Origin of the sequence: Kitasatospora sp. NPDC051702, assembly GCF_040681575.1 — a bacterium.
Classification (GTDB): domain Bacteria; phylum Actinomycetota; class Actinomycetes; order Streptomycetales; family Streptomycetaceae; genus Kitasatospora.
This window is the reverse complement of sequence record NZ_JBFAZB010000037.1, coordinates 1-57,671: the sequence shown is the minus strand read 5'-3', so window position 1 is coordinate 57,671 and position 57,671 is coordinate 1. Positions and strand designations below refer to the sequence as shown.

The window sequence follows — 57,671 nt, the reverse complement described above, 5'->3', positions numbered from 1 at the left end:
GACACCGCGACGGCCCGCGTGGTGCTCGGCCACGTCCTCCGGCTCGACCCCTCCTACCTACTGGCGGAGCTGCTGTACGAGTCCCTGAACGACGGCATGGCGCCCGACGGCCTGCTCGCGGCCGTCGAGGCGCAGCGCCGGCGGCGCGAGGCGGGCGGGCCCGCCCCGGCGCCGGTCGGCGAGCCCGCGCGGACCCCCGCGCCGGCGCCGACACCCGCCCGGGATCCGGACCTCGACGGGGAGCCGCCGGCCGCCACGGGCCCGGGCGGCGGGCCCGGCGGGCGGCCCGGTCCCTCAGGTGCCGGGCGCGGTCGCCGCGGCGCCAGGCGGAAGGCGGCTCGGGCCGGTCGGGCCGCCCGGGTCGCGTCGACGGAGGGCGGGCGCGGCGCCGCAGGTCCGTCCGCTCCCGACCCGGGCCCCTCCGGGGCGGCGCCGGAGCAGGCGGGCCCGGGGGCGCTCGCCCTGCTCCCGGTGCCCGGGCGCGCCCCGGGCGGACTCCGGGAGAGGTCCTCCCGGGGCCTGCGGCTCGGCCGGGCGTCGGCGGGCGGGTCGGCGGCCGTGCCGCACGCCGGCGGGCGCCACCGGTGCCGGGGCGTGCGGAGGGCGGCGAGGGGGGTCAGGCGTGCGCAGTGACCTCGGCTGCGGGCCGCCGCGGGCGGCCCGCAGCCGGGCCGCCCGGCTCGGCCGGTGGCCGCTACGCCTCGCCGTGCGCCATCTTGATCAGCCGGTCGAGGACCTTCCCGCCGCTCACCCGCAGGCCGTCGTGCTCCCATTCGTTGGTGACCCAGGTCCGCAGGCCGCGCACCGCGCGGGCGGTCTCCAGCGAGTCGGCGGTGTCCACGTACATGTCGTCGTGGTAGACCGCCGCCACGACGGGCACCGTGTTGGCGGCCAGCCGCGCCGGGTCGTACAGGTCCGGCCAGTCCGCGCGGGCGGCGAGCAGGTCCGCGGTCTCCTTCAGCGGGCGCAGCGCCGGATCGGTGTCGAACATCCAGGGGTAGATCATCTCCCCGGTGAACAGCACCGGGGCGTCGGAGTCCAGCGCGGCCCGGGCGTCGAACTGCGGGAACTCCTTGCGGACCCGCTCGGCGGCCCAGGCGGTGCCGCCGGTGTCCACCGAGCGCTGGCCGTAGATCGACTCGTGCAGCACGGCGTACAGCGGGCCCTCGGCGAAGGACGCCTTGGCCTGGACACCGGCCAGGAAGGTATCGGAGAGCTCCGGGCCGTCCACTCCGTCCACCCAGGCCTCCTCCAGCAGGTGGTGGAGGGCGCCCGAGCCGCTGCCGCCGCCCAGCATCATCCCGAGGGCCTGGAAGGCCTCGACGGTCAGCCGGCCGCCGTCGGGAAGCGGCGCCGGGGCGGCCGCGAGGTGCGCCGCGATCCGCCGCACCGCCTCGACGTCCTGCGGGAACCGTGCGTAGTGGTCCTCGTTCTTCCGGACGACCCGGGGGTAGGCGGCGCGGTAGACGTCGTCCGCCGAACTGCCGAGTCCGGCCAGACCGCCGGTGATGAAGGCTTCGGTCAGACCCTCGGGGGCGAGGGAGAGGTAGGTGAGGGTGCAGAAGCCGCCGAAGCTCTGGCCGAGCAGGCTCCAGCGCCGCTCCGCGCCGAGCAGCCGGTGCCGGATCAGCTCGGCGTCCCGCACGATCGAGTCCGCGCGGAAGTGCGCCAGGTAGTCGGCCTGCGCCCGGGGGCCGCCGCGCCGGGCGAGGGTCTGCCGGTTCGCGGGGGTGGACCGCCCGGTGCCGCGCTGGTCGAGCAGCAGCACCCGGTAGTCGTCGAGGGCGCGGTCCAGCCAGGCGTCCCGGCCCAGCGGGCGGTTGGCCTTGCCGCCGGGGCCGCCCTGGAGGAAGAGCAGCCAGGGCAGGTCGGCCTGCTCGCGGCCGGCGGCGACCACCTCGCGGGCGTAGACCTCGATCTGTTCGCCCTGCGGGGCGGCGTGGTCGAGCGGGAGCTGGAAGACGTGGTCGGTCGTGACAATCCCGGGCAGCCGGCTGACGGTGGACATGCAACTCCTCGGTCTCTGCTGGTCACAGCGATGGGGTCGCGGCTCACGGGGTCACCGGGTGCGGGCACCGCGACCTCCGCACCGTATCCTGGCCGCGGTCGGGCGCCGGTTCGACGGCGGCCGTCCACTCGACCAGGAGTACGGCACCGCACCGGAGCCGGCTCCGGCGTGGTCCACGGGCCGGAGCGCGGCGTCCGCCGCCCGGTGGCGGACCCACGAGGCCGCCCCGGCGGAGCGACGGTGACGGCCGGACGCTGACGGTGCGGCCGGTGACGGCCCGACAGCGGTGGTACGACCGCCCGAGGGGCCCGGTGTGAGAGGTCACACCCGGTGTCGGCCGTGACCTGGGGGCGGTGCGCGGCGTTGACCCCGGGGGCCCTGCGCCCGGCCGCCCGGCGGGCCCGGGCGCCATGACCGACGACCCGTCGGGCACCGTGGCGGGCCGGGGCGGGCGAGGGGCGTCGCGCCGGTACCCGTCCGGTACCGCGCACCGCTTGGCACGACCCGGCACCGGGTACGGCCGGACAAGCACAGCCGCCGACGGGACACCCCGTCGGCCCGCACCACCAGCACGCGATCGAGCATGCTCGCGGCCCACCGGCCTGACCCGGCCACCGGACCGCCGAGGGGAGGAGAGTCCGGTGACCGCCATGAGGCCACCACAGGCCATGCCGGCCGAGAGCGTGGTCGGCGCGCCGCCGAGACCGGGCGGCCGCGCCGACCAGGTCCCGGCCGGCGGGCCGGCGGGAGCGCCCGCCGGGCCGGGCCGACCCGCGGCCCCGCCGCGGCCGCAGCCGCCCGCCGTCCACCACGCGGTGCTCTGCGTCAACGCCCCCGGGATGGCCGCCTCCGGACCGGACGGCCAGCTGCGCGGCCAGGGCCTGCACGGCTTCTACCGGCACGGAGTGCGGGTGCTCGCCCGGATGGAGCTGCGCCTGGGCGGCATGGAGCCGCTGCCGCTCCAGGGCACCTCGACCAGCACGGCGCAGGCCCGCTTCCTCGGCGCCGTGCGCCTGCCCGGTGACCCGGACCCGGATCCGGCGCTCACCGTCGAGCGGCTGCGGCACGCCGACGGCGTCGAGACGGTCATCGTCCGCAACACCGGCAGTCGGCCCGCCCGGCTGCCGATGGAGATCGCCCTCGGCACCGACCTCGGCCCGGTCGCCGAGATCGCCGCCGGGCACCGCCCGCCCGACCTGCCCGGCCAGGTGCAGTCCGCCGGCCTGCGCTGGGCGGGCCCCGCGCACAGCGCCGTGGTCAGCGCCAAGCCCTCCCCGCACGCGGTGCTGGCCGGCGCCGGAGTGCTCCGGTGGGACTTGGAGGTCCAGCCCGGCGCCCGCTGGTCGGTCGAGTTGCGCGTCGAGCTGGAGAGCGCGGCCCCGGGCCCGCGCCCGCCCGGCGGCCGCGGCACCGGTGTGCCGCTGCCCTGGGCGGAGCCCGGGGTCCGCTGCGACGACGCCCGGGCCGCCCAGCTGGTCACCCGCTCGCTGGACGCCCTCGGCGGGCTGCTGTTCGCCGATCCGGACCGCCCGACCGACCTCTACCCGGCCTCCGGCGCGCCCTGGCGGTTCGGCCTCGCCCCGGCCGACGCGCTCTGGGCCGCCCGGCTCACCCTGCCGCTCGGCACCCGCCTCGCGGCCGGCACCCTGCGGGCACTGGCCCGCCGTCAGCAGCTCGCCCCCGCCCCGGGCCGCACCGAGGGCCTGCTGCCCGGCGCCCTCCGGCACGGCGGCCCCGAACTGCCGCCCACCTGCACCGCCACCGAGGCCACCCTGCTGTTCGTCACGGTGCTGGCCGAGGCCTGGCGCTGGGGCCTGCCCCGGGCGGAGACGGCCGACCTCCTCCCGGCCGCCGAGCGGGCCCTGTCCGCGCTCCGCGACGGCCTGGTCGACGGCTTCGTCACCGACCTCAGCCGCCCGGCGGAGGACCGCGCCGCGCACCCGGTGGCCGCCCGCACCGAGGTCCAGGCCCAGGCCCACCGCGCCGCCCTGCACGGCGCGGACCTGCTGGAGGCCTTCGGCCGCCCCGGCGCGCAGGAGTGGCGCAGCTGGGCCGCCGACCTGCGCGGACGCTTCCGCGAGCGGTTCTGGATCGACGACCTCTCCGGCGGCCGGCCCGCCGCCGGGCTCGCCCCGGGCGGCCAGCCGCTGCCGGCCGTCGCCTCCTCCCTGGTCCACCTGCTCGACACCGGGCTCGCCGCCGACGGCGGCCGCCACGAGACCCTGCTGGACCGCGAGCAGACCAGGCTGCTCGCCCAGCGGCTCGCCGCGCCGGAGCTGGACAGCGGCTGGGGTCTGCGCACGCTCAGCGCCAAGTCCCCCCGGTTCAACCCGCTGGGCCACCGCGGCGGCGCGGTGCGCGTGCACGAGACGGCGCTGGCGGTCGCCGGTCTCGCCGAGGCCGGTCACGAGAACGAGGCCGGCGCCCTGCTGGAGGGGCTGCTCGCCGCCGCCGCCCACTTCGAGGGCCGGCTGCCCGAGATGTACGCGGGGGAGCAGCGCACCGCCGGCTGCCCGCCGGTGCCCCATCCGGCGGCGTGCCGCCCCGCGGCCGTCTCGGCGGCCGGCGCCGCCCACGCGGTGTTCGCACTCGCCGGGGTCCGTCCGGACGTCCCGGGCGGCCGGGTGCTGGTCCGGCCGGCCAGCACCGCGCCGCTGGGCGAGCTGGAGCTGACCGGCCTGCGGGTCGCCGGTGAGCCCTTCTCGGTGCGGGTCAGCCGGATCGGCGTGGCGATGGTCGAGGAGGCCTCCGCGGAGCTGCAGCTGGTCGCCCGCTGACCGGCCCCGCCCGGTCGCCGGGTCGGGGCGGGGCCCAGGTGAGGGGGGCGGAGGGCGGAGCGGCCCGCGGCCGGCGGGTGCGTAGCCGCCCGGCCGCAGTCCGTGCACGGGCCTGTGCTTATCGTCAGAAAGACGACTATGATCGTCGCCATGTCGCGCTACGATCCGTCGGCCTTCCCCCCGTTCGCTGTCACGGTTGACCTGGTGGTTCTGACGGTGCGCGACCACGCGCTCTGCGCCCTGTTGGTCAGACGTGGTGAGCCGCCGTTCCAGGGGTACTGGGCGCTGCCCGGCGGCTTCGTCCGCCCGGACGAGGGCCTGGCCGAGGCAGCCTCCCGGGAGCTGGCCGAGGAGACCGGCCTGCGCGCGCACTCCGCCCCCGGCCACGAGGCCGTCGGCCCCGGCGCGGCCGGCGCGCACCTGGAGCAGCTCGCCACCTACGGCCACCCGCAGCGCGACCCCAGGATGCGGGTGGTCAGCGTCGCGTACCTGGTCCTCGCGCCCGACCTGCCGACCCCGCGGGCCGGCGGCGACGCCAGCAGCGCCCGCTGGGCGCCGGTCGTCGAACTGCTCGGCCAGAGCCCGGCCGACGGCGTCCCGCTCGCCTTCGACCACGGGCTGATCCTCGCCGACGGCGTCGAGCGCGCCCGCTCCAAGATCGAGTACTCCTCCCTCGCCACCGCCTTCTGCCCGACCGAGTTCACCGTCGGCGAGCTCCGCCGGGTCTACGAGGCCGTCTGGGGCGTGGCCCTCGACCCGCGGAACTTCCACCGCAAGGTCACCGGCACGCCAGGCTTCCTGCTGCCCTCCGGTGGCACGACGACCCGTCAGGGCGGGCGTCCGGCGCAGCTGTTCACCGCCGGCGGCGCGACCGTCCTCAACCCGCCGATGCTGCGCCCGGAGTCCTGACCGGTCCCGGCCGCGGCCCCCTGTCGTCGGCCCGGCCCGCCGCGCCGCCCACCGGGCGGCGTACCCGCCGGGACGGTCCCGGCGGGCCCCGGGATCGGATTGTCCCCTGATCGGGTGAGGTGGACGGCGGGCGGGCCCGCGCCGCTCCCGCAATGCCCGGAATCGCCGCCGCCTCCCCCTAGTGTGCTGGCGCGGAGCCGTGCGGGCACAGGCCGACAGCACCGGGGGCGCTCCGCTTCCAGCAGGCCGGCCGAGGGCATGGGAGCAGGCAGCGATGATCCAGATCACCGGACTGACCAAGGTCTATCGCAAGGGCGATCCGCCCGCCGTCCTCGACCTGACCTTCGACGCCCGACCCGGCCTGGTGACGGCGCTGCTCGGCGCGGAGGAGGCGGGGAAGTCCACCGCGCTGCGGCTGATGCTCGAACTCGAACGCGGCCAGGGCGTCACGCTCTTCGGCGGCCGCACCTACCGCCGGCTGCGTCGCCCCGAGCGCCAGGTCGGCGTGCTGCTGCCGGGCCCCGGCCAGGGGGCGGCCGCGGTCGCCGGCCACCCGGGCCGCCGCGCCCACGGCCACCTGCGGATGCTCGCCGCGGCCGTCGGCGTCCCCGCCCGGCGGGCCGACGAGCTGCTGGAGCAGACCAGGCTGGCCGCCGTCGCCGGGCAGCGGCTGCGCAGCTTCTCGCCCGGCATGCACCGCCGGCTCTCCCTGGCGGCCGCGCTGCTCGGCGACCCCGGCACCCTCCTGCTGGACGCGCCGACCGAGGGCCTGTCGCCGCGCAACGTCGAGTGGTTCCACTCCTTCCTGCGTTCGTTCGCCGTGGCCGGCGGGACGGTCCTGGTGACCACCCGCACCCCGCAGGAGGCCGCCCAGCTCGCCGACCGGGTCGTCACCCTGGACCGCGGCCGGCTGGTGGCCGACCAGCCGGTGTCGGAGTTCCGGCGGACCCGCCTCAGCCCCGAAGTCGCCGTGCGCGGGCCGCAGATGGCGCGACTGGCCGACCTGCTGGTCAGCCAGGGCGCCGAGGTGCGCCGGGACGGCGGCGCGGGGCTCGCGGTGGCCGGTGTCGAGCGCACCGAGATCGGTGAACTCGCCTACCGCCACGGCATCCTGCTGCACGAACTGGCCGACCGGGTGGTCGAGCAGCCGGCCCCCCGGGCCGTGCTGCCGGTCGCCTCGGGCCGTGCCGATCACCCGGGCGTCCGGCCGGTGACCACCGTCGAGCCGGGCCCCGCCCTCGCCGCGGACACCCCGACCGCCCCGGCCGCCCCGGCCGCCGAGGTGCCGCGGCACCGGGACGCGGCCGTGCTGCCCACCCGCGCACTGCCCGTGGTCTCGGCCGCGACGGCCCTCTCGGCCCTCGCCGCCGCCCGCCGGGCCGCGCCCGCCGAGCCGGCAGGGCCCCCCGAGCCTGCGGGGCCCGTCGGGCCCGGCGACTCCGCCGATCCCGAGGACGTCCCCCCGACCGTCGCCGTGGACCGGCTGTTCCGCAACGGCCCCGGCGGTCCGGCCCGCCGCGACCGCACCGACCGCTCCGACCGCACCGAGCCCACCGCATCGGTCGGGGCCGACGGGTCGGCCGAGGACCCCGTGCCGCCCCTCTCGGAGACCCCGGCCGCGACCCCGGCCGCGGCCCGCGCCAACGCCGCGGACCTGCTGACCGAGGACACCGTCCGGCTCGGCCGCCTCACCCTGACCCCGCCCCCGGCCCGGTCCCCGGAGGCGGCCGCCACCGAGGCCCCCGCCGCGCCGGCCGCCCCCGCCACCACCGACGACCACCGGAGCGAGTGAACCGTGCGAGTCCTGGCCTACGAGCTGCGCCGTCTGCGCGGCCTGCGTTCCACCTGGCTGCTGCTGGCCGCCGTGCTGCTCTGCGACGCCGCCGTGGCCGCCGTCCTGGCGGGTCAGACCCCTGCCGGCCCGCTGCCCGCGGCCGCCGGGGTGCGGCTGCTGACCGCCGCCGTGCCGCTGGTCCCGCTGCCCTTCGCGGCGCTCGGCGCGGGCGTGCTGGGCGCGCTCTCGTACGGGCACGAGGTGCGCCACCCGGGGCTGCCGGCCTCGCTGGTGTCCTACCCGCGCCGGGTCCGGCTGCTGCTGGTCAAGCTGCTGGTGATCGGCCCGGTCGCGGGGCTGCTGGCGCTCGCCACCCTGCTGCTCGACGCGGTCGCCGTGCACCTCGCGCTGCCCGCCGGGGTGACGGTGGCCGCCTGGGCGCAGCCCTCCGCGGTGTCGGGCCGGGTGTCCGGGGCGCTGGCCGCCGCCGGGCTGGACGGTCTGGCGGACCTCCCGGGGGTCTTCGCCCCGGTCGGCCCGGCGGTCGGCCACGGCGTGCCGGCCGCCCTGCTGGCGTTCGTCCTGCTGACCGTCGTGGCGGGCTGGACCGGGGTGCTGACGGCTTCGCTGACCCGCAGCGCGGCGGCCGGAATGCTGCTGCTGTGCGCGCTGCCCCCGCTGCTGGAGTCCGGGGTGGCGCTGCTGCTGCGGCAGACCGGCCGGCCGTGGCCGGCCCGCGCGGCGGGGCTGCTGCCGTTCCAGTCCGGCATCGAGTGGGCCTACGGCTGGGTGTACCGCGGGGGCCGGGAGGTCGCGGCCGGGGGCACGGCGCTGACGGATCCGGCCCTGCTCGCGGCGGTCGCCGCCCCCGCGGCGGTGCTGCTGCTGGCGGCCCTGCTGGTCCAGGTCCGGCGGCGAGCGCTCTGAGGCCGGCGTCGCCGTCCGCCGGACGGCTGTCGCACCGAAGCACCAAGATCGACCAGCAGTGACCGTAATGAGCGGTTCTTCCTGATAAGAAGTCAATTATCCAGTCGCGGTCGATCACCCTTTCGTGTGCTTTTCACGAGAATTCTCAAGCTGCGCCTGCCGATCGCCGACAAAGGAGCTGTGAGTACCCTTGCGCACCCCACCATGACCCCCGCCCGTTCCGCCGAAGGGCCCATCCACGGCCCCGGCGATCTGGACCGCTTCTCGTACGCCGACCGGCCGACCCCGCCGGCCCCCCGCTGGGAGGGCGCCGAGTCCGACCTCGTGCGGGTCGGCCGCAAGACCACCAGCAGCCGCGGCCGCGGTCTGCACGGCCAGCTGGTCCAGCAGCTCGGCCAGATGATCGTCTCCGGCGACCTCGGCGCCGACCGCCCGCTCGTCCCCGAGGAGATCGGCCAGCGGTTCGAGGTGTCCCGGACCGTCGTCCGCGAGTCGCTGCGCGTGCTGGAGGCCAAGGGCCTGGTCAGTGCCCGGCCGAACGTCGGCACCCGGGTCCGCCCGGTGGGCGACTGGAACCTGCTGGACCCGGACATCATCGAGTGGCGCGCCTTCGGCCCGCAGCGCGACGAGCAGCGCCGGGAGCTGTTCGAGCTCCGCTGGGCGATCGACCCGCTGGCCGCCCGGCTCGCCGCCGGCCACGGCCGGGAGGACGTCCAGCAGCGGCTGGTCGAGCTGGTCGAGATCATGGGCCACGCCGCCGCCCAGGCGGACCTCTCCACCTACACCCGGGCCGACGCCGAGCTGCACGGCCTGGTCCTGCAGATGGCGGGCAACCGGATGCTGGAGCACCTGTCCGCGATCGTCGCCGGCGCGCTGCAGGTGTCGGGCGGTCCGGCCACCTCCTGCGAGCGGCCGTCCGAGGCCTCGGTCAGCCTGCACGCCCGGCTGGTGGACGCGCTGGGGACCGGCGACGGCACCGCGGGCGAGGTCGCGATGCGGGCGCTGCTCACCGCGCACCCCGAGATCGAGCCGTCCGTGCCGGCTCCCCGGGAGCACTGAGCGGGCTGTTCCGACGAGCCGGGGCGCCCCGGGCGTCCACCGCTCCTCCAGAGCCCTCCGGCCGCGCCCGTGCGGTGCAGCCGGAGGGCCTCTGCACACCGGTGGCCCGACCGCAACCCGAAATGTAGCGCCCATGACAACAGGTTTCGGCGCGAGTGCGCGATGATGGACTCCGGCCCGGTGGCCGCGGACGCCGAGTGGTGTGACCCGCGACACGAAGGCCATGCGTAACACTTGACGAGTAGCAGCGATGTCTCCTGAGCGGGAGCAGCTCCGGAATACTCCAACATGTCAGAATGCTGTGTTGGTCCGCGGCGCTGCTGCCGTCCTGCAAACCCAGTCCTCAAGCCCGAGTCGGTCGGAATCGACACCGCGCGTGCGACGCGCGATCTCCTTCCCCGCCCGCTCGGGCGGCCGGTACGGGTTCGAGTCCACTCATCGTCCGAGAGGTTGTTCGTGTCGGCCAGCACATCCCGTTCGCTTCCCCCCGAGATCGCCGAGTCCGCGGCTCTGCTGGCGCTCATCGAGCGGGGCAAGGCCCAGGGGCAGATCGCCGGTGACGACGTGCGCCAGGCGTTCGAGGCGGACCAGATCCCGGTCACCAAGTGGAAGAACGTCATGCGCAGCCTCAATCAGGTGCTGATTGAGGAGGGCGTGGACCTGATGGTCAGCGCGGCCGAGCCGGCCGGCGCCAAGCGCAAGAGCGTTGCCGCCAAGAGCCCCACCAAGCGCACCGCCACCAAGGCTGTCACCACCCGGACCCCGGCCGCTCCGTCGGCCCCGACCAAGCCGCCCGTGCGCATCGCGCCCGGCGCTCCCGTCGCGGCCCCGGCCGTCGCGGCCGCCGCGGCGCCCGCGCCCACGGTGTCCGCCGAGATCACCGCCGAGGGCACCACCGTCGTCGCCGAGGCGCGTGCCGTCGCGGCGAAGAAGGCTGCTCCGGCCAAGAAGGCCGCGGCCAAGAAGACCGCCGCGCCCGCCAAGAAGACCGCCGCCAAGAAGACCGCCGCCGGCAAGGCCGGCAAGGGCGACGAGGAGCTGATCGGCGAGGAGGAGCTCCTCGAGGACGTCGCGCTGCCGGCCGACAAGGCCGGTACCGAGACCGAGGGCGCCCCGGAGGAGGAGTCGGAGGGCTTCGTCCTCTCCGACGACGACGAGGACGACGCGCCGGCCCAGCAGGTCGCCGTCGCCGGTGCCACCGCCGACCCGGTCAAGGACTACCTGAAGCAGATCGGCAAGGTCCCGCTGCTCAACGCCGAGCAGGAGGTCGAGCTCGCCAAGCGCATCGAGGCCGGCCTGTTCGCCGAGGACAAGCTCTCGGCCGCCGACAAGCTCGCCCCCAAGCTCAAGCGCGAGCTGGAGATCATCGCCGAGGACGGCCGTCGGGCCAAGAACCACCTGCTGGAGGCCAACCTCCGTCTGGTGGTCTCGCTGGCCAAGCGCTACACCGGTCGCGGCATGCTCTTCCTGGACCTGATCCAGGAGGGCAACCTCGGTCTGATCCGTGCGGTCGAGAAGTTCGACTACACCAAGGGCTACAAGTTCTCGACCTACGCCACCTGGTGGATCCGGCAGGCGATCACCCGCGCCATGGCCGACCAGGCCCGCACCATCCGCATCCCGGTGCACATGGTCGAGGTCATCAACAAGCTGGCCCGCGTCCAGCGCCAGATGCTCCAGGACCTGGGCCGCGAGCCCACCCCGGAGGAGCTGGCCAAGGAACTCGACATGACCCCCGAGAAGGTCATCGAGGTCCAGAAGTACGGCCGCGAGCCGATCTCGCTGCACACCCCGCTGGGCGAGGACGGCGACAGCGAGTTCGGTGACCTGATCGAGGACTCCGAGGCGGTCGTCCCGGCCGACGCGGTCTCCTTCACCCTGCTCCAGGAGCAGCTGCACTCGGTGCTGGACACCCTCTCCGAGCGCGAGGCCGGCGTGGTCTCGATGCGCTTCGGCCTGACGGACGGTCAGCCGAAGACGCTCGACGAGATCGGCAAGGTGTACGGGGTCACCCGTGAGCGCATCCGCCAGATCGAGTCGAAGACCATGTCGAAGCTGCGCCACCCGTCGCGTTCCCAGGTGCTGCGCGACTACCTGGACTGATCCGACCCGGCCGACGAGGCCGTGAGTGCGTGGCGGAGGCCCGGAGCCGGACGGCTCCGGGCCTCCGTGCTTCCCCGGGCCGGGCGGGTCAGCGTCCGGGTGCCGGTTGTCCCTCGTCCGGGTGGCGGTGTGCCGGGAACCGGACGCGGAGCGTAGTCGATCACCTACGCTGTGCCGGTTGCCTGCCGCCGAGCCGACTGGAGTCACGGTGCCGCCCATTCCGGACCGCGCTGTCCTGCCGACCACCGCCCCGCCCCCGGCCCGTCCGGCCGCCGCCCTTCCGCCGGCCGCCCTCCCCGCCGCCGCCCGTCCGGGCCGGCGTCGACGGGCCGCGGTGCTGGCGCTGCTGGCCGCCGTGCCCGTCCCGCTGGTCGCGCTCGGCACGGCCGGGCCCGCCGGGGCGCAGCGCCGGGTGGTCGGGGGCGCCGCCGAGAGCACCGCCGACCACCCGTGGGTGGTGGCGCTCTCCAGCCGCCAGCAGTTCGGTGCCGGCCGGTCCGGTCAGTTCTGCGGGGGAGCGCTGGTCACGCCGACCAAGGTGGTGACAGCCGCGCACTGCTTCTACGACGAGTCCAGGGGTGCCAGGGTGGACCGGCCGGGCCTCAAGGTCATCGTCGGCCGGGACGACATGCGGGGCTCGGTCGGGCGCGAAGTCTCCGTCCGGTCGGTGTGGATCCACCCCGACTACGCCTTCAGCGCCAACATGAACGACGTGGCGGTGGTCACGCTGACCGACTCCCAGGGCTCCCGCCCGGTGATCGACCTGGTCGGCCAGGGCGAGACCGAGCCGTACGCGGCCGGCACGACGGCCCGGGTCTTCGGGTGGGGCGACACCACCGGGAGGGGCAACTACTCGCCCGTGCTGCGCGGGGTGGACGTGCCGATCATCGCGGACCAGACCTGCGCGCACGCCTACCCGGGCGGACAGGACGGCAAGTTCGACGCCCGCGGCATGGTCTGTGCGGGCGAGGAGAAGGGTGGCAGGGACGCCTGCCAGGGCGACAGCGGCGGCCCGCTGGTCGTCGCCGGGCGGCTGGTGGGCCTAGTCTCCTGGGGGACGGGCTGCGCCGAGGCGGCCCACCCCGGCGTCTACACCAGGGTGGCCTCGGTCGCGGACGCGGTGCGCTCGGTGCTCTGAGGTGCGCGCCGTGCGCCGCGGGTGACCGGCCGGTCACGTTCTGACGCGGCGTCGGTGCGCAGCGTGCCTGCCCCGGGCAACAGCAGAGCCGGGCGACCGGCCCCCCGAGGGGGACCTGCCGCCCGGCTCACCGGTCACGCGCGGTGCATGGCCGGACACAGCTCGACGCTGGCTGCTGGTGTGGCGCCCGGGATCAGCGCTCGTCGTCGGAGGCCGTGGCGTTGGTGGTGCCGAGCCGGCCGCTCTCGTCCTGTATCTCCACGGCGATCTTCTTGAGCTCGGGCTCGAACTTCCGGCCGTGGTGGGCGCAGAAGAGCAGCTCTCCGCCGCTGGCGAGTACGACGCGCAGGTAGGCCTGGGCGCCGCATCGGTCGCAGCGGTCAGCCGCGGTGAGCGGGCTCGCAGGTGTCAGAACAGTAGTCACGTCGCCTCTTCTCTAGCTCGACGAGCTGTCGTACCAGGGTCAACATCCAACCAGGCCGAAAACGTTCCCGCTCGTGGCTTTTCTTCTCTGAGGATTCTGCTGTGTTGATGAGGACGTGCCCCGGGGGCCGGTGGTTCATGCGTGCCCGTTCCCAGGATCCGCCCGTCGCTCGAACGCCCGATCGGGACGGGGTGCGAGGTCCGCGTAGCATAATCCTCTGCCGGGTTGGAGCATAAGCCCCGTCCCGGGCCCCGGTAGCCTGCATAACGGCAGTTCCGGAGCCTGCACCAGACCCCACGATCCGCCAGGACCGGTGGTACCGGGAGGAGATGGCGCCCCGGAGCCCCGGGTGCCGGTACGGTCCTTGTTCGCGCAGCGCGTACAAGCTGCGCGGAGGCGGCCCGCCGTGCTGGGCACCCGCCGGAGGGGTTCGGGCACCCTGGGCGACGACTGTCGGTGCGGCGTGCTGCACTGGCGGGCGGGCCGGACGCGTGCCGGATGTGACCGATGAGACAGAACTTCACCGAGGAGAGTGCCGCGTGAGTGCCGAAACGACCGTGCCGTCCGCACTGCTGGCCGGCGACGACGGTTCCAACTACACCGCTCGGCACCTGCTCGTCCTGGAGGGCCTGGAGGCGGTTCGCAAGCGCCCCGGCATGTACATCGGCTCGACCGACAGCCGCGGTCTGATGCACTGCCTCTGGGAGATCATCGACAACTCGGTCGACGAGGCGCTGGGCGGCTACTGCGACCGCATCGAGGTCCTGCTGCACCCGGACTCCTCCGTGGAGGTGCGCGACAACGGGCGCGGCATCCCCGTCGACGTCGAGCCCAAGACCGGGCTGTCCGGCGTCGAGGTCGTGATGACCAAGCTGCACGCCGGCGGCAAGTTCGGCGGCGGCTCCTACGCGGCCTCCGGCGGTCTGCACGGCGTCGGCGCCTCCGTGGTGAACGCCCTCTCCGCCCGGCTCGACGTCGAGGTGGACCGCAGCGGTCACACCCACGCGATCAGCTTCCGCCGCGGCACCCCCGGCATCTTCACCGAGACCAGCCCGGACGCCCCCTTCGAGCCGGCCAACGGCCTGACCCGGAGCCGCAAGGTGCCGAAGACCCGCACCGGCACCCGGATCCGCTACTGGGCCGACCGGCAGATCTTCCTCAAGGACGCCAAGCTCTCCCTGGAGAACCTGCACAGCCGCGCCCGGCAGACCGCCTTCCTCGTCCCCGGCCTGACCATCGTCGTGCGTGACGAGCGGCTCACCGAGAGCGAGCAGGTCGAGGAGTCGGTGTTCCGCTACGACGGCGGCATCGCCGAGTTCTGCGAGTTCCTCGCCCCGGACAAGCCGGTCTGCGACGTGCTGCGGCTGCGCGGCGAGGGCACCTTCAAGGAGACCGTGCCCGTCCTCGACGAGCTCGGCCACATGACCCCCACCGAGGTCACCCGCCACCTGGGCGTGGACATCGCGCTGCGCTGGGGCGCCGGCTACGACACCACGCTGCGCTCCTTCGTCAACATCATCGCCACCCCCAAGGGCGGCACCCACGTCACCGGCTTCGAGCGCTCGCTGGCCAAGACCGTCAACGAGGCGCTGCGCTCCGCCAAGCTGCTGCGCGTGGCCGAGGACGACATCACCAAGGACGACGCCACCGAGGGCCTCACCGCGGTGGTCACCGTCCGGCTCGCCGAGCCGCAGTTCGAGGGCCAGACCAAGGAGGTGCTCGGCACCTCGGCGGCCAACCGGATCGTCGCCGCCGTCCTCGCCAAGGAGCTCAAGGCCTTCCTCACCTCGGCCAAGAAGGACCACAAGCTCCAGGCCCGGGCGGTCATGGAGAAGATCGTCGCCGCCGCCCGCACCCGGGTCGCCGCCCGCCAGCACAAGGAGGCCCAGCGCCGCAAGACCGCGCTGGAGACCAGCTCGCTGCCGGCCAAGCTGGCCGACTGCCGCAGCGACGACGTCGACCGCAGCGAACTCTTCATCGTCGAGGGCGACTCCGCGCTCGGCACCGCCAAGCTCGCCCGCAACTCCGAGTTCCAGGCGCTGCTGCCGATCCGCGGCAAGATCCTCAACGTGCAGAAGGCCTCGGTGAGCGACATGCTCAAGAACGCCGAGTGCGCCGCGATCATCCAGGTGATAGGGGCCGGCTCGGGCCGCACCTTCGACATCGACCAGGCCCGCTACGGCCGGGTCATCTTCATGGCCGACGCCGACGTCGACGGCTCGCACATCCGCACCCTGCTGCTGACCCTCTTCCACCGCTACATGCGGCCGATGGTCGAGCAGGGCCGGGTCTTCGCCGCGGTGCCGCCGCTGCACCGGATCGAGCTCACCAACCCCAAGCGCGGCCAGGAGAAGTACCACTACACCTACTCGGACGCCGAACTGCGCTCCACCCTGCTGGAGTTCCAGCGCAAGGGGCTGCGCTGGAAGGACCCGGTGCAGCGGTACAAGGGCCTCGGCGAGATGGACGCCGACCAGCTGGCCGAGACCACCATGGACCCGCGCCACCGCACGCTGCGCCGGATCAACCTGGGCGACCTGGAGCAGGCCGAGAAGGTCTTCGACCTGCTGATGGGCAACGACGTCGCCCCGCGCAAGGAGTTCATCGTGGACTCGGCGGCCACCCTGGACCGCTCCCGCATCGACGCCTGACGCGCCCCGCGCGGCGAGGGCCCTCCACCTCCGGGTGGAGGGCCCTCGTGCTGCCGGTTCCACCCGCGGTCCACCCCGGCTCCGATCAGCGCGGGGCGCCGGATCCGTAGCGTCGGGGAGGTCAGTTCAAGTCTCCCCCCGGGACGGAGTAGTCCGATGTCGGCCCTCGTCAACCTCCTCGTGGTCGTCGCGGTGATGGCCCTGGTCATCCGGCGCCAGATGCGCCCGCAGCGGCTGGACGGCGACCGCCGCTTCTGGGTGCTGCCGGTGGTCCTCGGCGCGCTCGCGCTGCGCGACCCCCGGCTGATCGACCACGAGCACACCGTGCTCTCCGCCACCCTGCTCGGCTGCGGACTCGCGGCGGTGCTCGCGATGGGCTCCGTCTGGGGCTGGACCGTCCGGCTCTGGCGGGCCGAGGACGGCGCGCTCTGGGCCAAGGGCACCAAGGCCACGATGGCCGCCTGGGCCGGGATGATCTTCATCCGGCTCAGCCTCTACGAGACCGGCGCCGTCCTGCACGTCCACCAGGCGAGCAGCGCGCTGCTGCTCAGCCTGGCGGTGCTGCTGCTGGTGCGCTCGCTCGTGGTGAACTGGAGGGCCCGGATGCTGGAGGCCCCGGACCGGGTCGCCGGGCTGCGCTGACCGACCGCTGACCGACCGCACCGAGCTCCGAGGAGGAACCCGTGGCCGGGTGGTACTGGACCCGCTGGCCGTCCCGCGAGGGGCTGGAGCGCGACGCCGAGAGCGGACCGCGCCGGCTGCTCACCGGGCTCGGCCGGGCCGTCCTGCTGATCACCGTCTGCTGGGGGACCTTCGCCGACGGCAGGTACGCGGGCTGGGCGGTGGTGGTGGCGGTGGCCGGGCTGGCCGCCGCCGTCGGCCTCAGCGCCGGCTACCTGCACGCCAGCCGGGAGCAGCACCCGGTGCCCGCGTTCGCCCTGTCCGCGGCGGTCGTCGGCGCGGCCTGGCTGGCGAACTGGGGCGGGGCCATCCTGCTCGCCGACGTGCTCTGGTACGGGCTCGCCGTGACCGCGCTGGTCCGGCTGCCGCCCGCGCCCGCGGTCCTCGTCGCCGCCGCCGCGCTCGGCTCGTACACCGCCGTCAGCTGGGCGAGCTGGCTGAGCATCATCGCGACCGTCGGAGGGCTGGTCATGCTGGGCTACCTGATGCGGCTGGACCTCGAGGCGCGTGGCACCGCCCGCCGGCTGCTGGTCCAGGAGCGCGCCGCCCGGGCCGCCGAGACGGAGAGCGCCGCGCTCGCCGAACGGGCCAGGATCGCCCGGGAGATCCACGACGTGCTCGCCCACAGCCTGTCCGCGCAGCTCGTCCACCTGGAGGCGGCCCGGCTGATGCTGGACGCGGGCACCGACCGCGAGCAGGTCCGCGAACGGGTCGTCGCCGCGCGGCGGATGGCCCAGGACGGGCTGGCCGAGACCAGGCAGGCGCTGTCGGCGCTGCGCGGCGAGTTCACCCCGGTCGGGGAGTTCCTGGTGGAGCTGACCGAGCGGGAGCGCGCCGCGCTGACCGTCACCGGCAGCCCCCGGCCGCTCGCCGCGGAACCGGCCCTCGCCGTGCGGCGCACCGCGCAGGAGGCGGTGACCAACGTCCGCAAGCACGCGCCCGGCGCCCGGTGCTCCGTCGAACTGCGCTACCTGGCGGACGCCGTGGAGCTGGAGGTGCGCAACTCCAGGGCCCCGCGCGGCGAGACGCCCGGAGGGCTCGCGGCCAGCGGCGGCGGGTACGGTCTGCTGGGGATGCGCGAACGCGCGGAACTGCTCGGCGGCACCCTGCTGGCGGGCCCCGAGGACGGAGGGTGGCGCGTGCAGCTGCGGGTGCCGGGGTGAGCGGGCGGGGCGGGTCGGCCCGCGGAGGGCGTGGGCGCCGCGGGGCGGCGACGGGATGCGGCGGGACGGGCGGATGAGCGGCACGGGGACGACCAGGGTGCTGGTGGCGGACGACCAGACGGTGGTGCGCGAGGGCATCGTGATGCTGCTCGGGCTGCTGCCCGGCATCGAGGTGGTCGGCGCGGCGGCGGACGGCGAGGAGGCCGTCGCCCTGGTGGAGCGGCATCACCCGGACGTGGTGCTGATGGACCTGCGGATGCCCCGCTGTGACGGCGTCGAGGCGACCAGGCGGATCCGGACCGCGCACCCGGAGACCGAGGTGGTGGTGCTCACCACCTACGCCGACGACGACTCGCTGTTCCCGGCGCTGCAGGCCGGGGCGCGCGGCTACCTCACCAAGGACGCCGGCGGCGAGGAGATCGCCCGGGCCATCGCGGACGTCCGCTCGGGCGCGGCCGGACTCTCGCCGCAGATCCAACTCCGTTTGCTGGAAAGGCTTTCGGAGCACCCCGGGGCGCCGACGCCGACGCCCCGGGAGCCGGTCGGCCGACGCGGGGCGCTGCCGGACGGGCTGACCGCCCGGGAGGCCGAGGTGCTCGCCCTGATCGCCGACGGGCTCTCCAACGCCGAGATCGCCCAGCGGCTGTTCGTCAGCCAGGCCACCGTGAAGACGCACATCAACAACCTGTTCGCGAAGACCGCGGTGCGGGACCGGGCGCAGGCCGTCGCGTACGCGTTCCGACACGGGATCACCGGTACGCAGCAGTAGTCGGATGAGTGTCTGTCGGATCATCGATCACCTCATCGAGTGAACGTATCTGCAATGGTCAGAGGCGCTGCCCGGCGGCCCCCATGATGGTTCGGGTCAGAGTGCCCGCCGGTCCAGGAGCAGCAGTGCCACAGCAGCAGACCAGCAGTCCCGGGCAGGGGCAGCGATTCGACTGGTGGGCCGCTCCGGCTGCCGCCACCGCCTCCGACCGGACGGCGGCACCCGGCCGACCGGCGGTACCCGGCCAGTCGGCGGTACCCGTTCGGCCGACCCCCGCACGGGAGGTCCCGCCGGCCCCGGCGGTACCCCCGGCCGCAGCCCCGGCCGCCGGGCCGTCGGGCGCCGGGCCGTCCACCGCCGCCGGGTCGTCGGGCGCCGGGCCGTCCGGTGCCGGGCCGGTCGAAGCGCCGCAGCCCTCCCGCGCCGTGGCCACCACCACCGACAGCACCGAGGTGTACCGGGCCGTCCAGCGCAGCGCCGCCTTCCAGGACATCCGCCGCAGCCACCGGGGCTTCGTCTTCCCGGTCAGCGGCGCCTTCCTCTCCTGGTACCTGATGTACGTCGCCGCCCAGGCCGCCGCTCCCGGCGTGATGCGCAGCCAGGTGGCCGGCCCGGTCAACGTGGCCTGGCTGCTCGGCCTGCTGCAGTTCGCCACCACCTTCGTGCTCACCTGGCTCTACGCCCGCAACGCCCGGACCAAGCGCGACCGCGCCGCCCTGGGCCTGCGCTGGGACACCCAGGACCAGCTGCGATGACGACCGCCACCCCGCCCCCCGTCGCCCCCACCGGCGACCACCACGACCTCGCCATCGCGCTGTTCGCGGTCATCGTCCTGGTCACCCTGGCGATCACCCTCTGGGTCGGCCGCAAGGGCGGCGCCGCCGAGGACTTCTACGCCGGCGGCCGCGACTTCACCCCGCTGCAGAACGGCTTCGCGCTCTCCGGCGACTACCTCTCCGCGGCCTCCTTCCTCGGCGTCGCCGGACTGATCGCGCTGTACGGCTACGACGGCGTGCTCTACAGCATCGGCTTCCTGGTCGCCTGGCTGGTGGTGCTGATGCTGGTCGCCGAACTCGTCCGCAACGCCGGCCGGTACACCCTCGCCGACGTGCTCGCACTGCGGCTGCGCCGCCGCAAGGTGCGGGCCGCGGCCGGCGGCGCCAGCGTCGTCGTCACCCTGCTCTACCTGGTCGCCCAGATGGTCGGCGCGGGCTCGCTGGTCGCCCTGCTGCTCGGCACCAGCAGCCCGCACGCCCGGACCTGGACCATCGTCGCCGTCGGCGCCCTGATGATCGTCTACGTCACGGTCGGCGGGATGCGGGCCACCACCTGGATCCAGATCGTCAAGGCCGTCCTGCTGATCGCCGGCTCGGTGCTGCTCACCGTGCTGCTGATGGTCCGCTTCCACGGCGACGTGGGCGAGCTGATGCGCCAGGCCGCCCAGCACAGCGGGGCCGGGCACCGCTACCTCGAACCCGGTCTCAAGTACGGTGCCACCTTCACCAGCCGGCTCGACTTCTTCAGCCTGGGACTCGCCCTGGTGCTCGGCACCGCCGGGCTGCCGCACATCCTGTCCCGCTTCTACACCGTGCCCACCGCACGGGCCGCCCGCCGCTCCACGATGTGGGCGATCGGCCTGGTCGGCGGCTTCTACCTGATGGCCATCGCCCTGGGCCTGGGTGCGACCGCGCTGGTGGGCTCGGCCGAGGTCCGGCACGCCAACTCGGCCGGGAACACCGCCGTCCCGCTGCTCGCCCTGGTGCTGGGCGGCGGCAACGGCAGCACCGGCGGGGTCGTGCTGTTCGCCCTGATCTCGGCGATCGCCTTCGCCACCATCCTCGCCGTGGTCGCCGGGCTCACCCTGGCCTCCTCGGCGGCCTTCGCCCACGACATCTGGGCCGGCGCCTGGCGCGGCCGCCCGCGCCGCCGGTCCCTGCTGCGGCGCGGGGCCGTGCCGGCGTCCCGGCCCGGCGCCGGGCCGGCCGGTGACGGGGCCACCGACCTGGCCACCGACCAGGAGGTCGGGGTGGCCCGGATCGCGGCCGTCGGGATCGGTGCCGCGGCCATCGCGATCAGCCTCTTCGCCCAGCAGCTGAACGTCGCCTTCCTGGTCGGCCTGGCCTTCGCGGTGGCGGCCTCCGCCAACCTGCCGGTGCTGCTCTACAGCCTGTTCTGGTCGAGGTTCACTGCCCGCGGCGCGGTCTGGTCGGTGTACGGCGGGCTCGTCCCGGCGATCGTGCTGGTGCTGTTCTCCCCGGTGGTGTCCGGCACCAAGGTGGCGCTCTTCCCCGGCGTGGACTTCCACTGGTTCCCGCTGGAGAACCCCGGCATCGTCTCCATCCCGCTCGGCTTCCTGGCCGGCTGGATCGGGACGCTCACCTCGCCCGAACCCGCCGACGCGGACCGCTTTGCCGAGCTGGAGGTGCGTGCCCTCACCGGTGCGGGCGCGGCCTGAGCGCCGCGTCCCGGGGAACCCCGGCGGGCCTGGGGCCGCCGGGGTTCCCCCCTGTCCGCCGCCGGGCGGCCGGCGTCGTTCACCGCCGGACGGTCGGGTCCGTTCACCGGTGGCAGGGCCCGTTCACCGTCGGGCGGCCAGGCCGTAGCGGTGCTCGGGCCGGCCGGTGTCGCCGTAGCGCAGGGTGAGCCGCAGCCGGGCGTCCCGCTCCAGCTGCTTGAGGTAGCGCTGCGCGGTCGAGCGGCTCAGCCCGGTGGCCTCCGCGACCTCCTGCGCCGACAGCGGCCGGCCCGCCTGCCGCAGCACCCCCAGCACCAGGTCGGTGGTGGGCGCCGAATGGCCCTTCGGCAACGGGCCGGCCGGGGAGGCCGCGCTGCGCAGGGTCGCGAACAGCCGGTCCACCTCGTCCTGGCCCGCCTCCCGGGCCGGCGCGGCCAGCGCGTGCCGCAGCTGCGCGTACGCGACCAGCTTGTCCCGCAGGCCGGCGAAGGTGAACGGCTTGACCAGGTACTGCAGGGCGCCGTGCTGCATCGCGGCGTGCACCGTGGACACGTCCCGGGCGGCCGTCACCATCATCACGTCGCAGGCCACCTGCCGCTCCCGCAGCCGGCGCACCAGGGCCAGGCCGGTCTCGTCCGGCAGGTGGTGGTCGAGCAGCAGCAGGTCCACCGGGCGGCGTTCCAGGGCGGCCAGCGCCTCCCCGGCCGAGTGGGCGGTGCCGGTGACCCGGAAGCCCGGCACCCTGGCCACGTAGGCGGCGTGCACGTCCGCGACCCGGAAGTCGTCGTCCACCACGAGTACGTCGATCATCACGCCTCCACGAGCTGAGTGGTGAGCAGGGCCTCGGGCAGCTCGACGGTGAACCGGGCGCCGCCGAGCGGCCCCGCGTCGAGCACGATCCGGCCGCCGGTCCGTTCGACCAGCCGCCGCACCATCGCCAGGCCCAGCCCGCGCGGACGGTGCGCGGGTGCGTCCTTGCTGGTCCACCCCTCCTCGAAGACCTGCTCGCGCAGCTCCTCCGGCACCCCCGGGCCGCTGTCCGCGACCTGCAGCAGCAGCGTGGAGCCGGCCGCCGCCAGCGTCACCTCCACCCGGCCGCCCCCGCCCGGCGCCACCGCGTCCACCGCGTTGTCGATCAGGTTGCCGAGCACCGTCACCAGCGCCCGCGCGTCCACCACCGCGTCCGGCAGGTGCGCCGCCGGGGCCAGCACCAGCCGCACTCCGCGCTCGCCCGCCACCGCCGACTTGCCCGCCAGCAGCGCCGCCGCGTGCGGGTCCTGCACCTGTTCGGCGATCCGCGCGGCCACCGCCGCGTGCGAACCCGACTGCTCCGAGATGAACGCCACCGCCTGCTCGTGGCGGCCCAGCTCCAGCAGGCCCAGCAGGGTGTGCATCCGGTTGGCGTGCTCGTGGTCCTGCGCCCGCAGCGCCTCGGTCAGGCTACGGGTGGTGTCCAGCTCGCGGACCAGCGACTCCAGCTCGGTGCGGTCGCGCAGCGTCACCACCGCGCCGCGCTCGGCCGTGGTCGTCCGGTTCACCACCAGCACCCGGTCGTCCCGGACGGCCGGCAGGTCGGTGCCGGTGATCCGCCCGGCCAGCACGTCCGCCAGCCGGCCCGGCGGCAGCACCGCGTCGATCGGCCGGCCGGTGCAGTCCGCGGGCAGGCCGAGCAACCGCACCGCCTCGTCGTTCGCCAGCCGGATCCGCCCGCGCTCGTCCAGCGCCACCATGCCCTCGCGGATGCCGTGCAGCATCGCCTCCCGCTCCACCAGCAGCGCCGAGATGTCGGCCAGCGCGATGTTATGGGTGCGCCGCTTCAGCCGTCGGGCCAGCGCCAGCGTCGCGACCGTCCCGGCGGCCAGGCCGGCCCCCGCGCACAGCAGGATCCCGGTGAGCATCTTCAGCAGCCGGCGGCGGATCGAGTCGTCGCTGATGCCCACCGACACCTCGCCGACGATCCGGCCGTCCGCGACCCGCAGCGGCACCTTGCCGCGGGCGGTGCGGCCCAGGGTGCCCTGCTGGATCGCGGTGACGCTGCGCCCGCTGAGCGCCGGCTCCGGGTCGGTGCTGACCCGCTGGCCGATCCGGTCCGGGTCGGTGTGCGAGAGCCGGATGCCCTCCAGGTCGGTGACCACCACGAAGCTGGCGCCGGTGGCCAGCCGGATCTGTTCGGCGTTGCGCTGCGCGGTCGCCGAGTCCCGGGCGTCGGCGGCCCGTGCGATCACCTCGTGGGTGGCGGTGGCCTGGGCGATCGACAGCGCCCGCTGCATCGCGTCGTGGTCCAGCTCGCTGCTGACCGGGGCCAGGAACAGCCCGGCGGTCACCGCGGTGACACCGACGGTGACGACGGTCTGGCTCAGCAGCAGTTGTGCGAAGACCCGGCGGGGCCAGTGGGGCAGCTTCATCCGGGCCTCCTCTCGGCGGCGGGGCAGCGGGTCGGTGCGTCGGCGGGTCGTTCGGCAGGGCGGATCGGGCGGGTCGGCGGCGGGGCAGCGGGTCGGCCGGGGCGGTCCGGCCGGGTGGGGGGTTGGGACACCCTATGTTTCCGGCCTGTTTCTGTCAGCCGCGTCCCCGCAGTTGTAGCGCAAGCAAAACGAGCAGAACACCCCTCAATGCGGAGAAACCGCAGTACGCCGAGAAGCCTCCCGCCGGGGCCGGGCCCGCTCCTACCGTCCTGGGGCAAGCACAGACCCGGGAGGAAACATGAGCAACACCCCGGCGATCGAGCTGACCGGCGCGACGAAACGGTTCCGCACCCCTTCCGGGGCCCTGCACACCGCCGTCCACGATCTCGATCTGACCGTCGCCCAGGGCGAGTTCGTCGCCGTCGTCGGGCCCACCGGCTGCGGGAAGTCCACCACGCTGACCCTGGTCAGCGGCCTGGAGGAGCCCACCGAGGGGGAGGTCCGGGTCCACGGCGAGCCCGTCCGCGGGATCGACCCCAAGGTGGGCTTCGTCTTCCAGCAGGACGCCGTCTTCCCCTGGCGCACCGTCCTGTCCAACGTGATGGCCGGGCCGCGCTTCCGCGGGGTGCCCGCCGCCGAGGCCAGGGAACGGGCCCGGGACTGGCTCGGCCGGGTCGGCCTCGCCGCCTTCGAGGACCGCTACCCGCACCAGCTGTCCGGCGGCATGCGCAAGCGCGTGGCGCTCGCCCAGACCTTCGTCAACGACCCGGCCATCCTGCTGATGGACGAGCCGTTCTCCGCCCTCGACGTGCAGACCCGCGCCCTGATGTCCGACCAGCTGCTGGAGCTGTGGGCCGGGACGGGCTCCTCCGTCGTCTTCGTCACCCACGACCTGGACGAGGCGATCGCGCTCGCCGACCGGGTCGTCGTCATGACCGCCGGACCGGCCACCGTCAAGGAGGTCTTCACCGTCGACCTGCCGCGGCCGCGCACCGTCGAGGCGGTCCGGCTGGAGCCGAGGTTCGTCGAGCTGTACCGCGAGATCTGGGCCTCGCTCGGCGAAGAGGTGCGCATCACCAGGGAGAGAGGAGCGGGTCGTGCCGCTTGAGACCGCACCGGCCGCCGCCACCGCCCCGGCCGTCACCACCAGGACCGAGGCCCGCGAACGGGCCGCCCGCAACCGCAGACTCACCGTGTACGGCGCCCGCATCGCGGTCCTCGTCGCCTTCCTCGGTCTCTGGGAGCTGTGCGCCCGCACCGACGTCATCGACCCCTTCAACTTCTCGCAGCCGTCGAGGATCTGGGACCAGATCTGGCAGTGGGTCACCCACGGCACCGCGCAGGGCTCGCTCGGCGAGCAGATCGGCTACACCCTCTACGAGGCCCTCACCGGCTGGGTGATCGGCGTGACCGGCGGCGTGCTGCTCGGCATCGCGCTCGGCCGGATCCGCTTCCTGGCCGACGTGTTCGGGCCCTACATCAAGGTGCTCAACGCCATCCCGCGCATCGTGCTCGCCCCGATCTTCCTGATCTGGTTCGGCCTCGGCCCGGCCTCCAAGGTCGCCTCCGCCGTGGTCCTGGTGTTCTTCCCGGTGTTCTTCAACGCCTTCCAGGGCGCCCGCGAGGTGGACCGCAACCTCGTCGCCAACGCCCGCATCCTCGGCGCCGACAACCGCAGGGTCACCCTCCAGGTGGTCATCCCCGCCGCCACCACCTGGATCTTCACCAGCCTGCACGTCAGCTTCGGCTTCGCCCTCATCGGCGCCATCGTCGGCGAGTACATCGGCGCCACCAAGGGCCTCGGACTGCTCGTCGCCGCCGCCCAGGGCACCTTCAACGCGGCCGGCGTCTACGCCGCGATGACCATCCTCGCCGTCGTCGCGCTGCTCACCGAGGGCCTGCTGACCTTCGCCGAGAAGAAGCTCTTCCGCTGGAAGCCCGCCGACGCGGGCGACGGCCGCTGACCCCCTCCCACCCCAGAGAGGCACCCCCACCCATGCGCAGATCCACCGCCCTCGCCCTCGCCGCCGCGCTCCTCCTGCCGCTCACCGCCTGCGCCAACGACGCCGCCACCTCCACCCACGGCGCCGCCGCCGCACCGGCCGACCGGCAGGTCGACGGACCCAAGGTCAAGATCATGGTGGGTGGCCTCGACAAGGTCATCTACCTGCCCGCGATGCTCACCCAGCGGCTCGGCTACTTCGCCGACGCCGGCGTCAACGTCGAGCTGATGAGCGAGCCCGCCGGCGTCAACGCCACCACCGCCCTGCTCGCCGGCGACGTCCAGGGCGCCGTCGGCTTCTACGACCACACCATCGACCTGCAGGCCAAGGGCAAGATCGTCGAGTCCGTCGTGCAGTTCTCGCAGGCCCCCGGCGAGGTCGAGATCGTCTCCACGAAGCAGGCCGACGCCATCAGGTCCGGCGCCGACTTCAAGGGCCGCAAGCTCGGCGTCACCAGCATCGGCTCCTCCACGGACTTCCTCACCAAGTACCTCGCCGTCAAGAACGGCGCCGCCGTCAGCGACTTCAGCCCGATCGCCGTCGGCGCCGGCCAGACCTTCATCGCCGCGCTCCAGCAGGGCAGCATCGACGCCGGGATGACCACCGACCCGACCGTCGCCACCATCCTCGACAAGGGCCTCGGCAAGGTCCTCTACGACATGCGCACCCCCGAGGGCTCCCGCCAGGCGCTCGGCGGCCTCTACCCCTCCTCGTCGCTCTACATGAACACCGACTGGGTGGAGAAGAACAAGGGCACCACCCAGAAGCTCGCCGACGCCTTCGTCCGGACCCTGCGGTGGATGTCCGGCCACAGCCCCGAGGAGATCGCCGCGAAGATGCCCGCGGACTACGCGCAGGGCGGCGCCGAGCAGTACGCGGCCGCCATCAAGGCCACCCTGCCGATGTTCACCACCGACGGCGTCATGCCCGCCGACGGCCCGAAGACCGTCCTCGCCGTGCTCGCAGCCTTCCACCCGGACGTCAAGGGCAAGGAGGGCACCATCGACCTCGCCCGCACGTACACCACCGAGTTCGTCGGGAAGGCCGCCACCGGCTGACCCGACCGGTACGTGACGGCCCCGGGCACCCCGTGGACAGCAGGCCGGGGGCCGTCCACGCGCCACGGTCCCGCGCCCACCCCCACGGGCGCGGGGCCGCGCCGCGTCCCGGGCCGGTGCGCCCGGTGCGGCGTATCGGGCGCCCGTGGTCCGGGGCCCCGCAGTCCGGTGCTGTGTGGTCCGGGGCCGTGCCGCGGGCCCACGGACCGGCGGCAACCCCGGTTCAGAGCCCCCGGACCGACAGCACGTCCATCCGCGACGGCGACCCGGCGGCCTTGCCGCAGCTCTCCGGACGCGGCGGCTCGCTCGCCCCCTCCAGGACGTCCACCTCCCAGGCCCGGCCGTCCCCGTGCATCACCGCGACCAGCCAGCGGCCGTCGCCGTCCGGCCGCTGCACCAGCGTCAGTGCGTCCACCCTCGTCTCCCCGGTCGCCAGCCGCACCGCGTGCTCGGCCGCCTGGCCCGGACGGTCCCAGCCCGAACAGCCCCGCGACCACTCCGGCACCATGTGCCCGGCCGCCGTCGCCGCCAGCACCTCCTTGGCGGTCTCCGCCGTCAGCCGCCCGTACGCGTACCCGTACGGCAGCACCAGCATCGTGGGGGAGAAGCGGTGCCCGCCGAGGTGCGTCACCTCCCACACCTCGCTGTGCCCGGCCGCCGCCAGCTCCGCCGCCAACGGGCGGCCCAGCAGCGCGCAGCAGCGGTCCCGCCGCCCGTTGGTGCACACCAGCGCCACCGGGCCGCCGACGTGCTCCACCCCGAAACCGCCGTGGTCACCCACGCCCAGCGCCGCGAAGTCCAGCCCCAGCAGCTCCTCCGGATCCGCCACCCCGGCCCGGCGCACCCAGCCGCGACCCGGCACCGTGTGCGCCACGATCACCTCGCGGCGCGCCGTCGGCAGGCAGTCCGCGTGCCGGCCCGGCCGCCGGACCAGCGCCACCCGCACCCCGGTGCCCGCCGCGGCCGCCTCCAGCGCCCGGCCCACCCGCGGATCCAGGTGGCTCTCCCCGAGCGCCTTCGCGCCCCAGGGCCCGTTCTGCTCCACCAGCAACCAGGTGGCCGCCACCGCCGCCGTGGCGGTCAGCGGCTCCGACAGTTCACGCGACACGGTCGCACAGGTGCTCACCCGGGCAAGGCTACCCTCACCAAAACGCCGGAGGGGGCGCCCAGTCGGGCACCCCCTCCGGATCGACCGGGCCCTGCTCCGGAGAGGCCGGGCCGGCCCTGCTCCGGCGCGGCTCGGACGCTACGCCGGGCCGGCCACCACCGCGATCGCGCCCGTCACCGGCGTACCCGAACCGTCCCGGCGCGGGTCGCGCTCCGGCAGGCCCACCGGCGCCCCCTTGTCGGTGGCCGCCCGGGCCGGGGCCGCCCCCGCCCAGGCGAAGGTCAGCGCGTCCTCGCCGCGCAGGAAGCGCTGGCAGCGCACGCCGCCCGTCGCCCGGCCCTTGCGCGGGTACTGCTCGAACGGCGTCACCTTCCACGACGTCTGCTCGCCGCCGGAGAGCGTCCCCGACGCCCCCGCGACCGACACCACCACCGCGTCCGAAGCCGGATCCACCGCCGTGAACGACAGCACCCGCGCCCCGTCCGACAGCTTGATGCCCGCCATGCCGCCCGCCGGGCGGCCCTGCGGACGGACCTGCCCCGCCGGGTAGCGCAGCAACTGCGCGTCCGAGGTGATGAACACCAGGTCCTCGTCGCCGGTGCGCAGCTCGACCGCGCCCACCAGCTCGTCACCCTCCTTGAGGGCGATCACCTCGAACTCGTCCTTGTTCGCCGGCCACTCCGGCACCACCCGCTTCACCACGCCCTGCACCGTGCCCAGCGCCAGCCCGGGCGAGGACTCGTCCAGCGTGGTCAGCGCCAGCACCCGCTCCCCGGCCTCCAGCCGCAGGAACTCGCCCACCGCCGCACCGCCGGCCAGCGTCGGCGACGGAGTCGGCGGCAGCGCCGGCAGGTCGATCACCGGAAGCCGCAGCACCCGGCCCGCCGACGTGACCACGCCCACGTCCGCCCGCGCCGTCGCCGGCACCGCCGACACGATCACGTCGTGCTTCGCACGCGACTCCGACAGCTCGAACGGCTCGCCGTCCGCCGTCCGCGCCAGCAGGCCCGTCGACGACAGCAGGACCCGGCACGGATCGTCCGCCACCTCCAGCGGCACCGACAGCGCCGCCGACGGCACCGCACCGGCCTCCAGCAGCACCGTGCGCCGCTCCGTCCCGAACTGCTTGGCCACCGCGCCCAGTTCGGAGGAGACCACGCTGCGCAGCCGGGTGTCCGACTCCAGGATCTCCGTCAGCTCCGCGATCTCCGCGTTCAGCTTCGCCTTCTCCTGCTCCAGCTCCACCCGGTCGAAGCGGGTCAGCCGGCGCAGCGGGGTGTCCAGGATGTACGCCGTCTGCGTGTCCGACAGCGAGAAGCGCTCCATCAGGCGCTCCTTCGCCTGCGCCGCGTTGTCACTCGACCGGATGATCGCGATGACCTCGTCGATGTCGAGCAGCGCCACCAGCAGGCCCTCGACCAGGTGCAGCCGCTCCTCCCGCTTGCGGCGGCGGAAGTCGCTGCGCCGGCGCACCACCGTGAAGCGGTGGTCGACGTAGACCTCCAGCAGCTCCTTCAGACCCAGCGTCAGCGGCTGGCCGTCGACCAGCGCCACGTTGTTGATGCCGAAGGTCTCCTCCATCGGCGTCAGCTTGTACAGCTGCTCCAGCAGCGCCTCCGGCACGAAGCCGTTCTTCACCTCGATCACCAGCCGCAGCCCGTGCTCGCGGTCGGTCAGGTCCTTGACGTCCGCGATGCCCTGCAGCTTCTTCGCGTTGACCAGGTCCTTGATCTTCGAGATGACCTTCTCCGGGCCGACGTTGTACGGCAGCTCGGTGACCACGATGCCCTTGCGGCGGGCCGTCACCGCCTCCACCGTCGTCGTCGCCCGGATCTTGAACGTGCCGCGGCCCGACTCGTACGCGTCCCGGATCCCCGACAGGCCCACGATCCGCCCGCCCGTCGGCAGGTCCGGACCGGGCACGAACCGCATCAGCGTGTCCAGGTCCGCGTTCGGGTGCTTGATCAGGTGCCGGGCCGCGGCCACCACCTCGGACAGGTTGTGCGGCGGCATGTTCGTCGCCATGCCGACCGCGATCCCCGTCGCGCCGTTCACCAGCAGGTTCGGGAACGCCGCCGGCAGCGCCAGCGGCTCCTGCTCGCTGCCGTCGTAGTTGGGGCCGAAGTCGACGGTGTCCTCGTGGATCGACTCCACCATCGCCATCGACGCGGCCGTCAGCCGCGACTCGGTGTACCGCATCGCGGCCGGCGGGTCGTCGTTGCCCAGCGAACCGAAGTTCCCGTGCCCGTCGATCAGCGGCAACCGCATCGAGAACGGCTGCGCCATCCGGACGACCGAGTCGTAGATCGACGCGTCGCCGTGCGGGTGCAGCCGACCCATCACCTCGCCCACCAGACGGGCGCACTTCACGTGCCCGCGCTCCGGACGCAGGCCCATCTCGTTGGCCTGGTACAGGATCCGGCGGTGCACCGGCTTCAGACCGTCCCGCGCGTCGGGAAGCGCACGCGAGTAGATCACCGAGTAGGCGTACTCCAGGAAGGAGCCCTGCATCTCGTCCACGACGTCGACGTCGAGGATCCGCTCCTCGAAGTCTCCGGGCGGCGGGGTCTGCGAACTGCGGCGGGCCATCGCGGCGGGGCTCCCTTACGTCTCGCTTGCAGTGTCTCGGTCTGCTCTGTCGTCCATCCGCCGGCCCCCGTCAACAGGGCGCGGCGCCCCCATTGTGGACCCTCCCGCCGACACTCCCGGCCAGCGCCCCTCTTCCGCCCCTGGCGAACGCCCCGTCCGCGCGGACACAAACGCGCCTCCCACGCGTTGCACCACAATGGGGGACGCCACACCAACCCCGACATCGACGACGGGAAGGACCCGAGCGCATGGCCAACCCGGCCCCCGCCTCCAGCCGAGGCATCGCCATCACCGAGCACCGCCTGGCCAACGGCCTGCGGGTCGTCCTCTCCGAGGACCACCTCACCCCGGTGGCCGCGGTCTGCCTCTGGTACGACGTCGGCTCCCGGCACGAGGTCAAGGGCCGCACCGGCCTCGCCCACCTCTTCGAGCACCTGATGTTCCAGGGCTCCGCGAACGTGTCCAACAACGGCCACTTCGAGCTCGTCCAGGGAGCCGGCGGCTCGCTCAACGGCACCACCAGCTTCGAGCGCACCAACTACTTCGAGACCATGCCCGCCCACCAGCTGGAGCTCGCCCTCTGGCTGGAGGCCGACCGCATGGGCTCGCTGCTCGTCGCCCTCGACGAGACGTCCATGGAGAACCAGCGCGACGTCGTCAAGAACGAGCGCCGCCAGCGCTACGACAACGTCCCGTACGGCACCGCCTTCGAGAAGCTCACCGCGCTCTCGTTCCCCGACGGCCACCCGTACCACCACACCCCCATCGGCTCCATGGCCGACCTCGACGCCGCCACCCTCGAGGACGCCCGCGCGTTCTTCCGCACCTACTACGCGCCCAACAACGCCGTCCTCTCCGTCGTCGGCGACATCGACCCCGAGCAGACCGTCGCCTGGGTCGAGAAGTACTTCGGCAGCATCCCCGGCCACGACGGCAAGCAGCCCCCGCGCTCCGGGGAACTCCCCGCCACGATCGGCCGCGAACTGCGCGAGCCCGTCCACGAGGACGTCCCCTCCCGCGCGCTGATGGCCGCCTACCGCCTCCCGCACGACGGCACCCGCGAGGCCGACGCCGCCGACCTCGCCCTCACCATCCTCGGCAGCGGCGAGTCCAGCCGCCTCTACAACCGGCTCGTCCGCCGCGACCGCACCGCCGTCGCCGCCGGCTTCGGCCTGCTCCGCCTCGCCGGCGCCCCCAGCCTCGGCTGGCTCGACGTCAAGACCTCCGGCGACGCCACCATCGCGCAGATCGACGCCGCCGTCGACGAGGAGCTCGCCCGCTTCGCCGCCGAGGGCCCCACCGCCGCCGAACTCGAGCGCGCCCAGGCCCAGATCGAGCGCGAGTGGCTCGACCGGCTCACCACCGTCGCCGGCCGCGCCGACGAACTCTGCCGCTACGCCGTCCTGTTCGGCGACCCCAAGCTGCTCAACGACGCCCTCCCGAAGGTCCTCGACGTCACCGCCGAGGAGGTCCAGGCCGTCGCCCAGGCCCGGCTCCACCCCGACAACCGGGCCGTCCTCGTCTACGAGCCCACCACGGCCGACGACACCGACGACACCGACGACGACACCGCCACCGACGCCTCCCAGGAGGGTGCCGCCGTATGAGCACCGACCACGCCCCCGCGATGACCTTCCACCCCCAGCCCCGGCCCGGCACCCCCAGCCCGTGGGCGTTCCCCGCCCCCGAGCGCGCCTCCCTCGGCAACGGCATCACCGTGCTGCACTGCCACCGGCCCGGCCAGCAGCTCGTCGCCGTCGAGGTCCTCCTCGACGTCCCGCTCGCCGCCGAACCCGAGGGCCTCGACGGCGTCGCCGCCATCCTCGCCCGCGCCCTCAACGAGGGCACCGACACCCTCAGCGCCGAGGAGTTCGCCGCCGAGCTCGAGCGCGCCGGCGCCACCCTCGACGCCCACGCCGACCACCCCTGCATCCGGGTCTCCCTCGAGGTCCCCGCCTCCCGACTGCAGCGCGGCCTCTCCCTGCTCGCCGACGCCCTGCGCGCCCCCGCCCTCCCCGAGGACGAGATCGAGCGCCTCGTCGCCAACCGCCTCGACGAGATCGTCCACGAGCAGGCCAACCCCGCCCGGCGCGCCGCCAAGGCCCTCTACGCCGAGCTCTTCGACGCCGCCGACCGGCTCTCCCGGCCCCGCAGCGGCACCGCCGACACGGTCAAGTCCATCGACCGCGCCGCCGTCAAGGCCTTCTACGACGCCCACGTGCGCCCCGCCACCAGCACCGTCGTGGTGGTCGGCGACCTCACCGGCACCGACCTGCCCGCCCTCCTGGAGAGCACCCTCGGCACCTGGACCGGCAGCGCCGCCGAAGCCTCCGTCCACGCGCCCGTCACCGGCGACGACCACGGCCGCGTCGTCATCGTCGACCGCCCCGGCTCCGTCCAGACCCAGCTGCTGATCGGCCGCATCGGCCCCGACCGGCACGACCCCGTCTGGGCCGCCCAGATCCTCGGCACCTACTGCCTCGGCGGCACCCTCACCTCCCGCCTCGACCGCGTCCTGCGCGAGGAGAAGGGCTACACCTACGGCGTCCGCTCCTTCGCCCAGCCGCTGCGCTCCGCCGCCGACGGCAGCGGCCGCTCGCTGCTCGCCATCAGCGGATCGGTGGACACCGCCTCCACCGCCCCCGCGCTCGAGGACACCTGGAAGATCCTGCGCCTCCTCGCCGCCGAGGGCCTCACCGACGCGGAGCGCGACGAGGCCGTGCAGTTCCTGGTCGGCGTGGCGCCGCTGAAGTACGAGACCGCGGGCTCCGTCGCCGGGACGCTGGCCGACCAGGTCGAGCAGCACCTGGCCGACGACTACCAGGCCGAGGTCTACCGGCAGCTCGCCGAACTGCCCACGGCCGCCGCCACCGAGGCCGTCGTCGCCGCCTTCCCGCCGGACCGCCTCGTCACCGTCCTGGTCGGCGACGCCGCCGCCATCGCCGAGGACGTGCGGGCCCTCGGCATCGGCGAGGTCACCGTCGTCAGCTGACGCCTCCGGCCTCCCGCACGGGCCCGGTGGAGCACCCGCTCCACCGGGCCCGTCGCGTCGTTAAATGCCTTGCGGGCCCACGCCGTTCCGTGGGTGAATCGTCCCCGGCACAGACGTGCGAACGGCGACGGAGGAAGGGAGGCGGCACCATGCGGGTCGAGCGAGCCATACGACGACGCTCCCCAAGGCCGTACCTCCCCCGTACCGCCCAGGGCTGCTGAGCCCCACCCCTGACTTCCCCGAGCCGCACCGGGATCCTTCGCGCGGCACCCCACCCTTCACGTGAACCACGCCTTCGCGTGACCACCCGACCCCTGGAGGTCGTTCACCCATGTCGTACACCGAAGTCCCCGGCGTCCGGGTCCCGATCCGGATGTGGACCGATCCGGCCACGGTCGAGGGCCAGGCCCTGCAGCAGCTGCGCAACATCAGCTCGCTGCCCTGGCTGCACGGCCTCGCCGTGATGCCCGACGTCCACCTGGGCAAGGGCGCGACGGTCGGCTCCGTCATCGCGATGAAGGGCGCGGTCTGCCCGGCGGCGGTCGGCGTCGACATCGGCTGCGGGATGAGCGCGGTGAAGACCTCGCTCACCGCCGCGGACCTCCCGGACGACCTGTCCCGGCTGCGCTCCAAGATCGAGCAGGCCATCCCGGTCGGCCGCGGCCTGCACACCGACCCGGTCGACCCGGCCAAGCTGCACGGCTTCCGGGCGGCGGGCTGGGACGACTTCTGGCACCGCTTCGACGGGGTGGCGGAGGAGGTCAAGTGGCGCCGCGAGCGGGCGATGCAGCAGATGGCGACGCTGGGTGGAGGAAATCATTTCATCGAAGTATGTGTCGATACGACTGGTTCGGTCTGGCTCATGCTGCACTCCGGATCGCGCAACATCGGCAAGGAACTGGCGGAGCACCACATGGGCGTCGCGCAGTCCCTCCCGCACAACCAGGGGCTGGTCGACCGGGACCTCGCCGTCTTCATCGCGGACACCCCGCAGATGGCCGCGTACCGTCAGGACCTCTTCTGGGCCCAGGAGTACGCCAAGAACAACCGTGCGGTGATGATGGCGCTCTTCCAGGACGTCGTGCGCCGTGAGTTCCCCAGGGCGAAGGTCGCCTTCGACGAGGTCATCAGCTGCCACCACAACTACGTGGCGGAGGAGCGGTACGACGGGGTCGACCTGCTGGTGACCCGCAAGGGCGCGATCCGGGCCGGTTCCGGTGACTACGGGATCATCCCGGGCTCGATGGGTACCGGCTCCTACATCGTCCGCGGCCTGGGCAACGAGGCGTCGTTCAACTCCGCCTCGCACGGCGCCGGCCGCAAGATGAGCCGCACGGCGGCGAAGAAGCGGTTCAGCACGGCGGACCTGGTCGAACAGACCAAGGGCGTCGAGTGCCGCAAGGACGGCGGCGTGGTGGACGAGATCCCGGGCGCCTACAAGAACATCGAGAAGGTCATCGAGCAGCAGAAGGACCTGGTCGAGGTGGTCGCGCACCTCAAGCAGGTCGTCTGCGTGAAGGGCTGATCAACGCCGGCAGCTGATCAACGCCGACAGGGGTGCACCACGCGTGGTGCACCCCTGTCGGGCGGGGGGTGGGCTCAGGCCGCGGCCGGGAGCTCGTCGAGGCCTTCCTGGACGAGCTTGGCGAGGCGGTCGAGGGCCTCGTCGGCGTTCTCGGCGTCGGAGGCGAGGACGACCTCCTCGCCGCCCTGGGCGCCCAGGCCGAGCAGGCCGAGCATGGAGGCGGCGTTGACGGGGGTGCCGCCGGGCTTGGCGATGGTGATCGGCACGCCGGTGGCCGTGACGGCCCGGACGAAGATCGAGGCGGGACGGGCGTGCAGGCCCTCGGCCCAACCGATGGTGACGCGGCGCTCGGCCATGAGACGTGCCTTTCCGGTGAAGCTGGTCACGGCCGTGCTCGGAGGAGCGGGGGGACGGCCATGTTGTCTAGACCAGTGTTGCACGCAGCCGGCCCCCGCGAACCGTCGCGTTCAGGACTTGTGATTGTTTCTTTTCGGGGCATAAGGCCCGGCCAGTGGCCCTGTCCACCCTGCCGCGAGCGCCTGTCCGGCGCCATTCGGCCCGCTGCCGGATAACCTGACGAATGTGGACGACTCCGCGGTGGCGAACCCCGAGCAACCGGACTATCCGCAGCACTGGGAGGCCGACATCCTGCTGCGCGACGGCGGCACGGCCCGGATCCGGCCGATCACGCCGGACGATGCCGGGCGGCTCGTGGAGTTCTACGAGCAGGTCTCGGACCAGTCCAAGTACTTCCGCTTCTTCGCCCCCTACCCCCGGCTGTCCGACAAGGACGTCCGCCGCTTCACCCACCACGACTTCGTGAACCGGGTGGGCCTCGCGGTGGTGATCCGGGACCACTTCATCGCCACCGTCCGCTACGACCGGATCGACGCCGACGGCCGCCCGTCCGACACCGGTACGGAGGCCGAGGTCGCGTTCCTGGTGCAGGACGCCCACCAGGGCCGCGGGGTGGCCTCGGCGCTGCTGGAGCACATCGCCGCGGTGGCGCAGGAGCGCGGGATCCGCCGCTTCCAGGCGGAGGTGCTGCCGGAGAACCGGAAGATGGTGAAGGTCTTCACCGATGCCGGCTACACCCAGCGCCGCAGCTTCGCCGACGGCGTGGTGCACCTGGACTTCGACCTGGAGCAGACCGACCGCTCGTTGGCGGTGATGCGGGCCCGCGAGCACCGCGCGGAGGCGCGGTCGGTGCAGCGGTTGCTGACGCCGCGGTCGGTGGCGGTGATCGGGGCGTCCCGCCATCCGCAGACGGTGGGGCGGGCGATCCTGCGGGACCTGCTGGGCACCTTCGAACCCGAGCCCGCCGCCCCCGAGCCCGCCGACCGGGCCGACGCCGGGGAGCAGCAGGCCGGGGCAGAGCAGGGCAGGGAGCAGCAGGTCGGGGCGCAGCCCCGCCCGGTGTACGCGGTCAACCGCAACGCCCCGCCCGGCACGGTGCTGGACGGCGTCCCGGTGCACCGCTCGGTCCTGGACATCCCCGGCCCGGTGGACCTCGCGGTGATCGCCGTCCCGGAGGGCGCCGTGCCCGCGGCCGTCGCGGAGTGCGGTGCGCACGGGGTGCAGGGCCTGGTGGTGGTGACCGCCGGCTACGCGGAGACCGGGGTGGACGGGCGGGACCGCCAGCGCGCCCTGGTGCGGCAGGCCCGGGCGGCGGGGATGCGGGTGGTCGGCCCGAACGCGTTCGGCCTGATCAACACCGATCCGGCCGTCCCGTTGAACGCCTCGCTGGCGCCGCACCTGCCGGGCCGCGGCGGTTTCGGGATCTTCTGCCAGTCCGGCGCGATCGGCGTGGCGCTGCTGGAGGCCGCCCACCGGCGCGGTCTCGGGGTGTCCTCGTTCGCCTCGGTCGGCAACCGGGCGGACGTCTCCGGCAACGACTTCCTGCAGTACTGGGCGGAGGACGACGCCACCGAGGTGGTGCTGCTCTACCTGGAGTCCTTCGGCAATCCGCGCAAGTTCACCCGGATCGCGCGGCGGCTGGCCGCGGTGAAGCCGATTGTGGTGGTGAAGGGGGCCCGGCACACGGGCAGCCTGCCGCCGGGCCACGCGGTGCCGGCGACCGCGACCGGGCTGCGCGACGCGACGGTGGACGCGCTGTTCGAGCAGGCAGGCGTGATCAGGGTGGAGACGATCACCGAGCTGTACGACACCGGGGAGCTGCTGGGCCTGCAGCCGCTGCCCCCGGGGGACCGGGTGGCGGTGGTCGGCAACTCGGACTCGATGGGACTGCTGACGTACGACGCCTGTCTGAGCGCGGGGCTGCGGCCGCGCACCCCGGTGGACCTGACCACCGCGGCGACCGGCGAGAACTTCCGGATCGCGCTGGACGTGGCGCTGAGCGACCCGGCGGTGGACGCGGTGATCGCGGTGGCGATCCCGCCGATCGGCACGTCCGCGCACGCGTTCATGGGCGGTCGGCTGACCGGCCCGGACGACCCGGAGATGGGCTCGGACGATCCGGAGATCGCCACCGCGCTGCTCGAAGCCGGTCTGCGGGCGCGGGAATTGGGCAAGCCGCTGGTGCTGGCGCACCTGGCGCTGACGGATCTGCCGGCCCGGCTGCGTCCGGGCGGCGTCCCGGCGTTCGCGGCCCCCGAGCGGGCGGTGCGCGCGCTGGCGAACGCCGTGCACTACGCGCAGTGGCGCCGCCGGACGGCGGTGGCGGAGGAGACGGCCCGGGTGCCGGAGCTGGACCGGATCGACGAGCCGGGGGCCCGTGCGCTGGTCGAGGCGGCGTTGAGCACCCGGACCGCGATCGCCGCGCGGACCCAGCCGGGCGGTGCCCGGATCACGCTGCCGGACGTCGGGGCCCGTGAGCTGCTGGCCCGCTACGGCATCGACGTCTCCCCGACGCTGCCGGCGCCGGACGAGGAGACCGCGGTGCGGGCGGCGGAGGCGCTCGGTTACCCGGTGGCGCTGAAGGCGACGGCCCCGCACCTGCGGCACCGCCCCGACCTGGGCAGCGTGCGGCTGGACCTGACCGGTGAGCCGGGTCTGCGCCGGGCGCACCGCGAGCTGGACGCGTTGCTGGGCGGCGCGGCGCAGGCGGAGCTGGTGGTGCAGCGGCTGGCGCCGCGCGGGGTGGACACCGTGATCGGTGCCACGGTGGATCCGGCGGTCGGCGCGATCCTGTCGTTCGGCCTGGCCGGGGCGCCGGCGGAGCTGCTGGGCGACGTGGCGCACCGGCTGGTTCCGGCCACCGACCAGGACGTGGCGGGGCTGGTGCGGGAGGTGCGGGCGGCGCCGCTGCTGTTCGGCTGGCGGGGGGCGGAGGCGGTGGACACGGGCGCGCTGGAGGAGCTGCTGCTGCGGGTGTCGCAGCTGGTGGACGACGTGCCGGAGGTCGCCTCGGTGGATCTCGAACCGGTGGTCGTGGCCCCGTACGGGCTGGCGATCCTGGGGGCGCGGGTGCGGCTCGCGCCACTGCCCGTCCGCAGCGATCTGGGCCCGCGTGCCATGAGCACCCTGTAACCTTCCTTGGTTGTGCCCGGCCGTCGGGCGCTGTTGTCCGAAGCTCGGCGCCGTGCCGCCCGCTTCGTCGGCGGACCATGCCAGGATGGAGTTATGGCGAAGACCGGTACGACCACCACTCAGGACCTGCGCTCGGCGATCGAGCGCAGCGGCTACTACCCGGCCCTGGTGTCCGAGGCGGTCGAGGCCGCGGTGGGCCCGGAGCCGATCAGCTCGTACCTGGTGCACCAGGAGACGACCTTCGACGCCAACGAGGTGCGCCGGCACGTGACGGTGCTGGTGCTGACCCCGACCCGGTTCGTGGTGAGCCACACCGACGAGCAGTCGGGGGACGGCGGCAGTCCGGCGGTGCCGTTCGCGACGACGTCGACGGAGAGTGTCCGGCTGGACCGGATCGGTTCGGTCGTGCTGAGCCGGATGGTGGCGAACCCGGAGACGTACACGCCGGGGACGCTGCCGCGCGAGGTGGTGCTGACGATCGGCTGGGGTGCCGTGCAGCGGCTGGACCTGGAGCCGGCGGGCTGCTCGGACCCGAACTGCGAGGCGGATCACGGCTACACGGGGTCGGCGACGGCTGACGACCTCTCACTGCGGGTGAGCGAGGCCGGTGACGGCCCGGAGACGGTCGCGCAGGCTCTGGTGTTCGCCCGTGCGCTGTCCGACGCGACGATCAGCAACGGCCCGCGGGTCTGAGCGCCGCCGCCTCCGTCCGCTACTGAATCCGGTTCCATGTCCTTCGCACCCGCCGACGGCTACGACGCCTTCGAGATCCTTGACCCGGCCGCGGCTCCCGCGCCCCCGTACGGCAGCGGTTCGCTCTGCGACCTGCTGCCCTCGGTGGCGGCGGGGCTGGGGGTTCCGGGCTTCACCGCCACCCTGCCGATCGCCCCGGCGGACCGCGTGGTGGTGTTCCTGGTGGACGGCCTGGGCTGGGAGCTGCTGCTGCGGCACCCGGAGTACGCGCCGTTCCTGTCCTCGTTGGCGGCCGGTTCGCTGGGCGGCTCGGGCCGCCCGCTGACCGCGGGTTTCCCGTCGACCACGGCGACCTCGCTGGCCTCGGTCGGGACGGGCACCCCTCCGGGGCTGCACGGCCTGGTCGGGTACACGGTGGCGGTGCCGGGCGCGGGGTACCTGATGAACCAGCTGCGCTGGCAGCCGCACACCGACCCGGGGGCGTGGCAGCCGTACCCGACGGTCTTCGACCGGACGCACGAGGCGGGGGTGGCGACGGCGCAGGTGTCCTCCCCGTTGTTCGCGCAGACCCCGCTGACAAGGGTGGCGCTGTCCGGCGGCACCTTCCTGGGCCGGACCACCGGCATGGAGCGGATGGATCTGGCGGCCTCCTGGCTGGCCGAGCACGACCGGGCGCTGGTGTACACCTACGTCAGCGAGCTGGACGGTGCGGGCCACCGGTTCGGGGTGGACTCGGACGAGTGGCGGATGACGCTGGACGCGGTGGACCGGCTGGCCCGCCGACTGGCGGAGCAGCTGCCGCCGCGTTCGGCGATGTACGTGACGGCGGACCACGGCATGATCGACATCGCCCCGGAGGACCGGATCGACTTCGACGAGGACTGGGAGCTGGGCGCCGGCGTGGCCCTGCTGGGCGGTGAGGGCCGGGCCCGGCACGTGTACGCGGTGCCCGGCGCGGCGGCCGACGTGCACGCGGTCTGGAGCGAGGTGCTGGGCGACCGGATGTGGGTGGCGACCCGGGACCAGGCGATCGACGCGGGCTGGTTCGGCCCGGCCGTGGACGAGCGGGTGTACGGGCGGATCGGCGACGTGGTGGCCGCGGCGCGGGACGACATCGCGATCATCGCCTCCCGCAACGAGCCGGGGGAGTCCGCGATGGTCGGACTGCACGGCTCGATGACCCCGGTGGAGCAGTTCGTGCCCCTGCTCGAAGTCCGCGGCTGAGCGCTTCCGTTGACTCCTCTGTGCCCGAACTCCTCTGATTTGAAAGGCCTTTGCTCCACCCATGGCTGAACTGGTGTTCTTCTCGGGCACGATGGACTGCGGCAAGTCGACGCTGGCGCTGCAGATGGACCACAACCACACCGCGCGCGGCCGGCAGGGGATCATCCTGACCCGCAACGACCGGGCCGGTGCGGCCACCATCTCCAGCCGGCTGGGCCTGCGGGCGGACGCGGTCGAGGTCACCGACGACTTCGACTTCCACGCGCACGTGGTGCAGCGCCTCTCGGCGGGTGGCCGGGTGGACTACCTGATCTGCGACGAGGCCCAGTTCTTCGCCGCCGGGCAGGTCGACCAGCTGGCCCGGGTGGTGGACGAACTCGACATCGACGTCTTCACGTTCGGGATCACCACGGACTTCCGCACCCGGCTGTTCCCGGGTTCGCAGCGGCTGATCGAGCTGGCCGACCGGGTGGAGGTGCTCCAGGTCGAGGCACTGTGCTGGTGCGGCGCGCGGGCGACCCACAACGCCCGGACGGTGGGCGGCGTGATGGTGGTCGAGGGCGCCCAGGTGGTGGTCGGCGACATCACGGTCGACGAGGACGAGGTCAGCTACGAGGTGCTGTGCCGCCGGCACCACCGCCGCCGCCTCACCTCGGCGACCGCCCGGGCCTCGGTGCTCTCGCCGGACGTGCTGCCCTTCGAGGAGCAGCGGGCCTGACCGCGGGCGGCCCGGTGCCCGCTCGGGCGCGGACCGGGCGGCTCACAGCGCCTCGATCACCGAGAAGTGCCCGCCCTGCGGGTCGGCCAGCCGGGCGGCCCGGCCGCGCAGGGTGTCGTGCGGCTCCACCAGGACGCGGCCGCCGAGCTCGACGGCGTGCCGGGCGGTCCGCGTGGTGTCGCGGACGGCGAAGTGGACCCGCCAGCGCGGCGGGTGGCCGCGCAGTTCGGCGTGGTGCCGGATGCCGGCGACCGGCCGCCCGTGCACCAGGAGCGCGGACTCGCCGTCGGCGGGCCGTACGGGCCGGTCGAGCACGGTGGCGTAGAAGGCCGCGGCGCCGTCCGCGTCGGGGGTGAGCAGTTCGGCCCAGGCCGGTCCGCCGGGTTCGGGGCCGGCTTCGCGGCCGGTGTGCTCCTCGCCCTGCCAGAGCCCGAAGACGGCGCCGGAGACGTCGGCGGCGATGGCCATCCGGCCGGCCCGTTCGGCCTGCAGCGGGCCGACGGCGACGGTTCCGCCGCATTCGCGCACCAGTTGGGTGGTGCGGTCGGCGTCGTCGACGGCGAAGTAGGTGGTCCACTGCACCGGGAACCCGGTGGCGGTGGAGACGCCGAGGCCGGCGACGGGCTCCCCGTCGAGTTCGGCCCGTACGTAGTCGCCGAGTTGGCCCGGGCCCGGGCGGTAGGCCCAGCCGAGCAGGTCGCCGTAGAAGGCGCGGGCTCCGGGCAGGTCGTCGGTCAGCAGGCTGACCCAGCAGGGCGTGCCCTGGGCCAGTCGGAGTTCCACCGCGGGCAATGCGGGCCTCCTCGTGGGTGGTCGGCGCGCGGGGATCCTCGCGCGCGAGGGTGATGCTTCCACCCTGGCGGGCACCGAACCCTCGGGCCGCGCGGAAAGTCCGGCAAAGTCCGCACAAAGAGCGGTGGTTCGTCGGTGCTGCGCGACAATGGCCGCCATGACGACCTACAACGACGCTTCTCCGCTGATCTCCGCGGGCGCGCTGGGGGAGGCGCTCGCCTCCGTCCGCCCGCCGGTGCTGCTGGACGTGCGCTACCGGCTGGTCGGTGCCGCGGCCTCCGGCCCGACCGCGGCCGAGGAGTACCTGGCCGGGCACCTGCCCGGGGCCCACTTCGTCGACCTGGACCGCGACCTCGCGGCCCACCCGGGTGCTCCGGGCCGGGGCGGGCGCCACCCGCTGCCGGACCCGGAGGAGTTCGGTGCGGCGATGCGCGGATTCGGGGTGGACGCCGACCGCCCGGTGGTGGTGTACGACGGGGCGGCCTCGCTGGCGGCGGCCCGCGCCTGGTGGCTGCTGCGCTGGGCCGGGCACCGGGACGTCCGGGTGCTGGACGGCGGGTACGCGGCCTGGGTGGCGGCGGGTCTGCCGGTGACGGCGGAGGTGCCGGAGCCGGCGGAGGGCGACTTCAAGCCGGTGCCGGGGCGGTTGCCGGTGGTGGACGCGGACGGCGCGGCGGCCTGGGCGCGCGAGGGCCTGCTGCTGGATGCCCGGGCGGGCGAGCGCTACCGGGGCGAGACCGAGCCGGTGGATCCGCGGGCCGGGCACATCCCGGGGGCGGTGTCGGCGCCGACGGCCGAGAACGTGGATGCGGACGGGCGGTTCCGGTCGGCCGCGGAGCTGGCGGCGCGGTTCCGCGCGCTGGGCGCGGGCGAGCGGGAGACGGCGGTGTACTGCGGCTCGGGGGTGACGGCGGCGCACCAGATCCTGGCGCTCGAGGTGGCGGGCCTGCCCGCGACGCTGTACCCCGGGTCGTGGAGCGAGTGGTCGAGCGACGCGGCCCGCCCGGTGGCGGTGACCGGGCAGCCGGGCTGAGTCCGGGCACGCGGAAGGGGCGGGAGGCCGGGCCTCCCGCCCCTTCCGTACGGCGGTTACTCCTGCTTCTTGCGCCGGCTGCCGAAGACGATCTCGTCCCAGCTGGGCACGGTGGCCCGGCGGCCGGGGCGGACGCCGTCCGCCTCGGCCTGGCGGTCGGTGGTGCCGACGAGGCGTTCGCGGTGCGGGGCGACGGCCCGCGGCATCAGGATGTCGGCGTAGGCCGATCCCGCGCCGACGGCCGGGGCCGCGGCGGCCGGCTCCTCGCTCTCCTCGGCGACCTCGGCGGGCACCGGCTCGATCGGGGTGGGGCCGCTGACGGCGAGGTCGCCGCGGAAGGCGGGGACGACGTCGAGCAGGCTGGTCAGCGAGTCCCTGGCCTCGGCGGTGGCCTCGCGGGACTCGCGGACCTCACGGGCCGACATGATGCGGTCGGCGGAGGGCCGGTCGATCATCGGGCGGGGCGGCCGGTCCTGGGGGAGCCGGGCGATCCGCGGGATGAACGGGAAGACCGACTCCTCCTCGCGCTCGACGTTCTCGCCGATCAGCGCGCGGGCCTCGTCGTCGTTGGGCTGGACCAGGCGCCGGGGCGGGTCGTACGTCCACGACGCGCTGCGGCCCTCGCCGTCGGCCCGGTAGGAGAGGATGACCTCCCAGGTGCCGTCGTCGCGCCGCCAGGAGTCCCAGCGTTCGGTGTCCTTCTCCGCGCCGCGCAGCGCGAGCCGCTCGGCGACGGCCTCGCCGAGCTGGGGCCCGGTGGACTCGCCGTTGCGGCGGATGGCGGTCTTGCGGGCGCGCTCGGCCATGAAGGCGCGCTCGGCGAGCACCGGCCCCTCGAAGCGGCGGACGCGGTCGACGGAGATGCCGGCGGCCTGGGCGACCTCCTCCGCGGAGGCGCCTGCTCGTATCCGCGCCTGGATGTCCCGGGGGCGCAGATGGCTCTCGACCTCGATCTCGATCTGGCCGAGGCGCGGCCGGTCGCCGCGGATGGCGGCGCGCAGCCGCTCGTCGATGGGGAGGGTGTACTCCGTGCTGTCGGCAGCCTTGAGCACCAGCCGTGTGCCGTCGTTGCTGACGGCCACAACCCGCAGTTCGGGCACGGTTACCTCCCGGGTGGTGCCTGCCGACGTCACCTGCGTCGCTGCTCCCGTACTGAGTGTGGCCTGCCCGCTCGCGACTGGCCACAACCTTGCTGAGTTCCCCGGCGTGTCGGGCATACGCCCGGGCACGCCACTGTGGCACGGTTGCCTTTTTGCCACGTCATCCGTCGACGTCGCGCCTGGGTGTCCCGGCCGTCCTCGCACGCGCAGTGAACGCGACGTTCCGGGACGGTCGTCGCCGTGCGTGCCTGGCCCGTGGCTCTTCGTCAAGCTGCCGGTACGGACGCAGTCGACAAGTCGACCCAAGGCTCAGGCTTTACGAACAGTACTCCATTCGTGGCATCCGAAGGGGCGGCTCGCCGCTCAAGTCTCCCGCGATTCACGGGAATCTCAAGAGCGCGCGCCCCTAATGGCGGACCACTGCCGGGTGAACGGTGATCATCTTCACATATATCGGGGGCGGAGAACCGCATTTTCGTCCCTTGTGTCCTTCTTTGGGCAAGATGGAGTGGCTTGTTCGAGGATCAGTCGTACGGACCGAGGGATGTTGATGCCGGAGCGGAACCCCGCCGAGGAGGGCGGCAAGGAGGATCGCAGGCGAATCGATCTGAGTGTGGCTCAGGTCGTGGCGAGTGCGTTGGCGACGGTGGCCGGGGCGCTGCTCGCCTCGGAACTCGGCGTGTACGGAACGATCCTGGGCGCGGCGGTGGTCAGCATCGGGGCCACCACCGGTAGTGCGGTGTTCCAGCACGTCTTCCGGCGCACCGGCGAGCAGCTGCGCGGGGCGGTGACGGAATGGGGGCCGGTCCACACCGCGAACGGACTGCGCCAGGTGCCGGCCGGCCCGGTGGGCCCGGCGCCCGTGGTGGAGTCGCCGGTGGTGGAGTCGCCGGTGGCGGTGCTCTCCGCGGAGTGGAACGAGCCGCGGGTGGTGCGGGCGCGCCGGCGCTGGACCTGGCGGACGTACGCGGCGGTGTCCGGGCTGGTGTTCGTGCTGGCGATGACGCCGATCGTCGCGTTCGAACTGGCCACCGGCCAGCCGGTCTCGGCGACGGTGAAGGGGCGGTCCGGCAACGGCACCTCCTTCGGCGGCGCCGTCACCCCCGGGTCCTCCACCCCTACCTCCTCCACGCCGCGGGAGGAACCGGAGCGGACGCCCCCGGCGCGCGAGCCCGGCGGAGCGGGTCGGTCGCCGTCCGCCGGGGCCACGGCCCCGGCGCCGACGGGGCCGAGCCGGGAGCCGAGCCCGAGCGGCTCCGGTGAGCCGGGCGGCGGGACGACCTCGCCCTCGGCGGGGCCGAGCACCTCGCCGTCGGCCGGCACCTCCCCGTCGGCGGGCGGCGGGACGCCGTCGGGCGGGGCCTCCTCGCAGCCTCCCGTCCCGAGCCGGACGCCGGCGGCGCCCCGGTCGGGGGCCGCGTCCTCGACGCCCTGAGGCCCGGCCGAGGTCAGGCGCCGAGCACGCGGCGCAGGTAGTCGTTGCCGAAGACCCGCTGCGGGTCGACCTCGTCGCGCAGCGCCGTGAAGTCGCCGAAGTGCGGGTACACGCCGGCCAGGTACTCGGCGTCGCGGGTGTGCAGCTTGCCCCAGTGCGGGCGGCCCGCGTGCGCGGTCATCAGCTGTTCGACGCCGGTGAAGTAGCCCTGGTCGGCGGTGCCCCGGTAGAGGTGCACCGCGATGTAGGCGCTGTCGCGGCCGGAGGCGGTGGAGAGCCAGAGGTCGTCGGCGGGGGCGAAGCGCACCTCGACCGGGAAGCTGACCTTCCAGTCGGAGCGGTCGACCAGGGCCTTCAGTTCGCGCAGCACCCCGGCGACGGCCGCGCGCGGCACCGCGTACTCCATCTCCACGAAGCGGACCTTGCGGGGGCTGGTGAACACCCGGTACGCCGTGTCGGTGTAGCTGCGGTCGGACCAGGCGCGGCTGGCCAGCGAGGCGATGGCGGGGATGCTGCCGGGGAAGCGCCGGCCGACCCGGCAGGCGCCCTCCCAGACGGTGTTGGAGAGGAAGTCGTCCTCCAGCCACTCCTTGAACCGGGGCAGCGGGGCGGCCGGGCCCTGGCTGCGGTTGTTGCGCTTGGTGGAGCAGCGGTCGGTGTGCGGGAACCAGTAGAACTCGAAGTGCTCGTTGACGGCGGTGAGGTCGTCGAGCCGTTCCAGCACCTCGTCGAAGGCCATCGGCTGCTCGTGCGCGGTGAGCAGGAAGGCCGGTTCGACGCCGAAGGTCAGGGCGGTGATCACGCCGAGGGCGCCGAGGCCGAGCCGGGCGCCCTGGAAGAGCCGCGGGTTCTCGGTGGGGGAGCAGTGCCGGACGGTGCCGTCGGCGAGGACGATCTCCAGGGCGCGGATCTGGGCGGCGAGCGAGCCGGAGTCGCGGCCGGTGCCGTGGGTGCCGGTGCTGGTGGCGCCGGCCACGGTCTGGACCTCGATGTCGCCCATGTTGGTGAGCGAGAGGCCCTCGCCGGCGAGGATCCGGTTGAGCCGGGCGAGCGGGACGCCGGACTCGACGGTGATGGTGCCGGCCTCGCGGTCGATGCCGCGGACGGCGGTGAGCGCGTGCGGGCGGAGCAGGACGCCGTCGCCGGCGGAGGCGATCGAGGTGAAGGAGTGGCCGGAGCCGACGGCCTTGACGGTGCGGCCCTGTCCGGCGGCCCGCAGGATCTCCCTGGCCAGTTCCTCCGCGGTGCCGGGGGCGGCGGACCGGGCGGGCCGGGCGCTCTGGTTCCCGGCCCAGTTGGTCCACCGGGCGGGCGTCACGGTACTGGTCTGGGGCATGCGCCGCCTCCTGCTCCGTGGCCGAACGGGTCGGCGCGGGGTCGGGGCGGCAGCGCCGCCCTACCCGCGGGTAGGGCCGCGGGTAGGGAGAGACTAGTCAGTTCACCGTTCGAGGTCTACGGGTTGTCCGGCCGCTTCGGCGGGCTCGTCGGAGCTGACTCCGGCGCGCAGCCGGCCCAGTCCGGCGAGCGCGGTGGCCACGCCGAGCGCACCGGCGACCAGCGGCACCCAGTAGCCCGCGGCGGCGCCGGAGGCGTCCACCACCCAGCCGCCGGCGGAGGAGCCGAAGGCGACGCCGAGGGCGAGCCCGCTGGTGGTCCAGGCCATCCCCTCGGTGAGCTGGGAGGCCGGGACGAGCCGCTCCACCAGGGCCATCGCGGAGATCAGGGTCGGCGAGATGGCGAGGCCGGCGAGCATCAGGGCGGCGCCGGTGGCGAGCAGCCCGCCGAGGCCCTGGACGGTCGAGGAGACGATCAGGACCGGGACCATGCTCAGGGCCATCAGCGTCACGCCGGCGAAGAACCGGGTGGACAGCGAGCCCCTGGGCTTGAGCGTGCCGTAGACCATGCCGGCCAGGCCGGAGCCGAGCGCCCACACGGCGAGGACGGTGCCGGCCAGCCCCTCGTGGCCCTGGGCCCTGGCGAAGGCGACGGTGACGATCTCGACCGAGCCGAAGATCGCGCCGGTGGCGATGAAGGTGAGCACCAGGACGATCAGGCCGCCGTTGAGGATGGCGCTGCCACCGCTGCGGGAGGCGGCCGGGTGGACCGGCGGTTCGGTGCGGCGCTGGGCGGTGAACAGCGTGATGCCGACGGTGAGCGCGACGACGGCGGCGAGCACGCCGGACTCGGGAAGGACGTTGGTCGCCAGGACGACGGCGAGGATCGGACCGACCATGAAGCAGAACTCGTCGACCACCGCCTCGAAGGAGTACGCGGTGTGCAGCCGGCCGGCGTCCTCGCGGTAGAGGTGCGCCCAGCGGGCGCGGACCATGGCGCCGGCGCTGGGCATCACGCCCATGCCGACGGCGAAGAGGAACAGCGTCCAGGCCGGTGCGCCGAAGTGCGCGCAGAGCAGCAGTCCGATCGCGGCGGAGACGGAGAGCGCGGCGGCGGGGAGGGCCACCCGGCGCTGCCCGTACCGGTCGACCAGCCAGGACACCGCCGGTCCGAGCGCTCCGGCGGCGATCGCCAGGGTCGCCGAGACCGCGCCCGCCACCCCGAACGACCCTCTCTGCTCGGAGAGCATGGTCACGATGCCGATGCCGGTCATCGAGATCGGCAGGCGGGCGAGGAAGCCGGCCGAGGAGAAGGCCAGAGTGCCGGGGGCGGCGAATATCCGGCGGTAACTGGAGAGCACGGGGGAGCTCCGAGGGGTAAGGAACAAGGCTGGTCAACACAGCTTACGTACCTTGGCAAACGGTATTTTCCGGACACCCGCGCGGCCCAACCGCCGGTGTTCGGCCCCTCAATGGCAGGATCGGTGCCATGTCCGACGCGCGCAAACCCTCACCGACCGGCGCCGCCCCGTACGACGCCCTGCTGCTGCTCTCCTTCGGCGGGCCGGAGGCCCCCGAGGACGTCGTCCCGTTCCTGGAGAACGTCACCCGCGGCCGCGGCATCCCCCCGGAGCGGCTGAAGGAGGTGGGCAAGCACTACTTCCTGTTCGGCGGCGTCAGCCCGATCAACGAGCAGAACCGCGAGCTGCTCGCCGCGCTGCGCAAGGACTTCGCCGAGCACGGGCTGGAGCTGCCGGTCTACTGGGGCAACCGCAACTGGGCGCCGTACCTGGTCGACACCCTGCGCGAGCTGGCCGCCGACGGTCACCGCCGGATCGCCGTCCTCGCCACCAGCGCGTACGCGGGCTACTCGGGCTGCCGCCAGTACCGGGAGAACCTGGCCGAGGCGCTGGCCGCGCTCGCCGCGGAGGGCCTGCCCGAGCTGCGGGTCGACAAGCTGCGGCACTTCTACAACCACCCGGGCTTCGTCCGGCCGATGATCGACGCCACCGTGGCCGCCCTGGCCGAACTGCCCGAGCCGGTCCGGGACGGCGCCCGGCTGGCGTTCACCACCCACTCCATCCCGGACACCATGGCCGACTCCTCCGGCGCCCCGGACGACCCGGCCCGCGGCCGGCCCGGCGGCGCCTACGTCGCCCAGCACCTCGACGTCGCCCGGCTGATCGCCGAGGCCGTCGCCGAGCGCACCGGGGTCGCCGACCGGCCGTGGGAGCTGGTCTTCCAGAGCCGCAGCGGCGCCCCGCACGTGCCCTGGCTGGAACCGGACGTCTGCGACCACCTGGAGGCCCAGCACGCCGACGGCGCGCCCGCCGTGGTGATGGTCCCGATCGGATTCGTCTCCGACCACATGGAGGTCAGGTACGACCTCGACACCGAGGCCGTCGCCAGGGCCGCCGAACTCGGCCTGCCGGTGGCCCGCGCCGCCACCGTCGGCGCCGACCCGCGGTTCACCGCCGCGGTGCGCGAGCTCGTCCTGGAGCGCGCCGCCGCCGAACGCGGCGAGCCGGTGACCCGCTGCGCGCTCGGCGCGCTCGGCCCCAGCCACGACGTGTGCGCGGTGGCCTGCTGCCCCAACCCGCGCGCCCCGCGCCCGGCCGCCGCCGAGCGCTGACCGCCCGTCCCGAGGAGTCCCCCTTGTCCACCCCCGCCCTGCCCGACGACCGGCTCCTCGACGACCTGCTGGACGTCGCCCTGGACGCGGCCCGGCGGGCCGGCGCCCTGCTGCGCGACGGCCGGCCCGCCGACCTCGGCGTGGCCGGCACCAAGAGCAGCCCGGTCGACGTGGTGACCGAGATGGACCTCGCCTCCGAGAAGCTGGTCCTGGAGCTGATCACCGACCGCCGCCCGGAGGACGGCTACCTCGGTGAGGAGGGCGCCGAGCGGCACGGCACCAGCGGGGTGCGCTGGGTCGTCGACCCGCTCGACGGCACGGTCAACTACCTGTACGGACTGCCCTCCTGGGCGGTGAGCGTGGCCGCCGAGGTGGACGGCCGGGCGGCCGTCGGCGTGGTCTTCGCGCCGGCCCGCGGTGAGCTGTTCCAGGCCGTCCTCGGCCGCGGCGCCCACCTCGACGGCCGTCCGCTCGCCGCCCGCCAGGCCCCGCCGTGGGGCCAGGCGCTGATCGCCACCGGCTTCAACTACGTCCGGTCGGTGCGGGTCCGCCAGGCCGAGGTGCTGCAGGCCCTGATGCCCGAGGTGCGGGACGTCCGCCGCGGCGGCGCCGCCGCCGTGGACCTGTGCGACGTCGCCGCCGGGCGGCTGGACGGCTACTACGAGCGCGGACTGGCCCCCTGGGACCGCGCGGCCGGCTGCCTGATCGCCGCGGAGGCCGGCGCCCTGGTCGGCGGCCGCCCCGGCCACGGCCCGGACGGCGAGCTGACGGTGGCCGCCGCGCCCGGCGTGTACGAGCCGCTGCAGGAGCGGCTCGCCGCGCTGCGCGCCTGGGAGGACCGGGGCTGAGCTCCGGAGCGTCCCGGGGCACGGGAGCCCCGGGACGCCAGGTGCCCCGAGCGGGAACCGCCGTGAACGCGACGGGGCCCGGAACGCGAAGAGCCCTGGCATACGAGGGATGCCAGGGCCTGGGGTTTCGCACGGCCCCCGCAGGGCCGCTGGTGCCGGAACTCCGGCGACGGGTCGGGATCGGGTGGATCAGGCGGCGGTGCGGTGACGCTCCAGCACGGTGTCCACACCGTGCTCGGCGGCGAGCCGGCGCAGGTCGTCCAGCTCTGACTGCTCCACCTCGGCGAGGAACTCGTCCCCGGCCTCGATCGCGCGGTGCAGGTCCTGCTCGGCGTTGGCGATGCGCTGCAGGATTCCGGCCTTGAAGGCGTCCATACGGGCCCCCTTACTGTGTCGGACGTGCACGGTCGTACGTTCTCCGCCCTGAGGTTGCGTGGCCAGCGGTAGCGTCCGGGGAGGCAGGATCCTGATTCTCCGGTCGGGCGCGGAGACGGCCCGTCGGCCGCTCCCGGTGACGTCCCAGCCCCAGGGCCGGCGCGGATGAACGCACGGCGGGTGGGTGCGATCGGCCGACAGGCCAGATCGCGGGTGTGCAGCTGTCCTCCCCGCCGCAGGGGCGGGGAAACCTGTCGGCGCGAGAAAGTTGCCCGTGTCACAGTCCAACCGGACTGGTCCCGGTGCGAACGGTCACCGGTCGCCGGTTCCGCCCCGTGCCCGAGCGGCAGCTTATCGCTGCTTTACCGCAGGACCAGGCAGGATGGAGGCACCGTCGGAGCCGTGCGTCCGCTTCCGGGGCCGGCCTGGAGAAGGGACAACGACCGTGCGGGTTCTCGTCGTCGAGGACGAGCAGCTGCTCGCCGAGGCCGTCGCCACCGGCCTGCGCCGCGAGGCGATGGCCGTCGACGTGGTGTACGACGGGGAGGCCGCGCTCCAGCGCATCGCGGTCAACGACTACGACGTGGTGGTCCTGGACCGGGACCTCCCGCTGGTCCACGGCGACGACGTCTGCCGCAAGGTGGTCGAGCAGGGCCTGGCCACCAGGGTGATCATGCTGACCGCCTCCGGTGACATCAGCGACCGGGTCGAGGGCCTGGAGATCGGCGCGGACGACTACCTTCCGAAGCCGTTCGCCTTCAGCGAACTCGTCGCCCGGGTAAGGGCGCTGGGACGCCGTGCGACCATCCCGCTGCCCCCGGTGCTGGAACGCGCCGGGATCTCGCTCGACCCCGGCCGCCGCGAGGTGATCCGGGAGGGCCGCACCGTCCAGCTCGCCCCCAAGGAGTTCGCCGTCCTGGAGGTGCTGATGCGGGCCGGCGGTGCCGTCGTCTCCGCCGAGCAGCTGCTGGAGAAGGCCTGGGACGAGCACACCGACCCGTTCACCAACGTCGTGCGCGTCACCGTGATGACGCTGCGCCGCAAGCTCGGCGACCCGCCGGTGATCGTCACCGTGCCGGGCTCCGGCTACCGGATCTGACCGGATCCGGCCGGACCGCCCGGCCGGATCCCACCGGACCGCTCCGGACCACCGGGCCGGCCCGCACCGGATCCACGGACCCGGACGCCGGCCCGGTGGGACCCACCCATCCCGCGCCCGCCCCGGCGGGCGCCCCGAGAGGACCATCATGACCACCCCGCCCCCGGCCGGCGGGCCCTCCGGCGCGCCCGCCGGCGGCCCGCGCGCCGTCCCGCCCAAGCCACCGCACCCCCCGCGCGCGATCCGGCCGCACTACGTGCCCGGCGACGGCATGCTCGCCTGGCTGCCCTTCCGGCCGACCATCCGGATGCGGCTCACCCTGCTCTACGGCGGCATGTTCCTGATGGCCGGCGTCGTCCTGCTGCTGCTGATGTACGTGTTCTTCCAGGACGCGGTGCAGAACCTGGCGCCCCGCAAGTTCGACTTCGGCGACATCCGGGTCAGGGTCGGCGGCGTCTCGATGGACAGCGCGCAGTTCAACCAGGAGCAGGCCAGCGACTACCTGATGCGCTCCAACTCGGCGCTCAACACCCTGCTGCGCAAGTCGCTCACGATGCTGGTCTGCCTCGCCGTGATCGCCTTCGCGGCCGGCTACGCCCTGGCCGGCCGGGTGCTGCGCCCGCTCGGCCGGATCACCCGCACCGCCCGCGACGTCGCCTCCTCCGACCTGCACCGGCGGATCGAGCTGGACGGGCCGGACGACGAGCTCAAGGAGCTCGCCGACACCTTCGACGACATGCTGGACCGGCTGGACCGGTCCTTCGACTCGCAACGGCGCTTCGTCGCCAACGCCTCGCACGAGCTGCGCACCCCGCTGGCGATCAACCGCACCCTGCTGGAGGTCCAGCTCTCCGACCCGGCGGCCTCGCCCGACCTCCAGCAGCTCGGCAAGACCCTGCTGGCCACCAACGAGCGCAGCGAACAGCTCGTGGAGGGCCTGCTGCTGCTCGCCCGCAGCGAGAACGAGCTGACCGAGCGGCGCCCGGTGGAGATCTCCGAGGTGGCCACCCGCGCCCTGGAGCAGACCAGGGCCGAGGCGGAGCGGCGCGAGGTCGAACTGCGCGCCAAGCTCGATCCCGCCGTGGTCGGGGGCAACGGGGTGCTGCTGGAGCGGCTCGCGCTCAACCTGCTGCAGAACGCCGTCCGGTACAACACCCCGGGCGGCTGGGTCGAGCTGTCCACCGCGGAGGTGCCCGGCGGCGGCGAACTGGTGGTGTCCAACACCGGCCCGGTGGTGCCCGGCTACGAGCTGGAGCACATCTTCGAGCCGTTCCGGCGGATCAAGGGCGCCGACCGCACCCGCAGCGACAAGGGCGTCGGGCTCGGACTGTCGATCGTCCGCTCGGTGGTGCGCGCCCACGGAGGCGCCATCGAGGCCACTCCGCGCGCCGGTGGCGGGCTCACCATGCGGGTGCGCATCCCGAACCCCTGACCCGCCCCACCAGGCCCTTCCCGGGCCCCTCGGGCCGCCCGCCCCGCCGTGCTCCGTGAACGACCGTTCACAGCCGCCCCCGTCAGGCCGTCAAGACGACATAAGGCCTGGCGGGGGCGGCTTGTCTTTTCCGCCCCGAGCAACTTACGGTGTCGTAACCTACGGAACCGTAAGTGCGTCTGAAGACGTGCCCGCCCAACGCGCCCGTCCCAGCGCGTGCCGTCCCCCAGGAGCAAGACCGTGACCATCGCCCCCGTGCAGAGCAGCCCCTCGCTCGGATCGAGCGGCTGGACCGACGCGCGCCTGATCCTGGCCCTCGAAGAGGTCGTGGAGAAGGAGCTCAACCGCCACCTCGCGGTGGCCAAGGAGTGGATGCCGCACGAGTTCGTGCCCTGGAGCCAGGGTCGCGACTTCGACGGCGTGCTCGGTGGCGAGGCCTGGAACGTCGGGCAGTCCCAGGTGACCCCGCTCGGCCGGGTGTCGCTGGTGGTCAACCTGCTGACCGAGGACAACCTCCCCAGCTACCACCACGAGATCGCCACCATGTTCGGCCGCGAGGGCGCCTGGGGCACCTGGGTACACCGCTGGACCGCCGAGGAGGGCCGCCACGGCATAGCGATCCGCGACTTCCTGCTCGCCACCCGGGCCGTGGACCCGGTGGAGCTGGAGCGGGCCCGGATGAGCCACATGTCGGAGGGCTTCGAGTCCGACAACGCGCACAGCATGCTGCACTCGGTCGCCTACGTGGCCTTCCAGGAGCTCGCCACCCGCATCTCGCACCGCAACACCGGCAAGTTCGCCGGCGACCCGCTCTGCGACCAGCTGCTGGCGAAGATCGCCAACGACGAGAACCTGCACATGGTCTTCTACCGGAACCTGCTGAAGGCCGCCCTCGAGATCGCCCCCGACCAGGCGATGCGCGCCATCGCCGACGTGGTCACCGACTTCCGGATGCCCGGCCACGGCATCCCCGGCTTCGAGCGGGCCGCCGCGCAGATCGCCATCGGCGGGGTTTACAACCTGCGCATCCACCACGACGACGTGCTGCAGCCGGTGCTGCGCCACCTGCGCGTGATGGAGATCGGCGGCCTCGGCCCCGAGGGCCTGCTGGCCCAGAACGAGCTCGGGGTCTTCCTGGACGGCCTGGACGAGCAGGCGCGCAAGTTCGAGGAGCGCCAGGCCGCGCAGCTGGCCCGCCGGGCCGCCCGTCTGGGCGCCTAGAACCCCCCGCGGCCGTCCCCCGGCCGTCGTCGGCGGAGCCCCGCGGCGCTCGACAGGGCGCTTCGCGGGGCTGTCGACCTGGGTGGATTTTCCGTGGTTTGCCCCGGAAGATTCTGAACGTGACCAAGGTCACACCGTGTCGCTCCGTGACTTCGGGTGAACTCGGAGAGTGATCACTTGCGCGATGGTGTCGGTTGCGTTCCGTGATCAGATTTCCTGGGGCCGTTCGGGTGAAGGGTTGACCGGCGCCCCAGGTGGGCAAGGGATTCGGCGAGAGACCTCATGGCCTGCGCTTACTGTGCGTATCCGTCCTGCCGGGTCCCGAAAGGGGTGGCGGTGCCCCAGCGTGAGGCCCGCCACGTGCTGGTGGATCACCCCAACGGACCCCTGGCTGAGTGTCGATTGAGTAACAGGGCTTGAAGTAAGGCAAAATCTCCGCCTCGGGTCGGGCACAAGACCGGCCCCCCATGCGTTACGTGCGCTGGAGATACCGCACACACCGCACAACCCGGAGGGGGAGAGCGAAAAATGGCAACGGACTACGACACCCCACGCAAGACCGACGACGAGCTCAACGAGGACAGCATCGAGGAGCTCAAGGCTCGTCGTAACGACAAGGGCGGCGGCTCCGTCGACGTCGACGAGTTCGACGCGGCGGAGGGCATGGAGCTCCCCGGCGCCGACCTCTCGAACGAGGAGCTCGCGGTTCGGGTGCTGCCGAAGCAGGCCGATGAGTTCACCTGCATGAGCTGCTTCCTGGTCCACCACCGCAGCCAGCTGTACAGCGAGAAGAACGGCAACCCGATCTGCCGGGACTGCGGCGCCTGAGCACCGCGGCGGACAGGGCCCGGTGCCCGCGGCCACCGCGGGACCGGCACAGCGCCCCTTCCGGCCCCGGGCAGCGGGGCCGGACGGCAGGTCCGGACGCCGTCCTGAGGGACGGCTCCGGGAGGACCCGGTCGGCCAGGAGCACGACGGTCGGCACGAAGTCGTAGGGACGGTCCCGCAGCAGCGGAACCGTCCCTCTCCGTTTTCCGGACCGGGGGTCGCGCGCTCGCCGCGCGCGCCCCGGACTTACGTGCGGGCGCCCCGTCGGGCGTCCTCCAGGGCCTCGGACAGCTTCATCGGCGATCGGGTCGACAGGTAGAGGTACGGCGTCGGGTCCGCCGGGTCGGTCACCTCCACCCGCAGCGCCGTCGGGACGTAGCTGCGCAGCAGCATGAAGGCGCGCGGGTCGGACTTCGGCCCGCGCCAGGCCACCGCCTCGGCGGGGCTCAGCGGGTGCGCGGCGCCGAGGGCGTCCACCGGGATCCGGGCCTGCCCGGCCACCAGGGAGCCCTGCACCACGCGGATCCGGGCCGAGCCGTAGCTGCTGATGGCGACCGCGCCGGCGGCGATGCCCACCACCAGCCCGGCCAGCGCGGCAGGGCCGCTGACCCGGATCAGGATCAGCGCGAGCGTGAAACCGACTGCGACCGGAAGCAGCCACCAGGAGCGCGGCACCGTGAGGCGTTCGTCGTACATGCCCCCATTGTGGGCGCCCTGACGCCGGGGCCGGGACGCCACCCCCACCGGCCGCGCCCCTACCGCTGGGTAGGGTGGGGCCCCGTGACCGGTGCGACCACCCCCACCACCCCCACCGACCGGCCGGAGCCCGCGATGACACCGACCCCGACCACGCCGCCGCCGGACGCGGTGCTGCCGCCGCGCGCCCCCGAGGCACCCGCCCCCGGCACCCGGCTCGGCTCCCACTACGAGCACTGCTTCGGGTGCGGCCCGCAGCACCCCGGTGGCCTGCGGATCGACGCGGTCGCCGGCGAGGGCCTCGACGTCACCGCCGAGTTCGCCGTCCGCGACGTCCACCAGGGAGGCCCGGGCCTGGCCCACGGCGGCGTGCTGACGACGGCCATGGACGAGACCCTCGGCACGCTGAACTGGCTGCTGCACGCCCCCGCCGTCACCGGCCGGCTGGAGACCGACTTCCTCTGCCCGGTGCCCGTCGACTCCGTCCTGCACCTGCGCGCCTGGATCACCGGCGTGCACGGCCGCAAGATCTACAGCGCCGCGGAGGCGCGGATCGGCGGCCCCGCCGGACCGGTCGCGGTGCGGGCGCAGGCGCTCTTCATCCAGGTGAAGCTGGAACACTTCACCACGCACGGTCGTCCCGAGGACATCGAGAAGGTCCTCGACGACCCGGACCTGATGAAGCGCGCACGAGCCTTTGAGGTGAACCCTTGAGCGACACTCCCCGCCCGCCGCTGGACGTCCTGATCAGGCGCGTCGACCCCGAGCTGCCGCTGCCCGCCTACGCGCAGCCCGGCGACGCCGGTGCCGACCTGCGCACCACCGTCGACGCCGAGCTCGCGCCCGGCGAGCGGGCCGTCCTGCCCACCGGCGTCGCCATCGCGCTGCCGGACGGCTACGCGGCGTTCGTCCACCCCCGTTCCGGGCTGGCAGCTCGTTGCGGAGTTGCCCTCGTGAACGCCCCGGGGACGGTCGATGCCGGGTACCGTGGAGAGATCAAGGTGATCGTCGTCAATCTGGACCCGCGCGAGGGGGTCAGCTTCCGCCGAGGGGACCGGATCGCCCAGCTGGTCATCCAGCAGGTCGAGAAGGCCCGCTTCCACGAGGTGGCCGAGCTGCCTGGGTCGGCACGTGCCGAGGGCGGGTTCGGGTCGACCGGCGGCCATGCCGCGGTCTAGCATGCCCGCGGCCTCGCAGGAAGCCGAGCAGGTATTCGCATCGGTCTTGGACCGGGAAGGACAGTGACCGTGTTCCGTCGTCGCCAGAAGAGCGAGGACGCTGTCGAGCAGCTCGCCGACGACGCCATCAGCGCCGACGAGACGGCCGATGACGTCGAAGGTTCCGCCGAGAGCGAGAACGTGACCGAGCTGGACCCGGCCGACAGGGTCGGTCTCCCGCCGGCCCCGCGCCCGGACGGTCCGTGGGACCACTCCGAGCTGGAGAACCCCGAGGAGGGGCGGGTGGACCTCGGGGGTCTGCTGGTCCCCGGTGTCGAGGGCATGGAGCTGCGCGTCGAGGTCGCCGGAGACGCGATCGTCGCCGCGACCCTCGTCCTCGGCAACAGCGCCATCCAGCTGCAGGCCTTCGCGGCCCCGAAGTCGGAGGGCATCTGGGGGGAGGTCCGCGAGGAGATCGCCAACGGCATCACCTCGCAGGGCGGTCTCATCGAGGAGGAGGAGGGCCCGCTCGGCTGGCACCTCCGCGCCCAGGTCCCGGTGCAGCTGCCGGACGGCACCCAGGGGGTGCAGCTGGTGCGCTTCGTCGGCTGCGACGGACCGCGCTGGTTCCTGCGCGGTGTGATCTCGGGCCAGGCCGCCGTGCAGCCCGAGATGGCCGGGATCCTGGAGCAGGTCTTCCAGCAGACGGTCGTCGTCCGCGGTGAGAGCCCGATGGCGCCCCGCGACCCGATCGTGCTGAAGCTCCCCGAGGACGCCCAGATGGTCGCCGACGGTGGTGGGGCGGCCGCCGCTGCCGGCGAGGGCGAGAACCGCTTCGGCGGTGCCGCGCTCGACCCGTTCGCCCGCGGCCCGGAGATCACCGAGGTCCGCTGACCTGGTCCGCGTCGCACCGATCGCCCCCGTCCGGAGTGCCGGGCGGGGGCGATTTGCATGTGGCGGGCCCGGCCCCGTACAGTTCCGGAGTCGCCGCGAGAGAGCGGGGACAAGCGGAAAGCGAATCCGATGAAATGAAACTCCGGGAAAACG

At 74.1% G+C, this 57,671-nt stretch carries 48 protein-coding genes (1 of these 48 running past the window's edge); 34 read left to right on the top strand and 14 right to left on the bottom strand.

Features of this window, described 5'->3' with window-relative positions:
- Positions 1-633, top strand: the final stretch of a protein-coding gene (locus AB0N04_RS26920; RefSeq protein WP_360212288.1) for a DUF4192 family protein. 963 nt of this gene lie to the left of the window's left edge; only the last 633 of its 1,596 coding nucleotides appear in the window; the start codon falls outside the window, past its left edge; it ends in the stop codon at positions 631-633.
- Positions 634-694: 61 nt separating this feature from the next.
- On the opposite strand, the gene AB0N04_RS26915 is transcribed toward AB0N04_RS26920, so the two are convergent.
- Positions 695-2,008: an alpha/beta fold hydrolase gene (locus AB0N04_RS26915; protein ID WP_360212286.1), complete on the bottom strand. Its 1,314-nt coding sequence runs from the start codon at positions 2,006-2,008 to the stop codon at positions 695-697.
- 650 nt (positions 2,009-2,658) lie between these two features.
- Between AB0N04_RS26915 and AB0N04_RS26910 the strand changes: the two genes are divergently transcribed.
- The 7 genes from AB0N04_RS26910 to AB0N04_RS26880 all read left to right on the top strand — a co-directional run bounded on the left by AB0N04_RS26910 (position 2,659) and on the right by AB0N04_RS26880 (position 12,695).
- Positions 2,659-4,785, top strand: a complete 2,127-nt coding sequence (locus AB0N04_RS26910) for a glycogen debranching N-terminal domain-containing protein (protein ID WP_360212339.1) — start codon at positions 2,659-2,661, stop codon at positions 4,783-4,785.
- Between the two features lie 150 nt (positions 4,786-4,935).
- On the top strand, positions 4,936-5,694 hold the full coding sequence (locus AB0N04_RS26905) for an NUDIX domain-containing protein (RefSeq protein WP_360212284.1): 759 nt from the start codon (positions 4,936-4,938) through the stop codon (positions 5,692-5,694).
- A 274-nt stretch (positions 5,695-5,968) separates the two neighbouring features.
- Positions 5,969-7,486 carry an ABC transporter ATP-binding protein gene (locus AB0N04_RS26900; protein ID WP_360212283.1) on the top strand — a complete coding sequence of 506 codons (1,518 nt, stop codon included), beginning with the start codon at positions 5,969-5,971 and terminating at the stop codon, positions 7,484-7,486.
- Between the two features lie 3 nt (positions 7,487-7,489).
- Entirely contained in the window at positions 7,490-8,395 is a 906-nt protein-coding gene (locus AB0N04_RS26895; RefSeq protein ID WP_360212281.1) for a hypothetical protein, read from the top strand.
- A 126-nt stretch (positions 8,396-8,521) separates the two neighbouring features.
- Positions 8,522-9,454 carry an FCD domain-containing protein gene (locus AB0N04_RS26890; RefSeq protein WP_360212279.1) on the top strand — a complete coding sequence of 311 codons (933 nt, stop codon included), beginning with the start codon at positions 8,522-8,524 and terminating at the stop codon, positions 9,452-9,454.
- Positions 9,455-9,910: 456 nt separating this feature from the next.
- Complete coding sequence (locus AB0N04_RS26885) at positions 9,911-11,557, top strand: RNA polymerase sigma factor (RefSeq protein ID WP_360212277.1); 1,647 nt, start codon at positions 9,911-9,913, stop codon at positions 11,555-11,557.
- Between the two features lie 208 nt (positions 11,558-11,765).
- A complete protein-coding gene (locus AB0N04_RS26880; protein WP_360212275.1) occupies positions 11,766-12,695 on the top strand; it encodes a serine protease in 930 nt (309 codons plus the stop codon).
- Positions 12,696-12,888: 193 nt separating this feature from the next.
- Here AB0N04_RS26880 and AB0N04_RS26875 read toward each other — a convergent pair whose 3' ends face one another.
- Positions 12,889-13,119: a hypothetical protein gene (locus AB0N04_RS26875; protein ID WP_360212273.1), complete on the bottom strand. Its 231-nt coding sequence runs from the start codon at positions 13,117-13,119 to the stop codon at positions 12,889-12,891.
- Positions 13,120-13,658: 539 nt separating this feature from the next.
- On the opposite strand from AB0N04_RS26875, the gene AB0N04_RS26870 reads away from it, so the two are divergent.
- The 6 genes from AB0N04_RS26870 (at position 13,659) to AB0N04_RS26845 (ending at position 20,838) form a co-directional block, all read left to right on the top strand.
- On the top strand, positions 13,659-15,770 hold the full coding sequence (locus AB0N04_RS26870) for a DNA topoisomerase IV subunit B (RefSeq protein ID WP_360212271.1): 2,112 nt from the start codon (positions 13,659-13,661) through the stop codon (positions 15,768-15,770).
- Between the two features lie 156 nt (positions 15,771-15,926).
- Positions 15,927-16,412: a DUF1453 domain-containing protein gene (locus tag AB0N04_RS26865; RefSeq protein WP_360212269.1), complete on the top strand. Its 486-nt coding sequence runs from the start codon at positions 15,927-15,929 to the stop codon at positions 16,410-16,412.
- Positions 16,413-16,453: 41 nt separating this feature from the next.
- Entirely contained in the window at positions 16,454-17,614 is a 1,161-nt protein-coding gene (locus AB0N04_RS26860; protein ID WP_360212267.1) for a histidine kinase, read from the top strand.
- 73 nt (positions 17,615-17,687) lie between these two features.
- The gene (locus AB0N04_RS26855) at positions 17,688-18,383 is read left to right on the top strand and encodes a response regulator transcription factor (protein WP_360212265.1); all 696 of its coding nucleotides are present in this window, start codon (positions 17,688-17,690) and stop codon (positions 18,381-18,383) included.
- A gap of 425 nt (positions 18,384-18,808) precedes the next feature.
- A complete protein-coding gene (locus tag AB0N04_RS26850; protein ID WP_360212263.1) occupies positions 18,809-19,138 on the top strand; it encodes a DUF485 domain-containing protein in 330 nt (109 codons plus the stop codon).
- Complete coding sequence (locus AB0N04_RS26845; protein WP_360212261.1) at positions 19,135-20,838, top strand: cation acetate symporter; 1,704 nt, start codon at positions 19,135-19,137, stop codon at positions 20,836-20,838. The genes AB0N04_RS26850 and AB0N04_RS26845 overlap by 4 nt, the downstream gene beginning before the upstream one ends.
- A 123-nt stretch (positions 20,839-20,961) precedes the next feature.
- On the opposite strand, the gene AB0N04_RS26840 is transcribed toward AB0N04_RS26845, so the two are convergent.
- Positions 20,962-21,648, bottom strand: coding sequence for a response regulator (locus tag AB0N04_RS26840; protein ID WP_360212259.1), 687 nt, complete (start codon positions 21,646-21,648; stop codon positions 20,962-20,964).
- Positions 21,648-23,243, bottom strand: coding sequence for a sensor histidine kinase (locus AB0N04_RS26835; protein ID WP_360212257.1), 1,596 nt, complete (start codon positions 23,241-23,243; stop codon positions 21,648-21,650). The genes AB0N04_RS26840 and AB0N04_RS26835 overlap by 1 nt, the downstream gene beginning before the upstream one ends.
- Positions 23,244-23,541: 298 nt before the next feature.
- On the opposite strand from AB0N04_RS26835, the gene AB0N04_RS26830 reads away from it, so the two are divergent.
- The 3 genes from AB0N04_RS26830 to AB0N04_RS26820 are packed head-to-tail and all read left to right on the top strand — an operon-like array spanning position 23,542 to position 26,304.
- Complete coding sequence (locus tag AB0N04_RS26830; RefSeq protein ID WP_360212255.1) at positions 23,542-24,351, top strand: ABC transporter ATP-binding protein; 810 nt, start codon at positions 23,542-23,544, stop codon at positions 24,349-24,351.
- Positions 24,341-25,207 (top strand): ABC transporter permease, encoded by an 867-nt coding sequence (locus AB0N04_RS26825; protein ID WP_360212253.1) that lies wholly within the window; start codon positions 24,341-24,343, stop codon positions 25,205-25,207. The genes AB0N04_RS26830 and AB0N04_RS26825 overlap by 11 nt, the downstream gene beginning before the upstream one ends.
- A 32-nt stretch (positions 25,208-25,239) precedes the next feature.
- Positions 25,240-26,304, top strand: coding sequence for an ABC transporter substrate-binding protein (locus tag AB0N04_RS26820; protein WP_360212252.1), 1,065 nt, complete (start codon positions 25,240-25,242; stop codon positions 26,302-26,304).
- A gap of 223 nt (positions 26,305-26,527) precedes the next feature.
- On the opposite strand, the gene AB0N04_RS26815 is transcribed toward AB0N04_RS26820, so the two are convergent.
- Entirely contained in the window at positions 26,528-27,430 is a 903-nt protein-coding gene (locus tag AB0N04_RS26815) for a sucrase ferredoxin (protein WP_360212250.1), read from the bottom strand.
- Positions 27,431-27,550: 120 nt separating this feature from the next.
- On the bottom strand, positions 27,551-30,001 hold the full coding sequence (locus tag AB0N04_RS26810; RefSeq protein ID WP_360212248.1) for a DNA topoisomerase IV subunit A: 2,451 nt from the start codon (positions 29,999-30,001) through the stop codon (positions 27,551-27,553).
- Between the two features lie 248 nt (positions 30,002-30,249).
- On the opposite strand from AB0N04_RS26810, the gene AB0N04_RS26805 reads away from it, so the two are divergent.
- The 3 genes from AB0N04_RS26805 to AB0N04_RS26795 all read left to right on the top strand — a co-directional run bounded on the left by AB0N04_RS26805 (position 30,250) and on the right by AB0N04_RS26795 (position 34,518).
- Positions 30,250-31,608 (top strand): pitrilysin family protein, encoded by a 1,359-nt coding sequence (locus AB0N04_RS26805; protein WP_360212246.1) that lies wholly within the window; start codon positions 30,250-30,252, stop codon positions 31,606-31,608.
- Positions 31,609-31,628: 20 nt separating this feature from the next.
- Positions 31,629-32,993, top strand: a complete 1,365-nt coding sequence (locus tag AB0N04_RS26800; RefSeq protein ID WP_360212337.1) for a pitrilysin family protein — start codon at positions 31,629-31,631, stop codon at positions 32,991-32,993.
- A 331-nt stretch (positions 32,994-33,324) separates the two neighbouring features.
- Positions 33,325-34,518: an RtcB family protein gene (locus tag AB0N04_RS26795; RefSeq protein ID WP_360212244.1), complete on the top strand. Its 1,194-nt coding sequence runs from the start codon at positions 33,325-33,327 to the stop codon at positions 34,516-34,518.
- A 74-nt stretch (positions 34,519-34,592) separates the two neighbouring features.
- On the opposite strand, the gene AB0N04_RS26790 is transcribed toward AB0N04_RS26795, so the two are convergent.
- The gene (locus AB0N04_RS26790; RefSeq protein ID WP_360212242.1) at positions 34,593-34,874 is read right to left on the bottom strand and encodes an HPr family phosphocarrier protein; all 282 of its coding nucleotides are present in this window, start codon (positions 34,872-34,874) and stop codon (positions 34,593-34,595) included.
- A 226-nt stretch (positions 34,875-35,100) separates the two neighbouring features.
- Here AB0N04_RS26790 and AB0N04_RS26785 point away from each other — a divergent pair, with 226 nt between their 5' ends.
- From AB0N04_RS26785 to AB0N04_RS26770, 4 genes are all read left to right on the top strand, one after another.
- Complete coding sequence (locus AB0N04_RS26785) at positions 35,101-38,007, top strand: GNAT family N-acetyltransferase (protein WP_360212240.1); 2,907 nt, start codon at positions 35,101-35,103, stop codon at positions 38,005-38,007.
- Positions 38,008-38,100: 93 nt separating this feature from the next.
- Positions 38,101-38,700, top strand: a complete 600-nt coding sequence (locus AB0N04_RS26780) for a DUF5998 family protein (protein ID WP_360212238.1) — start codon at positions 38,101-38,103, stop codon at positions 38,698-38,700.
- A 36-nt stretch (positions 38,701-38,736) separates the two neighbouring features.
- Positions 38,737-39,924 carry a nucleotide pyrophosphatase/phosphodiesterase family protein gene (locus AB0N04_RS26775; protein WP_360212236.1) on the top strand — a complete coding sequence of 396 codons (1,188 nt, stop codon included), beginning with the start codon at positions 38,737-38,739 and terminating at the stop codon, positions 39,922-39,924.
- 61 nt (positions 39,925-39,985) lie between these two features.
- Positions 39,986-40,642 carry a thymidine kinase gene (locus tag AB0N04_RS26770; protein WP_360212234.1) on the top strand — a complete coding sequence of 219 codons (657 nt, stop codon included), beginning with the start codon at positions 39,986-39,988 and terminating at the stop codon, positions 40,640-40,642.
- Between the two features lie 42 nt (positions 40,643-40,684).
- On the opposite strand, the gene AB0N04_RS26765 is transcribed toward AB0N04_RS26770, so the two are convergent.
- Positions 40,685-41,425, bottom strand: a complete 741-nt coding sequence (locus tag AB0N04_RS26765) for a VOC family protein (RefSeq protein ID WP_360212335.1) — start codon at positions 41,423-41,425, stop codon at positions 40,685-40,687.
- A 166-nt stretch (positions 41,426-41,591) separates the two neighbouring features.
- Here AB0N04_RS26765 and AB0N04_RS26760 point away from each other — a divergent pair, with 166 nt between their 5' ends.
- Positions 41,592-42,467: a sulfurtransferase gene (locus tag AB0N04_RS26760; RefSeq protein WP_360212232.1), complete on the top strand. Its 876-nt coding sequence runs from the start codon at positions 41,592-41,594 to the stop codon at positions 42,465-42,467.
- A gap of 56 nt (positions 42,468-42,523) precedes the next feature.
- Here AB0N04_RS26760 and sepH read toward each other — a convergent pair whose 3' ends face one another.
- From sepH to AB0N04_RS26740, 4 genes are all read right to left on the bottom strand, one after another.
- Complete coding sequence (gene sepH / locus AB0N04_RS26755; protein ID WP_360212230.1) at positions 42,524-43,600, bottom strand: septation protein SepH; 1,077 nt, start codon at positions 43,598-43,600, stop codon at positions 42,524-42,526.
- Positions 43,601-44,185: 585 nt separating this feature from the next.
- Complete coding sequence (locus tag AB0N04_RS26750; RefSeq protein ID WP_360212228.1) at positions 44,186-44,890, bottom strand: hypothetical protein; 705 nt, start codon at positions 44,888-44,890, stop codon at positions 44,186-44,188.
- A gap of 125 nt (positions 44,891-45,015) precedes the next feature.
- Positions 45,016-46,338, bottom strand: coding sequence for a D-arabinono-1,4-lactone oxidase (locus AB0N04_RS26745; RefSeq protein WP_360212226.1), 1,323 nt, complete (start codon positions 46,336-46,338; stop codon positions 45,016-45,018).
- 102 nt (positions 46,339-46,440) lie between these two features.
- Complete coding sequence (locus tag AB0N04_RS26740; RefSeq protein WP_360212224.1) at positions 46,441-47,697, bottom strand: MFS transporter; 1,257 nt, start codon at positions 47,695-47,697, stop codon at positions 46,441-46,443.
- Positions 47,698-47,825: 128 nt separating this feature from the next.
- Here AB0N04_RS26740 and AB0N04_RS26735 point away from each other — a divergent pair, with 128 nt between their 5' ends.
- Entirely contained in the window at positions 47,826-48,968 is a 1,143-nt protein-coding gene (locus tag AB0N04_RS26735; RefSeq protein WP_360212222.1) for a ferrochelatase, read from the top strand.
- Between the two features lie 23 nt (positions 48,969-48,991).
- Positions 48,992-49,816: an inositol monophosphatase family protein gene (locus AB0N04_RS26730; RefSeq protein ID WP_360212220.1), complete on the top strand. Its 825-nt coding sequence runs from the start codon at positions 48,992-48,994 to the stop codon at positions 49,814-49,816.
- 189 nt (positions 49,817-50,005) lie between these two features.
- Here the strand turns inward: AB0N04_RS26730 and AB0N04_RS26725 are convergent, their stop codons facing one another.
- Complete coding sequence (locus AB0N04_RS26725; RefSeq protein ID WP_030057688.1) at positions 50,006-50,191, bottom strand: hypothetical protein; 186 nt, start codon at positions 50,189-50,191, stop codon at positions 50,006-50,008.
- Between the two features lie 445 nt (positions 50,192-50,636).
- Between AB0N04_RS26725 and AB0N04_RS26720 the strand changes: the two genes are divergently transcribed.
- The 4 genes from AB0N04_RS26720 (at position 50,637) to AB0N04_RS26705 (ending at position 54,771) form a co-directional block, all read left to right on the top strand.
- Positions 50,637-51,290 carry a response regulator transcription factor gene (locus AB0N04_RS26720; protein ID WP_030285473.1) on the top strand — a complete coding sequence of 218 codons (654 nt, stop codon included), beginning with the start codon at positions 50,637-50,639 and terminating at the stop codon, positions 51,288-51,290.
- A gap of 148 nt (positions 51,291-51,438) precedes the next feature.
- Positions 51,439-52,722 carry a HAMP domain-containing sensor histidine kinase gene (locus tag AB0N04_RS26715; protein WP_360212218.1) on the top strand — a complete coding sequence of 428 codons (1,284 nt, stop codon included), beginning with the start codon at positions 51,439-51,441 and terminating at the stop codon, positions 52,720-52,722.
- A gap of 240 nt (positions 52,723-52,962) precedes the next feature.
- A complete protein-coding gene (locus AB0N04_RS26710) occupies positions 52,963-53,943 on the top strand; it encodes an acyl-ACP desaturase (RefSeq protein ID WP_360212216.1) in 981 nt (326 codons plus the stop codon).
- A 528-nt stretch (positions 53,944-54,471) separates the two neighbouring features.
- Positions 54,472-54,771, top strand: a complete 300-nt coding sequence (locus AB0N04_RS26705; protein ID WP_030057692.1) for a DUF4193 domain-containing protein — start codon at positions 54,472-54,474, stop codon at positions 54,769-54,771.
- 246 nt (positions 54,772-55,017) lie between these two features.
- Here the strand turns inward: AB0N04_RS26705 and AB0N04_RS26700 are convergent, their stop codons facing one another.
- The gene (locus AB0N04_RS26700; RefSeq protein WP_360212214.1) at positions 55,018-55,467 is read right to left on the bottom strand and encodes a DUF3093 domain-containing protein; all 450 of its coding nucleotides are present in this window, start codon (positions 55,465-55,467) and stop codon (positions 55,018-55,020) included.
- Between the two features lie 135 nt (positions 55,468-55,602).
- Here AB0N04_RS26700 and AB0N04_RS26695 point away from each other — a divergent pair, with 135 nt between their 5' ends.
- The 3 genes from AB0N04_RS26695 to AB0N04_RS26685 all read left to right on the top strand — a co-directional run bounded on the left by AB0N04_RS26695 (position 55,603) and on the right by AB0N04_RS26685 (position 57,518).
- Entirely contained in the window at positions 55,603-56,181 is a 579-nt protein-coding gene (locus tag AB0N04_RS26695; RefSeq protein ID WP_360212333.1) for a PaaI family thioesterase, read from the top strand.
- Positions 56,178-56,645, top strand: a complete 468-nt coding sequence (gene dut / locus AB0N04_RS26690; RefSeq protein WP_360212212.1) for a dUTP diphosphatase — start codon at positions 56,178-56,180, stop codon at positions 56,643-56,645. The genes AB0N04_RS26695 and dut overlap by 4 nt, the downstream gene beginning before the upstream one ends.
- 69 nt (positions 56,646-56,714) lie before the next feature.
- Complete coding sequence (locus AB0N04_RS26685) at positions 56,715-57,518, top strand: DUF3710 domain-containing protein (protein WP_360212210.1); 804 nt, start codon at positions 56,715-56,717, stop codon at positions 57,516-57,518.
- The last annotated feature ends 153 nt before the right edge of the window (positions 57,519-57,671 follow it).

Bases quoted from the DNA above. Each gene is read 5' to 3' on its own strand.
- AB0N04_RS26910 (WP_360212339.1), top strand. From the start codon at position 2,659: ATGAGGCCACCACAGGCCATGCCGGCCGAGAGCGTGGTCGGCGCGCCG.
- AB0N04_RS26915 (WP_360212286.1), bottom strand. From the start codon at position 2,008: ATGTCCACCGTCAGCCGGCTGCCCGGGATTGTCACGACCGACCACGTC.
- AB0N04_RS26795 (WP_360212244.1), top strand. From the start codon at position 33,325: ATGTCGTACACCGAAGTCCCCGGCGTCCGGGTCCCGATCCGGATGTGG.
- AB0N04_RS26845 (WP_360212261.1), top strand. From the start codon at position 19,135: ATGACGACCGCCACCCCGCCCCCCGTCGCCCCCACCGGCGACCACCAC.
- AB0N04_RS26790 (WP_360212242.1), bottom strand. From the start codon at position 34,874: ATGGCCGAGCGCCGCGTCACCATCGGTTGGGCCGAGGGCCTGCACGCC.
- AB0N04_RS26900 (WP_360212283.1), top strand. From the start codon at position 5,969: ATGATCCAGATCACCGGACTGACCAAGGTCTATCGCAAGGGCGATCCG.
- AB0N04_RS26810 (WP_360212248.1), bottom strand. From the start codon at position 30,001: ATGGCCCGCCGCAGTTCGCAGACCCCGCCGCCCGGAGACTTCGAGGAG.
- AB0N04_RS26760 (WP_360212232.1), top strand. From the start codon at position 41,592: ATGACGACCTACAACGACGCTTCTCCGCTGATCTCCGCGGGCGCGCTG.
- AB0N04_RS26805 (WP_360212246.1), top strand. From the start codon at position 30,250: ATGGCCAACCCGGCCCCCGCCTCCAGCCGAGGCATCGCCATCACCGAG.
- AB0N04_RS26700 (WP_360212214.1), bottom strand. From the start codon at position 55,467: ATGTACGACGAACGCCTCACGGTGCCGCGCTCCTGGTGGCTGCTTCCG.
- AB0N04_RS26820 (WP_360212252.1), top strand. From the start codon at position 25,240: ATGCGCAGATCCACCGCCCTCGCCCTCGCCGCCGCGCTCCTCCTGCCG.
- AB0N04_RS26775 (WP_360212236.1), top strand. From the start codon at position 38,737: ATGTCCTTCGCACCCGCCGACGGCTACGACGCCTTCGAGATCCTTGAC.
- AB0N04_RS26695 (WP_360212333.1), top strand. From the start codon at position 55,603: ATGACACCGACCCCGACCACGCCGCCGCCGGACGCGGTGCTGCCGCCG.
- AB0N04_RS26830 (WP_360212255.1), top strand. From the start codon at position 23,542: ATGAGCAACACCCCGGCGATCGAGCTGACCGGCGCGACGAAACGGTTC.
- AB0N04_RS26705 (WP_030057692.1), top strand. From the start codon at position 54,472: ATGGCAACGGACTACGACACCCCACGCAAGACCGACGACGAGCTCAAC.
- AB0N04_RS26835 (WP_360212257.1), bottom strand. From the start codon at position 23,243: ATGAAGCTGCCCCACTGGCCCCGCCGGGTCTTCGCACAACTGCTGCTG.
- AB0N04_RS26745 (WP_360212226.1), bottom strand. From the start codon at position 46,338: ATGCCCCAGACCAGTACCGTGACGCCCGCCCGGTGGACCAACTGGGCC.
- AB0N04_RS26735 (WP_360212222.1), top strand. From the start codon at position 47,826: ATGTCCGACGCGCGCAAACCCTCACCGACCGGCGCCGCCCCGTACGAC.
- AB0N04_RS26800 (WP_360212337.1), top strand. From the start codon at position 31,629: ATGACCTTCCACCCCCAGCCCCGGCCCGGCACCCCCAGCCCGTGGGCG.
- AB0N04_RS26715 (WP_360212218.1), top strand. From the start codon at position 51,439: ATGACCACCCCGCCCCCGGCCGGCGGGCCCTCCGGCGCGCCCGCCGGC.
- AB0N04_RS26780 (WP_360212238.1), top strand. From the start codon at position 38,101: ATGGCGAAGACCGGTACGACCACCACTCAGGACCTGCGCTCGGCGATC.
- AB0N04_RS26855 (WP_360212265.1), top strand. From the start codon at position 17,688: ATGAGCGGCACGGGGACGACCAGGGTGCTGGTGGCGGACGACCAGACG.
- AB0N04_RS26770 (WP_360212234.1), top strand. From the start codon at position 39,986: ATGGCTGAACTGGTGTTCTTCTCGGGCACGATGGACTGCGGCAAGTCG.
- AB0N04_RS26905 (WP_360212284.1), top strand. From the start codon at position 4,936: ATGTCGCGCTACGATCCGTCGGCCTTCCCCCCGTTCGCTGTCACGGTT.
- AB0N04_RS26865 (WP_360212269.1), top strand. From the start codon at position 15,927: ATGTCGGCCCTCGTCAACCTCCTCGTGGTCGTCGCGGTGATGGCCCTG.
- AB0N04_RS26725 (WP_030057688.1), bottom strand. From the start codon at position 50,191: ATGGACGCCTTCAAGGCCGGAATCCTGCAGCGCATCGCCAACGCCGAG.
- AB0N04_RS26840 (WP_360212259.1), bottom strand. From the start codon at position 21,648: ATGATCGACGTACTCGTGGTGGACGACGACTTCCGGGTCGCGGACGTG.